Annotated in this window: 64 protein-coding genes and 1 CRISPR repeat array (1 of these 65 only partly in view); of the genes, 42 read left to right on the top strand and 22 right to left on the bottom strand. The window is 41.8% G+C overall.

Translation table 11 applies throughout. The annotated features are described in order from the left end of the window. The 3 genes from VQ643_RS11375 to rssC all read left to right on the top strand — a co-directional run. Positions 1-235 carry the end of a VacJ family lipoprotein gene (locus VQ643_RS11375; RefSeq protein ID WP_414199903.1) on the top strand. 515 nt of this gene lie to the left of the window's left edge, so 235 of the gene's 750 nt are visible here — the last part of the coding sequence; the start codon falls outside the window, past its left edge; its stop codon occupies positions 233-235. Positions 236-417: 182 nt separating this feature from the next. Next, on the top strand, positions 418-1212 hold the full coding sequence (locus VQ643_RS11370; protein WP_414199902.1) for a PP2C family protein-serine/threonine phosphatase: 795 nt from the start codon (positions 418-420) through the stop codon (positions 1210-1212). Next, positions 1209-1700, top strand: a complete 492-nt coding sequence (rssC, locus tag VQ643_RS11365) for an anti-sigma factor antagonist RssC (protein ID WP_414199901.1) — start codon at positions 1209-1211, stop codon at positions 1698-1700. Before VQ643_RS11370 ends, rssC begins: the two co-directional genes overlap by 4 nt. 71 nt (positions 1701-1771) lie before the next feature. On the opposite strand, the gene tal is transcribed toward rssC, so the two are convergent. After that, positions 1772-2695 carry a transaldolase gene (gene tal / locus VQ643_RS11360; protein WP_414199900.1) on the bottom strand — a complete coding sequence of 308 codons (924 nt, stop codon included), beginning with the start codon at positions 2693-2695 and terminating at the stop codon, positions 1772-1774. A gap of 86 nt (positions 2696-2781) precedes the next feature. Next, positions 2782-3807: a tRNA dihydrouridine(20/20a) synthase DusA gene (dusA, locus tag VQ643_RS11355; RefSeq protein ID WP_414199899.1), complete on the bottom strand. Its 1026-nt coding sequence runs from the start codon at positions 3805-3807 to the stop codon at positions 2782-2784. A 540-nt stretch (positions 3808-4347) separates the two neighbouring features. Then, a CRISPR array of direct repeats spans positions 4348-5216; the repeat unit is 28 nt; unit sequence GTTAACTGCCGCATAGGCAGCTTAAAAT. A 119-nt stretch (positions 5217-5335) separates the two neighbouring features. On the opposite strand from dusA, the gene VQ643_RS11350 reads away from it, so the two are divergent. Beyond that, the gene (locus VQ643_RS11350; protein WP_414199898.1) at positions 5336-5800 is read left to right on the top strand and encodes a hypothetical protein; all 465 of its coding nucleotides are present in this window, start codon (positions 5336-5338) and stop codon (positions 5798-5800) included. Positions 5801-5843: 43 nt separating this feature from the next. Here the strand turns inward: VQ643_RS11350 and VQ643_RS11345 are convergent, their stop codons facing one another. The 5 genes from VQ643_RS11345 to queD all read right to left on the bottom strand — a co-directional run bounded on the left by VQ643_RS11345 (position 5844) and on the right by queD (position 9932). Continuing rightward, a complete protein-coding gene (locus tag VQ643_RS11345; RefSeq protein WP_414199897.1) occupies positions 5844-6638 on the bottom strand; it encodes a thioesterase family protein in 795 nt (264 codons plus the stop codon). Positions 6639-6822: 184 nt separating this feature from the next. Beyond that, the gene (locus tag VQ643_RS11340; protein WP_414199896.1) at positions 6823-7167 is read right to left on the bottom strand and encodes a YdbL family protein; all 345 of its coding nucleotides are present in this window, start codon (positions 7165-7167) and stop codon (positions 6823-6825) included. A 10-nt stretch (positions 7168-7177) separates the two neighbouring features. Further along, positions 7178-7372: a YnbE family lipoprotein gene (locus tag VQ643_RS11335; RefSeq protein WP_414199895.1), complete on the bottom strand. Its 195-nt coding sequence runs from the start codon at positions 7370-7372 to the stop codon at positions 7178-7180. Positions 7373-7375: 3 nt separating this feature from the next. Beyond that, positions 7376-9616 carry a YdbH domain-containing protein gene (locus tag VQ643_RS11330; RefSeq protein WP_414199894.1) on the bottom strand — a complete coding sequence of 747 codons (2241 nt, stop codon included), beginning with the start codon at positions 9614-9616 and terminating at the stop codon, positions 7376-7378. Then, positions 9576-9932 carry a 6-carboxytetrahydropterin synthase QueD gene (gene queD / locus VQ643_RS11325; RefSeq protein WP_414199893.1) on the bottom strand — a complete coding sequence of 119 codons (357 nt, stop codon included), beginning with the start codon at positions 9930-9932 and terminating at the stop codon, positions 9576-9578. Before queD ends, VQ643_RS11330 begins: the two co-directional genes overlap by 41 nt. A 110-nt stretch (positions 9933-10042) precedes the next feature. On the opposite strand from queD, the gene VQ643_RS11320 reads away from it, so the two are divergent. From VQ643_RS11320 to VQ643_RS11300, 5 genes are all read left to right on the top strand, one after another. Continuing rightward, positions 10043-10327, top strand: a complete 285-nt coding sequence (locus tag VQ643_RS11320) for a hypothetical protein (RefSeq protein WP_414199892.1) — start codon at positions 10043-10045, stop codon at positions 10325-10327. 93 nt (positions 10328-10420) lie between these two features. Further along, positions 10421-10732, top strand: a complete 312-nt coding sequence (locus tag VQ643_RS11315; RefSeq protein WP_414199891.1) for a PepSY domain-containing protein — start codon at positions 10421-10423, stop codon at positions 10730-10732. Next, positions 10732-11040, top strand: a complete 309-nt coding sequence (locus tag VQ643_RS11310) for a PepSY domain-containing protein (RefSeq protein WP_414199890.1) — start codon at positions 10732-10734, stop codon at positions 11038-11040. Before VQ643_RS11315 ends, VQ643_RS11310 begins: the two co-directional genes overlap by 1 nt. A 2-nt stretch (positions 11041-11042) precedes the next feature. Next, entirely contained in the window at positions 11043-11705 is a 663-nt protein-coding gene (locus VQ643_RS11305; protein ID WP_414199889.1) for a response regulator transcription factor, read from the top strand. After that, entirely contained in the window at positions 11705-13054 is a 1350-nt protein-coding gene (locus VQ643_RS11300) for an ATP-binding protein (protein ID WP_414199888.1), read from the top strand. Before VQ643_RS11305 ends, VQ643_RS11300 begins: the two co-directional genes overlap by 1 nt. On the opposite strand, the gene VQ643_RS11295 is transcribed toward VQ643_RS11300, so the two are convergent. Next, positions 13051-13284: a YheU family protein gene (locus tag VQ643_RS11295; protein WP_414199887.1), complete on the bottom strand. Its 234-nt coding sequence runs from the start codon at positions 13282-13284 to the stop codon at positions 13051-13053. The genes VQ643_RS11300 and VQ643_RS11295 overlap by 4 nt on opposite strands. A 174-nt stretch (positions 13285-13458) precedes the next feature. Here VQ643_RS11295 and VQ643_RS11290 point away from each other — a divergent pair, with 174 nt between their 5' ends. Together VQ643_RS11290 and VQ643_RS11285 are read left to right on the top strand one after the other, a co-directional pair. Beyond that, entirely contained in the window at positions 13459-14787 is a 1329-nt protein-coding gene (locus tag VQ643_RS11290) for a Na+/H+ antiporter family protein (RefSeq protein ID WP_414199886.1), read from the top strand. Positions 14788-14910: 123 nt separating this feature from the next. Continuing rightward, the gene (locus tag VQ643_RS11285; protein ID WP_414199885.1) at positions 14911-15834 is read left to right on the top strand and encodes a bestrophin family protein; all 924 of its coding nucleotides are present in this window, start codon (positions 14911-14913) and stop codon (positions 15832-15834) included. Between the two features lie 3 nt (positions 15835-15837). On the opposite strand, the gene xthA is transcribed toward VQ643_RS11285, so the two are convergent. Further along, positions 15838-16650 (bottom strand): exodeoxyribonuclease III, encoded by an 813-nt coding sequence (xthA, locus tag VQ643_RS11280; RefSeq protein ID WP_414199884.1) that lies wholly within the window; start codon positions 16648-16650, stop codon positions 15838-15840. A 148-nt stretch (positions 16651-16798) separates the two neighbouring features. On the opposite strand from xthA, the gene VQ643_RS11275 reads away from it, so the two are divergent. After that, the gene (locus VQ643_RS11275) at positions 16799-18529 is read left to right on the top strand and encodes an autotransporter assembly complex protein TamA (protein WP_414199912.1); all 1731 of its coding nucleotides are present in this window, start codon (positions 16799-16801) and stop codon (positions 18527-18529) included. Next, positions 18526-22197: a translocation/assembly module TamB domain-containing protein gene (locus VQ643_RS11270; protein WP_414199883.1), complete on the top strand. Its 3672-nt coding sequence runs from the start codon at positions 18526-18528 to the stop codon at positions 22195-22197. Before VQ643_RS11275 ends, VQ643_RS11270 begins: the two co-directional genes overlap by 4 nt. 100 nt (positions 22198-22297) lie before the next feature. Here VQ643_RS11270 and VQ643_RS11265 read toward each other — a convergent pair whose 3' ends face one another. From VQ643_RS11265 to VQ643_RS11245, 5 genes are all read right to left on the bottom strand, one after another. Further along, entirely contained in the window at positions 22298-23758 is a 1461-nt protein-coding gene (locus tag VQ643_RS11265; RefSeq protein WP_414199882.1) for a hypothetical protein, read from the bottom strand. Positions 23759-23995: 237 nt separating this feature from the next. Beyond that, the gene (gene ubiT / locus VQ643_RS11260) at positions 23996-24481 is read right to left on the bottom strand and encodes a ubiquinone anaerobic biosynthesis accessory factor UbiT (protein ID WP_414199880.1); all 486 of its coding nucleotides are present in this window, start codon (positions 24479-24481) and stop codon (positions 23996-23998) included. Then, a complete protein-coding gene (locus tag VQ643_RS11255; RefSeq protein WP_414199879.1) occupies positions 24474-25361 on the bottom strand; it encodes a U32 family peptidase in 888 nt (295 codons plus the stop codon). Before VQ643_RS11255 ends, ubiT begins: the two co-directional genes overlap by 8 nt. An 8-nt stretch (positions 25362-25369) precedes the next feature. Then, a complete protein-coding gene (gene ubiU / locus VQ643_RS11250; protein WP_414199878.1) occupies positions 25370-26365 on the bottom strand; it encodes a ubiquinone anaerobic biosynthesis protein UbiU in 996 nt (331 codons plus the stop codon). A gap of 162 nt (positions 26366-26527) precedes the next feature. Further along, positions 26528-27472 carry a YgfZ/GcvT domain-containing protein gene (locus VQ643_RS11245; RefSeq protein WP_414199877.1) on the bottom strand — a complete coding sequence of 315 codons (945 nt, stop codon included), beginning with the start codon at positions 27470-27472 and terminating at the stop codon, positions 26528-26530. Between the two features lie 117 nt (positions 27473-27589). Between VQ643_RS11245 and VQ643_RS11240 the strand changes: the two genes are divergently transcribed. Together VQ643_RS11240 and VQ643_RS11235 are read left to right on the top strand one after the other, a co-directional pair. Next, positions 27590-27844 carry a succinate dehydrogenase assembly factor 2 gene (locus VQ643_RS11240; RefSeq protein WP_414199876.1) on the top strand — a complete coding sequence of 85 codons (255 nt, stop codon included), beginning with the start codon at positions 27590-27592 and terminating at the stop codon, positions 27842-27844. Beyond that, positions 27828-28241 carry a protein YgfX gene (locus tag VQ643_RS11235; protein ID WP_414199875.1) on the top strand — a complete coding sequence of 138 codons (414 nt, stop codon included), beginning with the start codon at positions 27828-27830 and terminating at the stop codon, positions 28239-28241. The genes VQ643_RS11240 and VQ643_RS11235 overlap by 17 nt, the downstream gene beginning before the upstream one ends. Here the strand turns inward: VQ643_RS11235 and nadB are convergent. Next, complete coding sequence (nadB, locus tag VQ643_RS11230; protein WP_414199874.1) at positions 28204-29838, bottom strand: L-aspartate oxidase; 1635 nt, start codon at positions 29836-29838, stop codon at positions 28204-28206. The genes VQ643_RS11235 and nadB overlap by 38 nt on opposite strands. A 236-nt stretch (positions 29839-30074) precedes the next feature. On the opposite strand from nadB, the gene rpoE reads away from it, so the two are divergent. The 23 genes from rpoE (at position 30075) to VQ643_RS11115 (ending at position 47563) form a co-directional block, all read left to right on the top strand. Beyond that, on the top strand, positions 30075-30653 hold the full coding sequence (gene rpoE, locus VQ643_RS11225) for an RNA polymerase sigma factor RpoE (protein WP_414199873.1): 579 nt from the start codon (positions 30075-30077) through the stop codon (positions 30651-30653). Positions 30654-30682: 29 nt separating this feature from the next. Beyond that, positions 30683-31288 carry a sigma-E factor negative regulatory protein gene (locus VQ643_RS11220; RefSeq protein ID WP_414199872.1) on the top strand — a complete coding sequence of 202 codons (606 nt, stop codon included), beginning with the start codon at positions 30683-30685 and terminating at the stop codon, positions 31286-31288. A gap of 3 nt (positions 31289-31291) precedes the next feature. After that, complete coding sequence (locus VQ643_RS11215) at positions 31292-32227, top strand: MucB/RseB C-terminal domain-containing protein (RefSeq protein ID WP_414199871.1); 936 nt, start codon at positions 31292-31294, stop codon at positions 32225-32227. Further along, complete coding sequence (locus VQ643_RS11210) at positions 32227-32676, top strand: SoxR reducing system RseC family protein (protein WP_414199870.1); 450 nt, start codon at positions 32227-32229, stop codon at positions 32674-32676. The genes VQ643_RS11215 and VQ643_RS11210 overlap by 1 nt, the downstream gene beginning before the upstream one ends. A 31-nt stretch (positions 32677-32707) precedes the next feature. Then, complete coding sequence (locus VQ643_RS11205; protein ID WP_414199869.1) at positions 32708-34141, top strand: DegQ family serine endoprotease; 1434 nt, start codon at positions 32708-32710, stop codon at positions 34139-34141. Positions 34142-34294: 153 nt separating this feature from the next. After that, entirely contained in the window at positions 34295-36094 is a 1800-nt protein-coding gene (lepA, locus tag VQ643_RS11200) for a translation elongation factor 4 (protein ID WP_414199868.1), read from the top strand. Between the two features lie 5 nt (positions 36095-36099). Further along, positions 36100-36921, top strand: a complete 822-nt coding sequence (lepB, locus tag VQ643_RS11195; RefSeq protein WP_414199867.1) for a signal peptidase I — start codon at positions 36100-36102, stop codon at positions 36919-36921. Between the two features lie 12 nt (positions 36922-36933). Continuing rightward, the gene (locus VQ643_RS11190) at positions 36934-37317 is read left to right on the top strand and encodes a DUF4845 domain-containing protein (protein ID WP_414199865.1); all 384 of its coding nucleotides are present in this window, start codon (positions 36934-36936) and stop codon (positions 37315-37317) included. Beyond that, positions 37314-38009, top strand: a complete 696-nt coding sequence (rnc, locus tag VQ643_RS11185) for a ribonuclease III (protein WP_414199864.1) — start codon at positions 37314-37316, stop codon at positions 38007-38009. The genes VQ643_RS11190 and rnc overlap by 4 nt, the downstream gene beginning before the upstream one ends. Continuing rightward, positions 38002-38901 carry a GTPase Era gene (era, locus tag VQ643_RS11180; RefSeq protein WP_414199863.1) on the top strand — a complete coding sequence of 300 codons (900 nt, stop codon included), beginning with the start codon at positions 38002-38004 and terminating at the stop codon, positions 38899-38901. Before rnc ends, era begins: the two co-directional genes overlap by 8 nt. A gap of 9 nt (positions 38902-38910) precedes the next feature. Beyond that, positions 38911-39588 (top strand): DNA repair protein RecO, encoded by a 678-nt coding sequence (gene recO, locus VQ643_RS11175; RefSeq protein ID WP_414199862.1) that lies wholly within the window; start codon positions 38911-38913, stop codon positions 39586-39588. A gap of 1 nt (position 39589) precedes the next feature. Next, positions 39590-40333 carry a pyridoxine 5'-phosphate synthase gene (gene pdxJ / locus VQ643_RS11170; protein ID WP_414199861.1) on the top strand — a complete coding sequence of 248 codons (744 nt, stop codon included), beginning with the start codon at positions 39590-39592 and terminating at the stop codon, positions 40331-40333. Between the two features lie 152 nt (positions 40334-40485). Next, positions 40486-41118 carry a TetR/AcrR family transcriptional regulator gene (locus tag VQ643_RS11165; RefSeq protein WP_414199860.1) on the top strand — a complete coding sequence of 211 codons (633 nt, stop codon included), beginning with the start codon at positions 40486-40488 and terminating at the stop codon, positions 41116-41118. Next, positions 41115-42008, top strand: coding sequence for a radical SAM protein (locus VQ643_RS11160; RefSeq protein WP_414199859.1), 894 nt, complete (start codon positions 41115-41117; stop codon positions 42006-42008). Before VQ643_RS11165 ends, VQ643_RS11160 begins: the two co-directional genes overlap by 4 nt. Before the next feature lie 12 nt (positions 42009-42020). Then, complete coding sequence (locus VQ643_RS11155; RefSeq protein ID WP_414199858.1) at positions 42021-42566, top strand: DUF1285 domain-containing protein; 546 nt, start codon at positions 42021-42023, stop codon at positions 42564-42566. Positions 42567-42593: 27 nt separating this feature from the next. Next, entirely contained in the window at positions 42594-43526 is a 933-nt protein-coding gene (locus VQ643_RS11150; protein ID WP_414199857.1) for an ABC transporter ATP-binding protein, read from the top strand. After that, positions 43519-44298 carry an ABC transporter permease gene (locus tag VQ643_RS11145; protein WP_414199856.1) on the top strand — a complete coding sequence of 260 codons (780 nt, stop codon included), beginning with the start codon at positions 43519-43521 and terminating at the stop codon, positions 44296-44298. The genes VQ643_RS11150 and VQ643_RS11145 overlap by 8 nt, the downstream gene beginning before the upstream one ends. A gap of 7 nt (positions 44299-44305) precedes the next feature. Next, the gene (locus VQ643_RS11140; RefSeq protein WP_414199855.1) at positions 44306-44977 is read left to right on the top strand and encodes a DNA-3-methyladenine glycosylase I; all 672 of its coding nucleotides are present in this window, start codon (positions 44306-44308) and stop codon (positions 44975-44977) included. A 112-nt stretch (positions 44978-45089) separates the two neighbouring features. After that, the gene (locus VQ643_RS11135; protein WP_414199854.1) at positions 45090-45728 is read left to right on the top strand and encodes a C40 family peptidase; all 639 of its coding nucleotides are present in this window, start codon (positions 45090-45092) and stop codon (positions 45726-45728) included. Positions 45729-45749: 21 nt separating this feature from the next. After that, complete coding sequence (locus VQ643_RS11130) at positions 45750-46250, top strand: C40 family peptidase (protein WP_414199853.1); 501 nt, start codon at positions 45750-45752, stop codon at positions 46248-46250. A gap of 20 nt (positions 46251-46270) precedes the next feature. Further along, complete coding sequence (locus VQ643_RS11125; RefSeq protein ID WP_414199852.1) at positions 46271-46537, top strand: hypothetical protein; 267 nt, start codon at positions 46271-46273, stop codon at positions 46535-46537. A 74-nt stretch (positions 46538-46611) separates the two neighbouring features. Continuing rightward, positions 46612-46905 carry a hypothetical protein gene (locus tag VQ643_RS11120; RefSeq protein WP_414199851.1) on the top strand — a complete coding sequence of 98 codons (294 nt, stop codon included), beginning with the start codon at positions 46612-46614 and terminating at the stop codon, positions 46903-46905. Positions 46906-46969: 64 nt separating this feature from the next. Beyond that, entirely contained in the window at positions 46970-47563 is a 594-nt protein-coding gene (locus tag VQ643_RS11115) for a GrpB family protein (protein WP_414199850.1), read from the top strand. Here VQ643_RS11115 and VQ643_RS11110 read toward each other — a convergent pair. From VQ643_RS11110 to VQ643_RS11085, 6 genes are all read right to left on the bottom strand, one after another. Continuing rightward, positions 47556-48140: a hypothetical protein gene (locus VQ643_RS11110; protein WP_414199849.1), complete on the bottom strand. Its 585-nt coding sequence runs from the start codon at positions 48138-48140 to the stop codon at positions 47556-47558. The two genes, VQ643_RS11115 and VQ643_RS11110, sit on opposite strands and share 8 nt — an antisense overlap. Before the next feature lie 78 nt (positions 48141-48218). Continuing rightward, on the bottom strand, positions 48219-49421 hold the full coding sequence (trpB, locus tag VQ643_RS11105) for a tryptophan synthase subunit beta (RefSeq protein ID WP_414199848.1): 1203 nt from the start codon (positions 49419-49421) through the stop codon (positions 48219-48221). 20 nt (positions 49422-49441) lie between these two features. Beyond that, positions 49442-49822 (bottom strand): hypothetical protein, encoded by a 381-nt coding sequence (locus tag VQ643_RS11100; protein ID WP_414199847.1) that lies wholly within the window; start codon positions 49820-49822, stop codon positions 49442-49444. A gap of 15 nt (positions 49823-49837) precedes the next feature. Next, on the bottom strand, positions 49838-50464 hold the full coding sequence (locus VQ643_RS11095; protein ID WP_414199846.1) for a LysE family translocator: 627 nt from the start codon (positions 50462-50464) through the stop codon (positions 49838-49840). An 11-nt stretch (positions 50465-50475) separates the two neighbouring features. Continuing rightward, positions 50476-51144, bottom strand: a complete 669-nt coding sequence (locus VQ643_RS11090) for an RNA pseudouridine synthase (protein ID WP_414199844.1) — start codon at positions 51142-51144, stop codon at positions 50476-50478. A gap of 4 nt (positions 51145-51148) precedes the next feature. Next, a complete protein-coding gene (locus tag VQ643_RS11085) occupies positions 51149-51427 on the bottom strand; it encodes a peptidylprolyl isomerase (RefSeq protein WP_414199843.1) in 279 nt (92 codons plus the stop codon). A gap of 241 nt (positions 51428-51668) precedes the next feature. On the opposite strand from VQ643_RS11085, the gene VQ643_RS11080 reads away from it, so the two are divergent. From VQ643_RS11080 to VQ643_RS11065, 4 genes are read left to right on the top strand one after another with little or no spacing between them, the layout of a single operon-like run. Then, a complete protein-coding gene (locus tag VQ643_RS11080) occupies positions 51669-52328 on the top strand; it encodes an epoxyqueuosine reductase QueH (protein ID WP_414199842.1) in 660 nt (219 codons plus the stop codon). Beyond that, on the top strand, positions 52315-53427 hold the full coding sequence (gene zapE, locus VQ643_RS11075) for a cell division protein ZapE (protein ID WP_414199840.1): 1113 nt from the start codon (positions 52315-52317) through the stop codon (positions 53425-53427). The genes VQ643_RS11080 and zapE overlap by 14 nt, the downstream gene beginning before the upstream one ends. Positions 53428-53439: 12 nt before the next feature. After that, complete coding sequence (gene pnuC, locus VQ643_RS11070) at positions 53440-54003, top strand: nicotinamide riboside transporter PnuC (RefSeq protein WP_414199839.1); 564 nt, start codon at positions 53440-53442, stop codon at positions 54001-54003. Then, positions 54000-54524: an AAA family ATPase gene (locus VQ643_RS11065; RefSeq protein ID WP_414199838.1), complete on the top strand. Its 525-nt coding sequence runs from the start codon at positions 54000-54002 to the stop codon at positions 54522-54524. Before pnuC ends, VQ643_RS11065 begins: the two co-directional genes overlap by 4 nt. Positions 54525-54563: 39 nt before the next feature. On the opposite strand, the gene VQ643_RS11060 is transcribed toward VQ643_RS11065, so the two are convergent. After that, a complete protein-coding gene (locus tag VQ643_RS11060) occupies positions 54564-55052 on the bottom strand; it encodes a hypothetical protein (protein ID WP_414199836.1) in 489 nt (162 codons plus the stop codon). Positions 55053-55215: the final 163 nt, after the last annotated feature.

Here is a 55215-nt window from a genome sequence, read left to right as displayed (position 1 = left end):
CAGCGTGCGTGATGCGTCTGCACTTTTTGTTGATTTTTATACCTCACCTTATCCTTATATCTCTAATAAAGATCATGGTTGGATTGTGGCAGGAATTCAAACGGTTAGTATTCGTACCGATTTGCTCCCCGCAGAAAACCTGATTGTTGGGGATCGCTACATATTTATTCGTAATGCCTATTTGCAAAATAGAGAGTATTTAGTTAAAGATGGTGAAGTAGAAGACGATTTTTAAATTGAAAATGGTTTAAAAATACTGGGAAGCTAGCTGGTGTTCTGCAAGCATCAGCTTTTCATATGGAACAGGTAGCAGGGTGTGACAAATTGTCCCTTCAAGTGGTGACCTCCTAGGTTGCAACCAATATCGGATAATAGTACCTTTTGCGCCTTTAGACGAAAAAGCCATTGGCAAATACTATGCCCGAATCGAGCAGTACCCTATTAAAGCGCTCTCAGCCAGTTGGAAAGCAGCGTAATAACTTACAGCTATTGCAAGAGGACCAGCAGGCTGGGCAGATAATGCAGTCCATGATCCGACCGCAATCACCTTGGGTGGCTAATGACTTCGTTTTTACCAGTTTTGCCGCGCCTTCGCTCTATTTATCAGGCGATGCGGTTGACTATTTTTATTTGCAAGATGGACGCATTGCTTTCTATCTAGGTGATGTATCAGGGCATGGTACTGCTGCTGCTTTAGTCGGTATTTTATTGCAAAGTATGGTGCGCCAAACGTTTCTTAATGAACCTGATATTTCAGCGGTTACCCCCTCTTATGTACTACAAAGACTCAATACTGCATTGCTTAGTTATAATCTGACTAAGCATGTGACTATGGTTTTTGGTATCATTGACCCTTTGGTAAATGAATTGACGTGGAGTATAGCAGGGCACCTTCCACTTCCTGTGCTGTATGTGGATGGTAAGGCTCAGTATTTAGAAGGAAAAGGACAGCCTGTAGGCTTGTTTGCAGAAGCTTCCTTCAACAATGCCACTATGTCATTACCCCAGCAGTTTAGCTTAACTGTATTTTCAGATGGTGTATTTGAAGTCTTACCAAAAGCCGATTTAAGTGTTCATGAAATTGTTCTTCCTCAATGCGTGCAGGATGCGGGCGGGAAGCATGAGTCGTTAGTGAAAATCTTAGGGCTGGATAATTTGGTCGATATGCCGGATGATATCGCCATGCTGGTACTAAGCAGGAATCTTGCATGAGTAGTGGTAAAATACAATTTGCAGAACAAGGCTTTGCCTTTGTTTTAAAATTTACGGGTGATGTACGCCTTAACTTGTGTACCTCCTTAAATGAAACTATCCAACAAATAATCAATACCCATAATTTTAAATCAATTATTATTGATTTAACTGAAACAGATAGTATTGATAGCACTACTTTAGGCTTGCTTGCAAAATTATCTATTCTATCAAAAGTAAAGTTTGGCTATTTACCAACCTTGGTAAGTCTTAACCCTGATATTAATCGTTTACTAGACTCAATGGGCTTTTATCAGGTATTTAATATCGTGCATACCAATGGCCCTTGTGTTAACTGCTTAGATGATTTACCTGAGCAAAATCAATCAGAAGAAGATGTTAAAAAGCGAGTTTTAGAAGCACATAAAATACTTATGAGCCTTAATGACAGCAATCAAGAGGCGTTCAAAGATCTTGTTTCAGCTTTAGAAAAACATGATCCAGCATAGTATTTATAAGCCCGCTTAAGATACTCACTTACTCAATAAATAAGCTAGTTCATAAAGCGGACTTTTCATTATTAAAGCTGCTTGAATAAGAGCTCAAGTTTTTCCTGATCACGGGCAAACTGACGTATTCCCTCGGCTAGCTTTTCGGTTGCCATTGCATCCTCATTCATGTGCCAGCGAAATTGGCTCTCTATTAGCTTAACTTGTGCTTCGCCTGCTTGAGTAGCGTGCAGTTGAGGCGTTAACTCCATATTAGATTGGGCGAGTTGCTCGAGTAGCTCAGGGCTTATGGTTAAACGGTCACAACCAGCCAACTGTTGAATTTGTCCTAAGTTACGAAAACTAGCTCCCATAACAATAGTAGCGTAATGATGGGTTTTAAAATAACGATAAATGCGTGCTACAGATTGAACACCTGGGTCACTCTCTGCTGTGTAATCGGTACCATTATGTTTCTTATACCAGTCGTAAATGCGTCCAACAAATGGCGATATAAGATAAGCCCCAGCATCAGCACTGGCAGCAGCCTGTGCAAAAGAAAAAATTAAGGTTAGGTTGGTTTGTATTCCTTGCTTTTCTAAGCGCTCAGCAGCGCGAATACCTTCCCATGTTGCTGCAATTTTAATGAGTACACGATCATTACTAATGCCAGCAGCATTATAACGATCCATTAAACGCTTAGCGGTTGTATAAGTAGCTTCTTGATTAAAGGATAAGCGCGCATCTACTTCTGTTGAAATACGCCCTGGGATCACCTGCAAAATTTCTTTACCCACATCTACAGCAAACTGTTCGCAGGCGGCTGATACGTTCCCTACATTAGCTTGATAGGCTTGGCGTAGTAACTTGCTGTAGCCTGGCAAAGTTGCAGCTTTTAAAAGAAGGGATGGGTTAGTGGTCGCATCCTGCGGTTGTAGATGCGCAATCGCATCTAAATCGCCAGTGTCAGCCACCACAACAGTGTATTTTTTCAGTTGTTCTAATTGTGAGGTCATGGTTTAGCGTCTAACAGTTAATGGTACATTGAACATAACCGAGCTAAGCCTAACATCGCAATGCCTAGTGATAAATTATTTTAAAATCAGCGCCCCTGTAAGGTTTCTACAGCTTGGTCGTACACCTTTAAAGGATTTTCTGCTTTGAAAATATCGCTTGATAGCAATTGGCGAAAACGTCGTGATCCAGGAAATCCTTGGGCAATACCTAAAATATGGCGAGTAATATGGTGAATATTGGTACCCGCTCGTTGATTTTTTTCAATATAGGGGCGCAGCGCGTTCAGGACTTGAGTGCGTGTTAGCCTATTATTAGGCTGGCCAAAAATATGCTCATCAACCTGTGCCAGCATCCAACTGTTATGGTACGCCTCGCGCCCAAGCATAACCCCTGCAAAGGTTTTTAAATGCTCATTACATTGTTCAAAGGTTTTGATGCCGCCATTAACGACAAAGCTAAGATCAGGAAAGTCATTCACTAACTGGGCTGCAATATCATACCGTAAAGGTGGTGCTTCACGGTTTTCTTTAGGGGATAAACCCTCTAAGACGGCAATACGCGCGTGTACGGTAAACTGCGAACAGCCTGCTTGGGCAATGACGTCAACAAAATCAGCTAGTTCAGCGTAAGAATCACGTCCATTAATGCCAATACGATGCTTGACGGTAACAGGGATGCTGACCGCATCTTGCATTGCTTTAACACAATTAGCCACCAGCTGAGGGTGTGCCATTAAGCAGGCGCCAATCATATTATTTTGCACGCGGTCACTTGGGCAGCCAACATTTAAATTCACTTCATCATAACCAGCTTCTTCCGCTAATTTAGCGCACTTAGCTAAGTCAGAAGGGTTGCTGCCGCCTAGTTGAATGGCAATAGGGTGTTCAGATTGATCGTAGGCTAAATAGCGCTTGGCATCGCCATAGAGGAGAGCACCTGTAGTCACCATTTCGGTATAGAGCAAAGCATGCTGAGTCATTAAGCGAGCAAAGTAGCGAAAATGACGATCCGTCCAGTCCATCATAGGTGCAACACTAAATAGCGATGATCCAGTATAGTTTGGCTGGGTACCTTTTATCGTGGTTTCAGTGCAGTTTGTTACCTGTCTCATTCAATGTTATTCCAGCCTATTGGGCCCTATTGTTAGCACTTACGCACTTGTTTTAGCAGCCGTTTATAAAATGTAGCACCAGAGCAAATGAGGGCCTATCAATACAAAAAAATAAGATGAGACAACAAAATACACAGCTCAAGTGCAGATTAAACATAATTAAAGATAGTTTACCAAGAAACAGCGTTCTTGAATAAAAAGTCTACCGCTTGAAGGCAGCAGAAAAATAAGCAATAGCAGTGTCAATATTGAGCGCTTGGCATACTGATATAGTAAATCAATGCTATCTTGCTTGGTCGAAAACGGCTAAAGGCGCATAAAATATCTCCAGTCTCTGGTTATACCAGACAGTTTTAAAGATGGAGTGCTGTAAAAGTTCAGATGAAAGCCAGCTTGTAAGTGAAAATTACCCAAAAAATTTTCGCTAAAAAATAATGCATATAAATCAAAAGCTTACACTAAGCGTGAAAAACTTTGGGTAAACAGCCAATTTATGGGTTAACCTATTGTTTGATTTGGTTTTTTTGTTGTAAAATAACAGTTAACTGCCGCATAGGCAGCTTAAAATAGTTTCAGACATAGATGTTTTAGTTTCTTCCCGTTAACTGCCGCATAGGCAGCTTAAAATAGAAACGAAAGCACGTACAGGCACTTGATAAAGTTAACTGCCGCATAGGCAGCTTAAAATATCAGATTTAATAAAATAAAAAACAGATAAATGTTAACTGCCGCATAGGCAGCTTAAAATAACTCTTTAAAGCGTTCGGAGGGCAAGAAATGGTTAACTGCCGCATAGGCAGCTTAAAATAAAAAGACGAACCGAACCAAGATTAGCTTATGGTTAACTGCCGCATAGGCAGCTTAAAATACAGATTGTCGTCCATGACATCTACTGCTAGCCGTTAACTGCCGCATAGGCAGCTTAAAATTTAAATAGGTGGTTAAGCGCGTCACTATTGAAGTTAACTGCCGCATAGGCAGCTTAAAATGTTTGGATAAGCTATGTATCCAAACGCTTCTAGTTAACTGCCGCATAGGCAGCTTAAAATGAGGGCAAGGCAGCACACCTATCATTGATTAAGTTAACTGCCGCATAGGCAGCTTAAAATAGAGCGGTAGGCTTCCACGGCTGCGATGATCTGTTAACTGCCGCATAGGCAGCTTAAAATGCAAGGGTGATGTGCCTGCTGGCGTGGCAGAGGTTAACTGCCGCATAGGCAGCTTAAAATATCTGAGCTAGCATTTGGTATTCATAAGCTGGGTTAACTGCCGCATAGGCAGCTTAAAATTTATGTAGGATAAGCTAACATACCCTACGTGTGTTAACTGCCGCATAGGCAGCTTAAAATAGCTTACACGCTCAGAGAACGAGAACATCGGCGTTAACTGCCGCATAGGCAGCTTAAAAAAACTTGAGTGTTAGAAAGTAAGTACTTTTGCTATTTTGCTCAATAGGAGAGGCTAGGCGGTGGTTTAATATTATTGGTAAGCTAATGTAGTTTAATAGGTAATATTTAAGGACATGGCAATGAGCCAAACACCCTACTGGCGTCTGCAGACGCTTCTGGTATCCATCGTAATATCTTTGGTTGTATCCGTTTTCTCGCTTGGAATGCTTTTAAATATTCCTTTATTTACAGCGCATTTTTTAAATAACTTATGGTGGTTATGGGGAAGTGTAGTCATTGTGCCTGTGGTGCTTTGGGGCGCTAAAGCTAACCAAGGTATTATTCTGGGTGCGCTTACCGTATTTTGTTTGTATCAAGTAGGTTTTACTTATATTGCTTCTGGTTGGAGTGCGCGCGATGGGTTGGCGTGGTTGCTGTATTTTTTTGGATTGCCTGGTGGTTATATAGGTGCTTTTATTGCCATTTTTGTAAGTAAGAAGCTGGAACATAAGCCACAGTTTGCAATAGGTTTTATGTTGTCGTTTTTAGGCGTGCTGTTTAGTTATTTATTTCAATTGATTGGTGCTTTTCTCTCTAGTCTATAAGCAAGAAAGTGCTAGGAGCAGCCTAAGTACTGCCCCTAATAAACTATAGTTTGCGTAAAGTCAGTATTTGTTCGCTACGCCCGAATGGGCCATGGATATCATGCAAGATAGAACTGGTTAAACCAATACCGTCAGCGCCATACTGTTGTACTGTTTCTAATCCTAGCCATTTCCCTTGGGGGAGACGATGCAGGTGTATTTGTAAATCTAGATTAGGAAATGCCCAGCTAAAATCGCCTTCTTGACGAGGAACAATACCGTTAGCGGTATCAACCATACCCATAATATGAGCAAACTCAGAATAAGGGTGATCTTGAAGAACAGTTTTTTCGTTAGTCAGCCAGACTATTCCTTTACCTGCACGATGCTGTGCTGCTGCACGAAATTCCATTGAGCGAATAAAACCGCCTGCCCAGCGCTCCATGCCGTTCCATTTAGGTAAGTTTTCAGGCGTTGCTATAGGTTGATCTTCGAGTGCAGCAATGCTGCTGGAATCTTGTGTTTGCATACGCCAAGCGCGTGCCACAATGCAGGTTTTTCCTTGTGCTTGCATGCAAGCTTCAACTAATTCTATTGTTTTTCCAGCACGAATGACTTGAGTGGTGATGGTGAATTCGTCCAGAGGGATTAAGCCGAAGATATCTAAACTAATACGTCCTATGCGCATATCTGTGCGTGGCTGAAAGTGCTCAAGCTCGTAACAGAGGATGCCGGTGGCTGGTGCCATATGCTGTTCGTGTTGATTCCATGCACCTTGCGCATGGACTAAAGGGCGGTAAGTTGTTGTGCTAATTCCATTGTGTGTTTCTTGTTCCAGCTGGCAGTAATACGCTGACATCTAAGCAAACCTCTTATTGTTATTGATTTTGTGAATATTTTGATTGTGCCATTACCATTAAAAAAAACGATTACACCTTTTTCTAATGGGGTTGGCGCGCGAGGGCTATAAAATCTATGCTTGGCTATATAGAAAAACGGCGCTGCTGAGAAGCTCAGCAAGCGCCGTGATGGTTATGGATGCTTTATTTTGCTTTCCATTGACCATTGACTTGGATGTATTGTCCTTTCGGGGTTTTGTCGATAGCTTTTTGACCTGCCATAGATTCTACGTCACCAAGGCTTATGCCGTTATCTTTAGCTACGCGTTGATATTCTGCTTTGCGTGCGTCGTTAATAAGCTTGGTGATTTGCTGGGCATCACCTGAGTTTTTCACAACACCTAAATAACCATTAGGTTGTTCACCTACAAGGCCGCTGGCTTTAGCATCAGTCAGTGCATTCATGGCACCATTTAAGTCTAACGCCCAAGTACCCGTAACAAGGGTAGAGGTGAGAAGAATGCCGGCAAATAATTTAGTAAGTTTCATGTACCGCTCCTTAGAATAGGCCGCTAGATTCATCAAGAATGTTGTCGAGCGCTTTGTCTACTTTAATCATGATTTGGTGCTCGATTTTTACATTTAAGTTGATATTAATGGGATCACTTGGCATGGCTACTTGAACAGTAGGGGTGCAAGCAATGCTGAAAAAGGCGAGCGCTATAACTAGGCTCAATTTGGGAAAGTGAAACATCCTTCACTCCTTACGGTTTTGTAAGCGCTCTTTAACACGCTTTTGTATGGTTTCACTGACGTGATTACTTAACTGTAAGCTTGCCAGTAAAGCGGGTATATCTTCCTCTAAACTAATTGAAAAATGAATTGGGCGTCCTTTCTCAATTTTAGGATTGCTACCTTTTAATTCTAAGTTAAGACGCAGCTTGCCTGTTTGGTCATAGGTCACATCACTTTTCAAAACTTGATACTGGAAGTTAGACAGTGCATCGCTAACAAGTTGCATAGCAGGGTTAGCTCGTCCCATTTGTGTGATTTTGTCATTGCTAAATTGTAGGTAGCCGGCCTCACGGGCACCAATTTTTCCGTCATTTACGTGGAACTGCATTTTTTCGACATTGATTAGAATGGGTAATTTGCCATCAATAATGCCTTGCCCAGCCAAGCCTTCGGCAGGATAGATACGTAATACATCTTGAATATCTAGCCCTTTTATATCTACTAATAAGCTTTGTTCTTTATTTAGTGTTAGCTGTTGTTGATTGAGGCTGATTTGCCCTTGAAACAGGCCAGCATGCAGGCGCTCCCAGTTGATTTTGCCTGACAGGGGGGCAGATATATTGCCTTGGTAGGCAAAGTTTAATAAACGCGCTGGGCCAATAGGTACGCCTGGGTTTAGTTCGTCAAAGGTGAGGTTAGGAATACTAAGCTGTAATTGTGTACCTGTTAGCTTGGCCTCTAATTGCAATCCTAAGTTTTTTAACTCACTGCGGTTAACAATACCACTTAAACCACTGGCTCGGGCTTGGCTGGTTAAGCTGAGTTTGCCTGTGCTGGGTAGTTTGAGCTCGGCGGAGGCATTCAGCTTACCCGAGTTAAACTCAATCAATTCAGGCCAGTCTTTGAGTGTTTTCGCTAAAGGATTGCCGGCTAAAAAGTAGATTTCATCCAGTTTTAACGAGGCAGTCATGAGTTCTGGTGTGTATTTGGCCTGTAATGAGGTTTTTAAACTATGACTATTAGAAAGAGTGCCTTGCCATGTTATTTGCTGATTGGCTAAAGCCAGCTTGCCATCGCCTGTCCATGTGGCTTTTTTCAGATTGTCTTGTTTGATCTGCTTAATATCAAAGCTGCTTTGAGCCTCTAGTGCTAGGTTGAAATTAGCATCTAGGTTGGCGGTCAGTGTTTTTAAGCGCAGATTAAGGTCTGTGATTTGTCCCCATTCAGCATCTGATAATAGGGCCGCTTTTAGCGTAGGAGTGCTGGTGATGGCGACGGTTTTCTGCTCAAGATCGGCTGTAGCTGTGGTTTTGTCAGCTTGCAAGGAAAGGTTTTTTATAGAGCGAGTATTAGCTTGCTGTAGCTCATTAATGCTGAGCTGAAGTTGGCTAAGTACAAGCTCTGCTTGCTGCATGTTGGCTTCTAAAGTGAGCTTGGTTTGTAGTTGTAAACGATGAGCGCTTAGGTCATCTAAGCGGTAAACTGGAAGTTTAAGCAGAAGATCGCCATCACTGAGCGTCCCTCTCCATCGTGGTTGGTTACTCAGTGTGACTATGCTTTTAAAATGCAGCTCAGAGGCGCCAAAGGAATCAATATTAAGGGCCAGTTGTTGAGTATTAGAAGGCGCTATATCGGCTGCGGTATTGGCACTAATGAGCAAACGCTCAGGCGCAAACTCAGGTGGAACAAAATCAGTAAATTCTTTACCTATATGGGTAAAAGATAATTGGGTACGAAGGTTTGAGGGTTGCCACAGGCGTTGCGTTGTGGTCGCGTCAATGAAAAGATCACCCGTTATATAGGCATAGTCTTGAATGTCAGCGTCAATAGTTTGGATAGATACTTGCTTTGGCAGCCATTGTTCAAAGGTGCTGAGGTCTAATGGCGAGGCATCGTTATCTTCACTATCCGTTGTAAGGTTAAGCTCATTAAGGTTAAGGCGCAGCTTAGGGTTTTCTATTTCTAGGTGCTGTATAGGTGAAGATGAATACTGCCAAGAAAGTGCTAGTTTTTTAATGTGTAGGCTATTGGCGCTTTGAAAAACCTTTATGTCATGCAGTATGAGCTGATTAAGGCTGAGTTCGCTGCGCTCCCAGTCAAACCGATTAATATGATAGTTATTATTTAGGTGGGCTAACAAAATATGCCAGCCAATAAAGGGTAGGCTAACGAGCACAATAAAAACTATAAGTAGCCAGCGCAGCCACTTATAGCCTTTTGTTTTAGTCGCCTTGGTATTCACAGCCGCTAGTGCAGGTTTCATGTACGCGAACCTTTGAAAGCTCTGGAAGTAAAGGTTTGAGTTGCTGCCAAATCCATTTGCACAGGTTCTCACTGGTTGGGTTTTCTAAGCCTTCTATATCATTTAAGTAGTGGTGATCCAAACGATCATAGATAGGTTGAAAAATAGCTTTAATTTCGGCAAAGTCACGAATCCAGCCAGTATGTGGGTTTACTTCACCTTGGATATAAATTGCCGCTTTGAATGAATGTCCATGTAAACGACCACATTTATGCCCTTGCGGTACGTGAGGAAGCAAATGGGCTGCTTCAAACATAAATTCTTTAAATAATTCCACTGCAAAATCCTAAAAAGTAACAAAGCAATGCTTTAGTTAGCATAAATTGATTGTTTATTATCGTAACATAGCAAAACCTACCATTAATGATAAAGAACAGACGTTAAATAATGTTAAAAGCTTTCTATTATTGGGCGAAAAAACAGTTTCCCCGAGTTGAGATTAGCTTTCAACAGCAGGAAGAGGTGAGTAGCTGCGTACTCAATTACGATCTTGAGCATTATTTGGCTCGATTTACAATTTGGGATGACTTTAGTTGTGTCTGTGAAGTTCTCAGTGTACGTGATGAAACAAATCTCCTGACTGCTCGTTATGAGCTAGAGAATCTAGACCAAGCGCAAGATGCACTGCTCGCCTTTGATCAGTATCTTGGCGCGCTAAAAGCCTTGGTCTGATTTTTAAGCTTGGCTTAAGCATGTTTTAAGTTTGGTTTAAGCTTGTTTTTTTAGAGTAACTCCATCAAGTAAATAACCAATGGAGAGACTAAAATGAAAAAATTAATGACAGCGTGCTTGCTATCGGCTACTACCGTATTAACCGGTGCGGCTTATGCTAAAGACCTAATGCCTGCTGAGGTGGAGCAGCTAACGCAAGCAGGTGCTATTAAAACCTTGGCAGAGCTAAATAACATACTGCTTGAATTACATCCTGGCGCTGTGGTTACGGATGCGGAGTTTGAAACTTCGTCTTTACAGGGTTACGTTTATGAAGCTGAGTTGTATGATGCGCAAGGCGCTGAGTGGGATATTGATCTTAATGCAGCAACAGGTGCAGTGATTAAAAATCAACGGGATTATTAATGCTTAAAAACACGAAAGTGTGGGTGCTAGCCTTAAGTCTGTGCGTTGTCACAGGCTTAGGCGCAAAAGATTTAACGCATGATGATGCGTTACGTTTGCGTCAAGAAGGTGCTATTCGTCCAATTAATGAACTGATGCAAATTGCATTAGCGCGTTATCCTAAAGCCAGTGTTTTAGAGTTAGAACTAGAACAAAAACACGGGCAATTTATTTACGAGTTTGAAATTCTTACGCAATCTGGACAGGTACGTGAGATTAAGATAAATGCCACAACTGGCGAAATCTTAAAAGATAAGGTGGATGACTAATTATGCGCCTCTTGCTTGTGGAAGACAGTGTTGCTTTAGCTGATGAGCTTATGGCTAGCCTACAACAGCAAGGATATGTAGTAGATTGGCTAGCCGATGGACGAGACGCCGCTATACACGGGGTGATTGAGCCTTATGATCTTATTGTTCTCGATTTAGGCTTGCCAGGTAAATCAGGGTTAGAGGTATTAACTGAATGGCGCTCACAAAGTATGAATGCGCCTGTACTGATATTGACGGCACGTAGTTCTTGGAGTGAGCGCATTGATGGTTTAAAAGCAGGCGCGGATGATTATTTAACTAAACCTTTCCATCCGGATGAATTGCTATTGCGTATACAAGCCTTGCTGCGTAGAACACATGGTTTTGCAAATAATAGTCAGCTTGAAGCTGCAGGTTTACTGTTAAACGAAGATCATCAGTCCGTTATTCATAACGGCGAAGAAAAAGAGCTTACTGCTGCCGAGTTTCGCTTGTTGCGTTATTTTATGTTGCACCCTAAACAGTTGTTATCCAAATCTCATTTGGCCGACCATTTGTACGATGGTGAAACCGAACGTGACTCTAATGTGATTGAGGTTCATGTCAACCATTTGCGCCGAAAATTGGGGCGAGATGTTATTGAAACTAAACGCGGGCAGGGATATCGCTTTGTGGGGCAATAATGAAGTTTGTTAAAGCGGCGCCATCTATTCAGCGCCAGCTGAGTATTTCATTGGCGATGATTATTATTGTCCTTTGCGTACTGATTGTGCAGGCTGGATTGTGGGCAGTGGATAAAGGCTTGCGCAGCTTTACTAACAATACACTTATGCAGTCTGCAGAAAGTATTTTAGCCGCGTTAATTCGTAATCCTCAGGCTAATAAAGTGCTTGAACTCAATGATAGGCACTACGATATTGTGTATCAAAAGCCCTTTTCAGGGCGTTATTTTCTGGTCGAGATTGATGGGCAGGTTTGGCGCTCGCGATCATTGTGGGATTATGAATTGCATCCTTTAGTAGAGCGTGGCTTTAGCAATACCTTGATAGAGGGGCCTGAAAATCAACAATTGCTCATTTATCAAGGTAAATATGAGCGTTACCGAAAGCACATTAATGTCACTGTTGCCCAAGACTATAGCCCCATTACAGACAGTATTGCGATGGCGCGTAAGTCGGCTTTTTTTCTGGGGTTAGTTGGTATTGTGCTAGTGCTGCTCTTGCAGCGCCAAGTGCTAAAGAAAGCCTTAAAGCCACTAGCACAAACTTCAGCGCAAATAGGGCAGTTACGACAAGGTCAGCGTGCGCAATTAGATACTAATGTGCCTATAGAGCTTTTACCTGTGGTTGCTGAAATTAATAGGTTATTGACCCATACTGAAGATACATTAAAGCGTTCACGCAATGCCGTAGGAAATCTAGGTCATGCGCTAAAAACACCGCTAGCGGTGTTGGTGAGTTTATTAGCTCGACCTGAGTTTCAGCAGCATCCTGAGCTGCATAACTTAGTCGCAGAACAACTGGAGCAAATTCAACAGCGTGTAGGGCGTCAGCTTAATATTGCCCGTTTATCAGGTGAAGTATTGCCAGGGGCGCATTTTAACTGCCATGAAGAGTTGCCAGCATTAAGACAGATTATGCAAATGGTGCATGGCAAGCATTTATCGCTCACTTGGCAGGCAGCCGAAGGGCTAAGTTTACCTTGGGACAGAGAAGATCTCTTGGAAATGTTAGGCAATTTATTAGATAACGCGTGCAAATGGGCTGCTCATGCTGTGCAACTGCATATTTATGCGACGGAGCAAGCCTACTATTTAATTATTGATGACGACGGCATTGGCATTGACCCAGAGCTACGTCAGCAAGTACAAAATAGAGGCGCGCGCTTAGATGAGCAAACCGCAGGGCATGGCCTAGGCTTAGGTATTGTTTTAGATATTGTGCAATCTATGCAGGGGCAGCTTGAGTTACAAGAAAGCCCGCTGGGAGGCTTGCGTGTGAAAGTCAGCTTACCTAAACGGCAGGATACTTAAAAATTATCTAGCATTTCTTTCGGGATATCTTCTTTTCGACAAAGCATGCATTGCTCTGTCTCAGGGTCAAATACAATAAAAGCTTGCTTGCTTTGTAATGCGCGACTTACACGTTCCACGCGGGTATCTAAGGGCGTTTCATCGCCATTATCAGTGCCGTCACGAGTGACAAAGTCTTCAATTAGCGCGTTGAGTACAGCTTTATCTAGCATTTCGTAGGGAATTAGCATGGGTATTCTGTCAAAAATAAAAGCTATTTTAGTGAATAAACTAGTTTAAAGTGAATATTTTAAAAAATTATGTGCAGTATGAACAAAACAAAAGTTTTTTTGACAGAAACAGCTGCATCAAGCAAAGTACGCGGTTTGTGATTTCTTTCGCATTATAAGTTTGGGGAGAACTGAATGAATGCGGTAATCGTTGCGGTAGGAATTATGCTCATACTGAGCTTGGTTCGAGTGCATGTTGTAGTTTCATTGATTATTGGTGCTGTAGCCGGTGGTTTAGTGGGCGGCTTAGATATCAAGCAAACCTTAGAAGCCTTTCATAATGGCTTGGGTAATGGGGCTAAAATTGCCTTGTCATATGCCATTTTAGGTGCCTTTGCGGTGGCTATTAGTAAATCTGGTATAGCTGATATTCTGGCCAATAATATTCTAAAAATGGTAGGTAAACAGGGCGCTAAAGGCGAGTCTGCGGTGAAGTGGGTGCTTATTAGCATGCTCTTAGCTTCTGCTATTGCCTCGCAGAATATTTTGCCAATACATATTGCCTTTATTCCTCTGATTGTGCCGCCATTGGTGGGCATAATGACACGGCTGCAACTTGATCGCCGCTTAGTTGCTTGTGTATTGACCTTTGGTTTAGTGACAACCTATATGTTCTTACCGGTAGGCTTTGGTGCTATCTTCTTAAATGAATTGTTAGTTCCAAATGTGGCAAAAAGCGGGCTAGATGTCAGCGGGCTGAATGTGATGTATGCCATGCTGATTCCAGCCGTAGGTATGCTACTTGGCTTATTAACGGCAGTATTTTTCTCATATCGCAAAAAAAGAGCCTATAGCACACAAGACCAAGATAAGCTTGTAGCAGAAGAACAAGTAGAGCCTAAAGTTAATGCGTGGGTCATGATTGCAGCCGGCATTGCTGTGGTGATTGCATTTGTTGTTCAGCTAATGCTCGATTCAATGATTATGGGCGCTTTGTCTGGTTTTGTGTTTTTCTCTATTTCTGGTGTGGTTCGTTGGCGAGAAGCCGAAGATTTGTTTACGCAAGGCATGAAAATGATGGCTATGATCGGCTTTATCATGATTGCTGCTGCAGGTTTTGCTAGCGTAATTGAAGCCACAGGTGAAGTAAAAACCTTAGTGGCAGCTTCTGTGGAGTTGATTGGTGGCAGTAAAGCGATTGGCGCATTTGTAATGCTGTTGGTAGGCTTACTTGTTACCATGGGGATTGGCTCATCGTTTTCAACCATTCCAATTATTGCAGTTATTTTCGTACCTATGGCAATACAATTAGGTTTTAGCCCACTGGCTGTATTGTCTATTGTAGGTACGGCTGGCGCCTTGGGCGATGCCGGCTCACCAGCCTCTGACTCAACCTTAGGCCCTACATCGGGCTTAAATATTGATGGGCAGCATGATCATATATGGGATACTGTAGTACCGACCTTTATTCACTATAATATTCCGTTAGTTATTTTTGGCTGGATTGCCGCCATGGTCTTGTAATACCGATAAAGGCGCTAGCAATAGCGCCTTTTTTATATCTGTGATTTTCTTCCAGCTGGGTTGCTAGGCAAGTGAAAATTCCCAGCGTATAGTCTGTTTTTTTCTTATTCTATTTATAACAAGATGATTATTCGCAAAAAACGTGGCTTTTGGCAGCTACTCTTTACTATTCAAGGCTCAGTATTGCCGCGTGTGCTGCCACAAATTTTGGTAGTAACAGCGTTGGGTGTTTTAGCGGTTTTTTTGCATGAACACTTTGCGCAGATTTTTCCTGAGTATTCATTAGCTTCGTTTAGTATCTTAGGCTTAATGCTGTCGTTGTTGTTGGGCTTTCGTAACAGCGCAAGCTATGCTCGTTGGTGGGAAGGTCGACAACAATTAGGCGCTTTAATAATGCACGCTCGCTCATTAGGGCGTATGACCATGTGTTATTTTGATGCCAGTGATCCTAGCCAGGTGAAATTACAGCAAAGCACCATGCAGCGTATAAGAACCTTCTCTACGGTTTTACTATATGGTTTACGTGATAGAGATTTTAAAGACAAAGTATCAGCTAATAACGATCCTTTAGCTGCACATCGGATTTTGTCGGCTAAAAGTCCAGCTGATATGAGTTTACGTTTGATTAGCGAGAATATAGCGCAAGCACGGCGTTTAGGTTTTATTTCAGATATTACGGCGATGGAATTTGAGCGGCTGGTTAGTTTGCTAGCCGATGTGCAAGCTGCTTGTGAGCGCTTGCAAAATACTCCAATTCCTTTTGCGTTTATGTTGCTAGCGCACCGTTTGGCTTATTTGTTTTGTGCGTTATTGCCTTTTGCCTTAGCAAGTACAACAGGGATTGCAACGCCTGTTATTAGTGCGATAGCCGCCTATGCCTTTTTTGGATTAGATGCATTAAGCACAGAGCTAGAAAATCCTTTTGGGGAAAAGCCAAATCAGTTAGCTGTGTATTCTATTGAGCGTACGTTAGAAATTCATTTGCTGGATGCGCAAGGCTTGCCAGTGCCTCCCGCATTACAAGCAAAAGGCACATGGCTTAACTAGATTTTAGTCAATCTCTAGAAATATTGGGGCATGGTCAGATGGCTTTTCCATGCCTCGAATATCGTAATCAACCCCCGCTTTCACTAAGCGACTTTGCAGTGCAGGGCTGGTCATAATTAAATCAATACGTAGGCCGCGTTTGGGCTCATCATCAAAGCCTTTACTGCGATAGTCAAACCAGCTAAAACGGTCATTAACACTAGGATGTAAAACTCGAAAGCTATCTTGCATGCCCCAAAGTTTTAAGCGTCCCATCCATTCACGTTCTTCTGGTAGGAAGCTACACTTGCCAGTACGCAACCAGCGTTTAGCATTATGCTCGCCAATACCAATGTCACAATCTTCAGGGGAAATATTAAAGTCGCCCATGATAGCCAGGTTCGTTTGCGGTGTGAATTGTGTTTCTAGCAAAGCTTGTAAGTCTTGGTAAAATTTTTCCTTGGCGGGGAACTTGATGGCATGATCACGGCTCTCACCTTGCGGAAAATAGCCATTCATTATTGTAATAGTTGCGCCTTTACCGTCATCGTATTCAGCCCAAATAAAGCGCCGTTGGGCATCATCATTATCTGTTGGGAATCCTTTATAAACCTTTAGTGGTTCATGTTTTGAAATAAGTGCGACACCATAATGACCTTTTTGTCCATGATAATGTACGTGATAGCCTAGGTCTTTGATGAGTTGCTCAGGAAATTGAGGGTCGTCTACTTTGGTTTCTTGTAAGCCAATGACATCTGGTTGGTATTTTTCGATGATGGCCTGTAGCTGATGAGGTCTGGCACGCAAACCGTTGATGTTGAAAGAAATAAGTTTCATTGTGTACCCTTAAAAGCCGTCAAGTTTGCAGAATTATCTTATTTGATGAGCTAGTATAGCGAGAAGTGCTATGCTGTGTGCCACATGGTTAACCAACTGGGATGGTTAATGTTATTCAATCACCATGAAGAGATTATTTGTGAAGAAAATGTTGCGATTTTTAACCAGTCTTATTCTGGTAAGCTTTTCTTCAGTGCTTTGGGCACAAAGTAAACTAGAAGTTCGTATTACGCCTAAAAATAGCGCATTAAAAGCTAATATTGAAGCTTTTATTGGAGCTGTCGAAAAGCGTGACTTTGAGGGCTTAGAGCGTTTTCAACGTACGGCTAAGCAGCAGGCTGAGCAAGCTAGTCAAGCCTTAGGCTATTATTCTGCGAAAATTACAGTCAGTGTTAACAAGGATCCAAATACCTTATTAGTTGAAGTGGAGCCTGGTGCACCTGTGCGTTTAACTCACGTTGAAATTCGTGTTGAAGGTGAAGCCGCCAATGTTCCTGAGTTTATTGTGCCCAATAATAAGAAGTTACAAGTAGGTGCTAAGCTAAATCATAGTGTGTATGAAGATGCCAAGTCAGAATTACAAAATCAAGCCTTACGAATGGGTTTTTTTTCTGGCAAATTCTTACAGCACACATTAAAAATTGATCCTATCAATGAGAGCGCAGAAATAGCCTTGGTGTATCAAAGTGGACCCCGTTATAAACTGGGTAAAGTTAGCTTTCCTGATACCGCAAAAATTAATTTAGATTTGCTAGAGCGCTTAATCCCATTTAAAGAGGGCACTAACTATCATTCAGCATTGATTGCTAAACTGAGTCAGAACTTACAAAGTACAGGCTATTTTGAGCAGGTTCGAGTTGACGCTACCGAGCAAGATGCAGATGAAAACTTGGTAATACCCATTAGTGTGGTCTTAACACCTGCCAAGCCGCGTACTATGGGTATTGGTTTAGGTGCTTCCACTGATATTGGACCACGTGCTCGCTTTAGTTGGGAGCGTCACCGTGTTAATTCAGCAGGGCATAAGTTAGGTGGTGATATTGAAGTATCCTCACCCAAACAAAGTGTGACAGGGTGGTATGCCGTTCCTTTAGAAGATCCGCTAAATGATGAGTTACGCTTTTTAGGTGGCTATCAAAAAGAAGAAATGAATGATGCGGACAGCATGAAATATACATTGGGAGCGCAAGTTCGTAAGCAATTAGATAATAAATGGCAGCGTACTTATTTTTTACGTTGGGAACAGGAAACTTTTAAATTCAATAAAGGCTCAGGTAATAATAGCCGTGAGCGCACGTCTCAGTTTTTATTACCTGGTGTTGGTTATTCTATTTTACGCAGTGACTCACCTTTAGATCCTAGTCAAGGGCATCGTTTGCAATTTGATATTGCTACCGGTAAAGAAGGTGTTTTGTCTGATGCTGATGTTGTACGTGCCACGGCTTTGGCAAAAGGCTTGTATACCTTTGCCGATAATCACCGTTTTTTAGGACGAGCACAGATAGGTGTAATTGGTACTAATAATTTTAATAAAATTCCGCCTTCTTTACGTTTTTTTACAGGTGGTGACCAAACTGTACGTGGTTACAGTTATGAAGATATTTCACCACGTGACAGTGCAGGTAACCGTATTGGTGGTCGCTATATGTTTGCAAGTAGCGCCGAGTATCAATATACCTTTGCGCCTAGTTGGCGAGTCGCTGCTTTTATTGATCAAGGTGCAGCCGCTAATAACCTAACAGATTCTATAAAAACTAGTATTGGTATGGGTGTTCGTTGGGTTTCCCCAGTAGGACCGCTGCGTTTAGATCTGGCCAAGCCTATGCATGATAAAGAAAATGGCTGGCGTATTCACTTTTCAATGGGGCCAGAGCTATGAGGTCTTGGTTAAAGAAAATTCTATTTAGCCTTCTAGCGCTAGTGTTAATTATTCCTATAGCACTCTGGAGTGTGCTGTCCACGCAATCAGGCAGTCGCTGGGTTTTATCCATGGTTCCAGGGTTAACCGTTGAACAATTTGAAGGGGCTTTGCTAGATAGCTGGAAGGCAAGCTATCTTAGTTGGCAGCAAGACGAACTGAAAGTTGAAATTGATCAATTAGATTTTCAGTGGCGTGCTAGTTGTTTATGGGATAAGCAAGTATGTATTGATGTATTGACAGCTAACAAGGTTAATCTAAATCTACCCGCCAATGCTGAACCAAATGAGCCTAGTACGGCGCCTGTTGTTTTGCCTGAGTTAGAGCTACCTATTGCGATTTTTTTAAAGCAATTAGCAGTAAATGACTTTTCGCTAAATGGTGAGTCATTACTGCAAGGCTTAGCTGCAAATTTGTCTTGGACTTCAGAGGGGTATGCTATTCATAACCTGACACTTGCCCTAAATGATATTAAAGCGAAAGCACAGGGTACAGTGAATCCAGTGGGGGCGTGGGAAACCTTATTACAACTTGAAGCTGTGCTGCCTATTTCAGAAACCGACAGTATACAGGTGAGTGCACATACTCAAGGTAATCTTAGTCAGTTGCAAGTTGATGCTAACACCTCAGGTTTTATAAATACTCAAGCCAATATCCACTTAGAACCTCTCACGCCAGATCTACCTTTAATGGCAAAACTCAAGGTGCAGCAGTTTTTAGCTGACCCTGAATTACCGCCTTCGTTATTGTTAGAAGAATTAAACTTATCGGCAACAGGTGATCTTGCAAAAGGGTTTAAAGTCTTAGGTCATGGACAATTAAAAGGTGATAAGCACCCTGTTTTATTACAACTGCTGGCAGATATAGGTTTAGAGGGCGCTACAGTTGAACATTTAAATTTAATTCAAGAGCAGCAGGGCTTATTAGGTATCCAAGGTAAAGCCAGCTGGCAGCAGTTATTAACAGCTGACCTAAGCTTAGATTGGCGCCAGTTTAATTGGCTTGAACTCTACCCAATGGATGAGCCGCCAGTCACTGTTGATAGCTTTAAGGCTGCCATTCAGTTGCGTGATAAAATCTACCAAGGTGGTTTTTCTGGTGAGCTTAAAGGCCCAGCAGGAGAGTACTCATTAAGTAGTGAGCTATCAGGCAGCTTTGAGCAAGTGCAGCTTTCTAAACTGACGATTAAAGCAGGCAAAGGGCAGTTAGACGGAACGCTTCACTTAGGTTTTGCCAAGGCTATTGATTGGTTAGCAGAGATTAAAATTAGTCAATTAGATCCGGCTTTTTGGGTTGAGGAGTTGCCTGGCACTTTAGATGGGCATATTCATTCTAAAGGTAAGCTAGAAGGCGAACACTTAGCCTTAACTACTGATGTTGCTGTAAAGGGGAATTTAAGGCGCAGCAATACAAGCTTAACCATTAAGGCACAGGGCACGGAGAGTCATTTAAACCTTAAACAGTTGAGTTTTTTTCTAGGAGAGAACCGTCTAGAAGCTACTGCCCAGCTTCACAATAAGACGCTGACAGCCGACTCTAAGTTGGAGTTTACTCGCTTAGCACAGTTATGGCCTGGCTTATCAGGGCGTCTTGATGGCGTTGCTAAAGCAACAGGAAGTCTGGAACAACCCATTATAAATGGCGACTTCAAAATCAAAAAACTGAGCTACCAAGATCAGCATATTGAGACCCTTAGTTTAATAGCCAACCTTGATAAACATCAGAAAGTCATGGCTAATCTAGACGTACAGGGTATTGTCAGTGGCGATCAGGACTTTGGTCGTTTACAGTTAGAGTTAAAGGGCAGTGAACAACAACATCAGTTAACAACGACACTCAATGGCGCTGACTTGCAGCTGGCTTTAAAACTCGATGGCAAGCTTGATACTAAAGGGAATTGGCAAGGGAGGCTGGGGTCACTCTCCATCAATTCCAGCGGACAAAACTGGGCATTAGCCAACCCGTTGCAAATTGACTATTTAGCGTCTGGTGTACTGACCTTAGAAGCCCATTGTTTGGTCAGTGGGCAAGCCAGTTTTTGTGCAAAAAAACAAAAAATACTTCCTGACTTAGATATTGATTACAGCTTAAAAAACTTTACTTTAGCAAGTTTGCAGCCCTTGTTACCTAAAGGCTTTAAACTCACTGGTGCAGTGAATGGTCGCATTCATCTTCAACTACCTGACTCAGGCCCTTCAGGGGTAATTTTTCTAGATGCCAGCAATGGGCAACTGGATTTAATGGTAGATAACAAAGCCACTCGTTTTAAATGGGGAACATTGCGTTTGGACTCTAATTTGACACCGAATAAGGTTACGGCAGCAGTCGTCTTTAAAGGGCCTAACAATAGTCAATTAGAATTGAATGCACAGATTAACCCCTTAGCCAAAGATAAACCTATTAATGGCTTCTTTACCATTGAAAATGTCGATTTAGCCTTAATCAAGCCCTTTGTGGATGAGGTGGACAAATTACAAGGTAGTCTGCAAGGAAAGGGCAGTATTAGTGGTGGTTTAGAAGCGCCATTAGTGACGGGTAATGTTAGTTTGAAAAATGTATATATCGCAGGTGGGGAGCTACCTGTATCTTTTGAACCTTTGAATTTACAGGCTAAATTGCTAGGTAATTATTTAACATTAGAGGGTCAATGGAAAAGTGGTAAAAAAGGTCAAGGCGCTATCTCAGGTAATATCGCTTGGCAAAATGATTTAAATCTCGCCATTTTAGTAAAAAGCGATAAATTACCTATTGTTGTTGAGCCTTATGCTAACTTGGAAGTAGCCACTGATCTGAAAATCAGCATGGAACATCAACAGTTAAAAGTCGATGGGAAAGTGCAGGTGCCTAAAGGCGCTATTGATGTGCCACAGTTGCCGCCGAGTGCGGTACAGCTTTCTTCAGATGCGCAAATTGTTGGCGTAGAAGTTGAGGAGTCTGACTTTAGGTTAGCAATGAATGTATTAGTTGAGGTGGGCAGTGATAAGTTAACCTTCACAGGTTTCGGATTGAAGGCTAATATTTTAGGGCATATGCAAATCACCGATAACATGGGTGGGCGCGGTACTCTAGAGCTAAAAAATGGGCGTTATAACGCCTTTGGACAAAAGCTTGAGTTGCGCCAAGCCCAGCTTATTTTTGCTGGTCCTTTAAGTGAGCCTTTCTTAAATATTGAAGCGGTACGTGTTACGGGTGATGTAACGGCAGGGCTGCGCTTAACAGGCTCTGCACTACAACCTCAAAGCGAAGTTTTTTCAAGGCCTGCCATGAGTCAAGAACAAGCACTATCGTGGTTGTTAATGGGACGTCCATTAGATGGTGGTGGTGATGGCAATGCGATGGCGCAAGCAGCGCTGGCATTAGGTTTAATGGGTACTTCACCATTGGCATCTAAGCTAGCAGATAAAGTAGGTGTACGAGAGTTCACCTTAGATACTGAAGGCGATGGCGATGAAACCAGCGTAGTGGCCAGTGGACGTATCACGGATAAAATGACATTAAGATATGGTGTGGGTGTCTTTGATCCTTCAACTATTTTGTCGCTACGTTATGAGTTGACCAAGCGGCTTTATGTTGAAGCCGCCAGTGGTATATCCAACTCAATTGATTTCTTTTATAAGCGCAGTTTTTAGTGGTATGAGGTTAAGAGCAAAACTAATACAACGACTGCAGGTGCAATCGAAAAAACACTGTTTATCGTCTAGGTAAACAGTAAACCTCAGGGTTTAAAGGCTAAAAGTCGATAGCGCTTTCAAATAGCTTATCTATCTTGTTTCGCTTAATGTGTTTAGGGTAGGTTTTCTCTAAAGGTTCAAGCAGCAGATCCAAGGCATCACCAATTTGCTCGCGGATAACAGTATCTATCCAATCGCTACGTTTGCTCATCTTTGCAAAAGCAGAACAGAATTCAATAACAAGCTCTTCAGCGATGGCTTGGATATGCTCAGGAGCTGTATTTTCTTGTAGTATCTTGCTTACTTTCTGAGAGAGCACTACAAAAATAGCTGTGGCCTTTTTGCTGCGAGCAGCCGGTATATGCTCATCTCCGTCCCAGCTTCGAAATGGGTTGTTCAGGTTTGCTTCTACCCAATTAGGTTTTCGGCCTTTAGTAATCCAAAGATTAATATCCTTAAATTCCTTCTTCACTTTTTTGGCAGCATCTTCAGGAACACTATCCATCCAAATACACTGAATTGTAGGAAGTTCAGCTTTTGATGGAAATTCTAAACCTGTAAAGCCAAAGACATCTTGCATCGTGAGCCACTGCAAACGAGTCAAACGCTTCAGTTCCCCTATGGCATCTATAGTATGTAAATTTCCCCACAGCCGTAGCGTAGTCAAATGCGGTAAATAAGATACAATAGGTTTCATGAACATGGTAGACGCTTGATTTCTGATATTTAATTCGTCAACAAATATTTGTTGAAAAGCCTCTAAACCTTCAGTGTTGATTGTGCGTATCTGTATTGCTCTGTTGGCGGGATGCGGGATAATTTTTAGATTTTTAGGAATAGTCTGTATAAAGTGAATGCCTTCTAACTCATCAGGCAGATGTAGTGCTTGAAGGCTGTCGCTGTCTATAAAAAGATCTCTAACCCCAGTAGCACTTAAATCTATAGTGATAGCAGGGCAATTTAACCAGGTTAGTTTTGTAACCTGTGGATGTGAGGCAAGAAACTCAATAAGCCCATCTTGTGCTCCTCGTACTTCTAAGCTTGTAAGCGCTAAGGTAGAGAGCAATTCAAAAGGAAGCTGGGCGTCATCTTCCTTTTGCCTGTAATTAGATTCTCTAGCATTAGTTTCTTTGTATCTGTGCTTGAATGTATCAGGCAAACGATCCCACGCTTTTTGTAAGGAAATTTGCAGGCAACAGTAACTCCAACTAGATAAGGTTATTTCCTGCTCTGGCAGTGCTAAAGGCGCAGTATTGCCTACCAAGGTGTAATTTTCTGGGTAATCACCTTCACACCGCTTAAATGTATAACAACCATTCCATGAGTGGTGATCTTTCCAGAAAGGCACGAGCGTAGAAATTTCTGCTGGAGATAAAGGGGTTTGTGCCCAATAATCTAAAGCTAAAAGAATATAGTGTGGCTTTTGATTTGATGCATTGTGCTCAATATTGACCACTTGAAGCGCAGAATATTTTTTCTTTGCATCGTCATAATAATTGAATATATCGCCAATCTTCATAATATAATTTTACTGATTAAATAATAGATGGTCTGTGCGTTCTTAATCTAAACTTAAAGTGCTTAGAGGAAATTATTTAAGTAGAACAAGTCTATATACTACTGATATTTCATGTTGAAAATAGGAAAATATGAGCAATTTTCTTGCTTGTGAACTACCTTACTTAATTGCGCGTATTTGTGTATTTAAGTAAGGTAATTTTTTATAAGCCCATATTGATATTGACGAGTGTTATTTTTATGCTGCTTGTTGTGCTTTGAGCTGTTTTCCTAAGTATTGCAGGCTGTGCCATAGCCAGCTTGGCAATATGTCAGGATCAAGGCTATCAATCAGATTTTTCACGCCTAAGCCTAATTCAGTGTCTCCTGTAATTTGTAACCGGCGACGAAAGAATAAAGTATCTGGGTCTTCTTGGCGGCTAGCTAATGCTAAAAAATCGCGCCAGTTACCTTTGATTTCTACTTCATGGCAAGTATTTTGGGTAATGATTAACTGCTGATGAGCTGTTAAGGTAATGCACCAACTTAAATTCAGATCCCTAATGCTAAGTTTCAGCCAACGTTGTGCAAGCAAATCAAATAAGCCATCTTCAATAGCGCTTTGAAAAAAATGGTTTAGACTTTTTTCTAATGTAAAACGTTGGATTGGAAAAGGAATAAAAGCGGTGATGGGTAAAAGTTTATCGCCTGTTTTCAGCAAGAGCTGTGTTAATTGGTTATGCATGTTGATCTCCTAGGTGAAACATACCTGCTTTCCCATGCCAGTAACCATTGCAGTCATTTGTTGGTAAGGGGGCGCAAGCACCATTGAGTACGGCTTGCCATTGCTTAATAGTCTCTATAAAACCCTCCGCTCTTGGGCTTAAGCGCGCATGAGTAATACCAGCTTGGCGCATAGCTGCTACATCACTAATAAGATTCTGTACTTGACCAGAAAGCGTTTGAATACCATTTAAAGCAAAGAGCTTTTGTTGTTCTTGGCTAAAAACTTCAATGCCTTCTGGGTAGCGAATACAGCAGCGCTTACATTGATCTTTAGGGCGATTTTCTGCGCGTGCAGTAAAACAGCGGGCAGAATAGGCGAGTGGTAAGTGCCCATAGCTAAATACTTCCACTTCAGGGCGTTTAATCCCCAAATCATCTAACTGCGCTAAAGTTTGCTGGATTTGTAATCCCGAGCACTCAACGGGGGCGACCCAGCGTTGCATTCCACAATTAATCAGTTCAGCTAAGGCGTAAGCGTTGTAAATGTTAAGTGCAGGACCTGCGATAAAAGGTAGTTGCTGTTCATGGCAAAAATGCACAGCTGCCATATCATTTGCTTCTATTAAAAAGTCAGTTTGAGAACATAGTTTTTTTAGGCTATTTAACTCAGAGTTTGCTTCTAGTAAAGCTAAGCTGGATAAAACAATTTGTGCATTACTGGTTTGGCTGATAGTGCGTGCTAAAGTAATGTAGTCTTCAAGGGAAAGTTCACGGCGTTTCGCGCAAACAGTTTCACCTAAATAGATACTGCCTAGGTTAAGTTGGCTGAGGGAATGATAAAACGCTTCAACCTTCTCTTTGTGCCAGTAAAATAAAATCGGACCAATAGTCAGCTGCATAATAGCCTCTACTGCCAAGCGCGCTCATAGGCGCCTAAGGTGGTTTGTGAACCTTCTGAAATACCTGCCAGTGCGCGTGTCCATTGTGGGTCAACACTGTAGTTTGCAGGGTTTTGCTCGAATCTATCTAAAGCACTACGCCAAACCTGAGTTACTTTTTCTGTATAAGCTGGGCTGCGCTGGCGACCTTCAATTTTAACGGCTTTAACGCCCATGGCAGCCAGTTCAGGAAGTAAATCCATAGTGTTTAAACTGGTGGGTTCTTCTAAAGCATGGCGAATTTCACCATCTATTAAAAATCGCCCTTTGCACAGCGTTGGATAACCTGCCGCTTCGTTTGTAGTGTATTTATCAATTAATACATCGTTTAAACGTGCTTCCAAGTGGGTAGCTGTTTGTTGCCAGCGTACAGACCCAGCCGGAGAACATACGCCGCATAGGTTAGGTGATTTAGCGGTTAAATAAGAGGATAAGTGACAACGTCCTTCTGCCATGATGCAGAGGCTGCCAAATGCAAATACTTCAATATCAACGGGGCTGTTTTCAGCTACTTGTTTAACTTGCGCAAGAGACAGAACTCTAGGAAGAACGGCTCGTTTAATGTTGTACCCTGTTTGATAAAAACTTAAAGCAGCAGGATTTGTAGCACTGCCTTGTACAGAAAGATGTAGGTTTAAATCAGGATAAGTTTTAGCCGCATAGGCCAGCACAGCAAGGTCGGCTACAATTAATGCATCAACACCTAAGTCAGCCGCTTGATCAACTGCACGTTGCCAGCGTTGCCAAGCAGTGGGGTTAGCAAAGGTATTAATTGCAATATACATTTTGCGTTGCGCTTTACGAATAACGTCTAGCCCCTGTTCAAGGTGCTTGTCAGTGAAGTTTAAACCTGCAAAATGACGGGCATTGGTATCATCTTTAAATCCAACATAAACGGCGTCTGCGCCTTGGCGCACTGCGGCTTTTAAGGCGGGAAGGCTTCCTGCTGGGCAAACCAATTGCATAGGTCTCTCCATAGCGATTGACACTAAGCAAAACTGGCAGAACTGCTTGAAACTGACAGTGTCGCTTGAAACATTTAGGTCATGCTAATGGCTAAAACAAATGTGAGCTTGATAGGTATCAATAACCTTATAAAATTAAGGGCGATTGCTCGCCCTAGGTCATTATCGTTGAATTTCTTTGTCAGCATCTATGCTGTAAGGCAGGTCAAGGAGTTGCAAAGCTAGCCCTTGATCATTGTCTACGATCAGTTGATCGGCTTCAAAGGCTTGCTCAGGCACTATGGCTAGGATCTCTACTTGCTGTGTTTCATTTAAAGCGGCGCTGACGATTTCACCCACAGCACCTTTGCTAGTTGCAGATACAATACTGGTACCTAATTTAGGTAGCTGATCCGTGTTGATTAGAAAACGGTGTAAGTGGCGCTTTAATTTGCCTAAATATTGCATACGAGCCACAATTTCTTGTCCTGTATAACAACCTTTTTTGAAGCTTACGGCATCTAGTGCAGGCATGTTAAATAGTTGTGGAATAAAACTGTCGCTAGTGTTTGCGTTAACTAAGCCAATGCCGGCACGAATTAACCCCAGCTTCCAGAAGTTAAGATCGGTTTCTTGCATATGGTTCGCTAAACGTTTATGTAAGCAGGCAGCATAATCAGCATCGGCCCATAACTCACAATGGTCATCATTAATACGTATAGCGAGCATTTGGTTGGCATGGGCTACACTATTGGCTTGCTTAGCTAACTCAATGCCCAGCACCTCTAACATTGGCTCAGGCTGATACAAGCCAAAACGTACCCATTGTTCAGTGGCATCAGTTAGTGTTGATTTGGAAAATACAGCGTATTTTTTTAATTCATTGAGCTGTAATTCAACTAAGCTTTTATCCATGGCAAGCAAATAGCCATCGGCTTCTTGCACTATTCTAAAGTTAGATAACATGCGTCCTTTTGGGGTGCAGCGAGCACCTAAGCTGGAACGTGCATCATCTAGGTAATTGAGGTTACAAGTAAGTTGTCCTTGTAAAAACTGTTTCGCATCAATGCCGCGAATAGATAGCAGACCTTCATGGGATAATAAGGTAAAAAGTGGGGTACTACTCATGATAGTCTCTCAAGTTAATTTGCATAGGCTCATCATAGAGTGCAAAAGATCAGTTGTCAGCGGGTGCGGTTCGCATTCTAGTCGCTTATACTAAGGAAATTGCTAAGGAGTCTGATAATGGTTGCTGAAAATGATTTAAAACGTCTTATGTGGCATAGTCGTCGTGGCATGCTAGAGCTGGACGTCTTGTTAGTGCCTTTCACTGAGCAGGTTTATCCTACATTAAGTGAAGAAGATCAAGCACGTTACCGCAAGCTGATTAACTGTGAAGACCAAGATATGTTCGGTTGGTTTATGCAGCGTAATGAGCCAGAAGATCCAGATTTGCGTCATATAGTGCGCATGATGCTTGACCGTGTCCAGCCAAAATAAAAATTTTATTTGCCGCTGGCAAGCTTGCAAGTATGACTTAGCTTGCAGGCTTGCTATCTATAGCTGCGCCTTTATTGCGCCTTGGTTAACGCGCTTAAGTATAGGGCAGATCATTGCGGTAAATTTACTCTTATTATTCCTCGTATGGCTAGAAGTTAAGACGCAAAAGAATAAAAGAGGTGCCATTCGTTATGTTAAAGAACAATGGTTTATTTATAAGAAAAATACTTGGCAGCCGATTAGCATAGATGGCAAAACAGTCCTTTGGGCGTTTTTAGTAGTAGTCGTTTATCGACAGCCACACAGTACCCTTTGCCATACAGTTGTAATCTGGAAAGCCGCAACATCATTGCAAGAATTTAAGCGTTTGCGCGTATTTTTACGCTTTGCCCGTTAACACCTGGTGTTAATACAGTGTCTATTGCTTGTGTCTTGGTTTCAGGGTGATCCAAGGTAAAATGCAGCCCGCGGCTTTCTTTACGTTCAATAGCGCAGCGAATAATAAGTTCAGCTACCTGGGCTAGATTGCGTAATTCAATTAGGTCGCGACTGACCTTATAGTTACTATAAAACTCATGAATTTCTGCTAAGAGCAGTTCTATTCGGTGCAAAGCCCTTAATAAGCGCTTATCGGTACGGACTATGCCAACATAGTTCCACATAAAACGCCGGAGTTCGTCCCAGTTATGGGCAATAATGACATCTTCATCAGAATCTGTTACTTGGCTGGCATCCCATGTGGGAAGTTGCTCTGGCATAGAGCTGGCTTCAAAGGTTTGGCTAATATGGGCGGCACTAGATTGTCCGTACACAATGCATTCTAACAATGAATTACTGGCTAATCGGTTGGCACCATGTAGTCCAGTGAAGCTGGTTTCGCCAATAGCATATAAATTATTAATATTCGTTAGTCCATGCTGATCTACCTTAACGCCACCGCAGGTATAATGTGCAGCAGGAACAACAGGTATGGCTTGTCGCGTAATATCAATAGAAAAATCTAAGCAACGCTGATAGATCGTAGGAAAATGCGATTTTATAAAGTCTGCAGGCTTATGGCTGATATCTAAATAGACACAATCAATGCCTAGCCGCTTCATTTCATGGTCAATTGCCCGGGCAACAATATCGCGAGGGGCTAATTCCAAACGAGGGTCAAAACGCTGCATAAAAGGCTCACCGTTGGGGAGTCGTAACAACGCGCCTTCACCACGTAAGGCTTCACTAATCAAAAAGTTTTTCGCTTGCGGGTGATACAGGCAAGTAGGGTGAAATTGGTTGAATTCAAGGTTGCCTACTTGGCAGCCTGCACGCCATGCCATTGCAATACCATCGCCAGAGGCACCATCAGGGTTACTGGTATAAAGATAAACTTTAGCTGCTCCCCCCGTAGCCAGCACGGTAAAGCGAGCTGCATGAGTGTCCACTTGCTGAGTTTTTAAATTTAAAATATAAGCGCCTAAGCATTGATTGCCTGAGCGTTTGAGCTTGTTACTGGTAATCAAATCTAACGCCACTTGATTATCCAATAGCTGAATATTAGAGCGTTGTTTTACTTGTTCAAGCAAGGTTTTGAAAATAGCTGCACCTGTAGCATCAGCAGCATGGATGATGCGGCGAAAGCTATGACCACCTTCACGGGTTAAGTGAAAGTTAAAACTAGAGTCGTCTATATTATCAGTTGGTGTAAAAGGCACCCCTTGCTGAATCAGCCAATGAATGGCTTTACTGCTATTTTCAATGGTAAAGCGTACAGCGTCTGGATCACATAATCCCGCACCAGCAATCAGGGTATCATCTAAATGCGCATCAACACTGTCTGCTTCATCAAGTACGGCGGCAACGCCTCCTTGTGCCCAATAGGTCGAACCATTAGCAAAGTCACCTTTACTAATAACAGCTACCTTGAGCTCAGAAGGTAAATTGAGTGCAGCGGTTAAACCGGCGGCGCCACTACCAATGATAAGTACATCGTGCTTTATGTGTTGGCTCATGTTGATACATCCACAAAAGGGGTAACAATAGTATATGCTTGTAATGGGTAGAAAAAACATTGAGATTTATGTGGGAACTTTTTGAGCAATACTTACTCAATACAGATGTGCATAATAAAGTGTTAAGATTTCTATCAAAGTTTTTATGCGCAGGTTGCTTTTACGTAAGGTTTTACCTGGTTACTTAGCCGATTTACTGGCGCGTAAAGTAGACCTTTTTATTTTGAGGAGTGTACATGACGCCTGATGAAGACCAGAAACTGGTTGAGCGCGTCCAAAAAGGTGATAAGCGCGCATTTGATATGTTGGTGCTCAAATACCAGCACCGTATTATGGGATTAATAGTTCGCTTTGTGCATGATCCACACGAAGCGCAAGACGTAGCTCAAGAAGCTTTTATTAAAGCCTATAGAGCCTTAGCTAATTTTCGTGGTGATAGTGCCTTTTATACCTGGTTATACCGTATTGCTATCAACACAGCTAAGAATTATTTGGTCTCACGCAATCGACGTCCACCAAGTAGCGATGTTGATGCTGAAGAAGCAGAATTCTTTGAGGGTGATCATGCACTAAAAGACATGGAATCCCCAGAGCGACTAATGTTACGTGATGAAATTAATGACACTGTACAACGTAGCATCCGTCAGTTACCTGAAGATTTACGTGTTGCCTTAACTTTACGTGAGTATGAAGGGCTAAGTTATGAAGATATTGCAGCGGTTATGCAATGTCCAGTTGGAACTGTGCGCTCGCGAATTTTTCGTGCGCGAGAAGCAGTTGATAAAGCTTTAAAGCCGTTGTTGCATGAAGCTTAATGTTTGGTGAGAGCCAAGTGAGGTTTGCAATGAATAATGAAACTCTACAGCAGTCAATTTCTGCATTAATGGATAACGAGGCGGATGATCTTCAGCTGCAGCGCGTCCTAAAAGACATTGACGATACTGAAGTGCGAGCAACATGGTCACGTTACCATATGGCGCGTGCTGCAATGCGCCAAGAGTTTGTTATGCCGCAAGTAGATTTGTCATCAAGCATCATGGCAGCTATTGAGAATGAAAACTTTGATCAGCAAGCGCCTATAGCAGCAAGCACTAAAAAATCTCGTCCATTACAGGTGATGGGGCGTTTTGCGGTGGCTGCGTCTGTAACACTGGCGGTTCTGGCTGGAGTACGCTTTTATAATCAAGATGCCGTTAATACAGCAAAAATGGTTGCACACACTCAGGAAGTAACGCCTGTTAATGATGTGAAATTGCCGCCGCTGGTTGAGCTGGCAGGTTTTAATCGAGATAACAGTTCTCCCTCACCTATTGCCGAAGTAGTCAGCGGGCAAACATGGTATGAACAGCGCTTACCTGAATATTTTCGTCGCCATGCACAACAGGCTCCCGCGCAAGCAAACGAAGTTGGTATCCCATTTGCTCGTGCAGCGAGTGTAGAAGGGAATTAATTTATGCGATTAGCTGCTTTGAGTCTGGCTGTTTTTTCGACTCTAGCTGTAGCGCAAGGCGCACCTGATCAACGAGCAAATGATTGGCTGGAGCGTTTTCAGCAGGCTCCCACTGAGCATGATTACAAGGGAATCTTTGTTTACGAACGTCAGGGCGTTTTTTCCACGCATCAGGTCTGGCATCAGATAAGTGAGAAAGGTGTAAGCGAGCGTTACTTACAGCTCAATGGGCCTGCTTATGAAGTGGTTTATCAAAATGCTCAGGTAGTTTGTTCTAGTGCTGATCAAGAAGCCACGGCTACCCCAGAACGCTTAAGTGCTTCAATTAAGTTAGAAAATAAGCAGCTTGCTCGTTTCTATGCGCCAAGTATTTTAGGTTATTCACGCGTGGCTGGACGCAATACGATAGTGTTGTTGTTGATGCCACGAGATCAGCATAGATACGCCTATGAGCTCTATCTTGATGAACAGACATCTATTCCTTTGATGTCGTTAATGCTTACTTCTGAAGGGCAATTGTTAGAGCGCTTTCAATACGCTAGCTTTGAACTGGCAGATATAGATTTAACACACATTAAAGGCAGTGAGAGCTGCATTGTTTCACCCGTTAATGAGGCAACGCCTGTTTCCTTAGACTGGGTGCCTGCTTGGCTTCCAACAGGCTTTTTACTGCACAGTGCAATGCAAGAGTTTAATCAGCAAAAGCAACCTAGTTTTACCAGCTACTCTTACACTGATGGGTTGGCGAGTTTTTCTGTATTTGTGGAACCACTCCATGGTGAGGTGGCAGAAGATATTCTGCTGCAAGTGGGGCCTACAGCTATTGCAGCGCGTAAAGTTTGCGCTGGAAAAAGAGATGTAATGGCTACTGTTGTCGGAGAAATACCTATTGGGACAGCAGAGCGTATTGCTATTTCAGTTTGTTCAGAAGAAAAATAATGATAGAAGAACAAGCTATTGTTATAAAACAAGAAGCCAACTCAGTTTGGGTTGAGGTTACGCGCAGTGGTACTTGTACGAGTTGCTCTTTAAAGGCTGGTTGTGGTCAAGGTTTGGCTCAGACACTAAATCTTCATAAACAAAAAAATATCATACGTGTGCTTTGTGATTTGCAACTATCTATTGGTGATACTGTCATTATTGGTATTCCAGAAAATTTACTCATACAAAGTTCAGTAGTAGCTTATCTTATGCCTTTATTGGCTTTTTTTAGCTTTGCTATTATAGGGGCTTTCTATGAATTATCTGAGCCTTTCACTATAGTGTTAAGTGGTTTAGGCTTTGTTTTGGGCTTATTGGTTGTGCGTTGGTATGGGTGTCGGTATAAGGATAATTCCTCTATGCAGCCTATTGTTTTACGAGCACAGCTCTCTTTAGAAAAACGCTAATTGAATTGGATTTGAGTTGGAGAACGGTTAGATGTCGAAAATAAAATCGTTATTTGTTGCCAGCGCAACTGCATTTTTCTTACTTGTAAGTCATCCTGTGCGTGCAGAGCTGCCTGATTTTACTAAGCTGGTTGAGATGGCTGCGCCTGCTGTTGTCAATATTAGTACCAGACAAAAAGTAGATGCTAGGATGGCGGATATGGAAATGATGCCATTTATGGGGCCGGATATGGAAGGCTTGCCGCCTATTTTTCAAGAGTTTTTTGAAAGAAGCATCCCACGCGTACCGCGCGGCCAAGGTGCGCCTCGTGGTCAGCAGCGCGAAGCACAATCATTAGGCTCAGGTTTTATTATTTCATCAGATGGTTATATTTTAACCAACAACCATGTGATTGCTGATGCTGATGAAATCATTGTGCGCTTATCGGATCGCAGCGAGTTAGAAGCTAAACTGATAGGCACAGATCCACGTACAGACGTAGCTTTACTGAAAGTTGAAGGCAAGAATTTACCCACGGTTAAAGTAGGTAAGTCCAACGAAATTAAAGTGGGCGAGTGGGTATTGGCTATTGGTTCGCCTTTTGGTTTTGATCATTCAGTAACGAAAGGGATCGTTTCAGCTAAGGGGCGTAATTTACCCAATGAAAACTATGTGCCTTTTATCCAGACGGATGTTGCAATCAATCCAGGTAACTCAGGCGGTCCATTATTTAACTTGCAAGGTGAAGTGGTAGGTATTAACTCCCAGATTTTTACCCGCTCTGGTGGCTTTATGGGGTTATCATTTGCTATTCCTATGGAAGTTGCTATGGATGTCGCTAACCAGCTAAAAGAAACAGGCGCAGTAGATCGTGGCTGGCTGGGTGTAGTGATTCAAGAGGTTAATAAAGACTTAGCAGAGTCTTTTGGCTTAGAAAAACCTTCTGGCGCATTAGTGGTACAGATTGTAGAAGATGGCCCTGCGGCGCAGAGTGCTTTGCGTGTAGGGGATGTCATTCTTGAATTAAATGATCATCCTGTGGTGATGTCGGCTGATTTGCCTCATTTAGTAGGGGCTTTAAAATCAGGAGCAACGGCTAAGATGTTAATTATGCGTGATGGTAAAAAGCAAAACATTAATGTCAAAGTGGGGGCTATGCCTTCAGATCCTAAAATGGCTGTTACTAAAGGAAAATCTGCAAATAGCGTGGACAACCGTTTAGGTATTAGTATTGTTGATTTAACAGCAGAGCAGAAAAAACAAGCAGGAATCAAAAAAGGTGTAGTTATCAGTCAGGTATCTAATGGTCCAGCAGCTATGATGGGCTTGCGAGCAGGCGATATCATTACGCATTTAAATAATCAACTCATTGAGTCAGCAGAGCAGTTTTCCAAAATAGCTAAAGACTTACCTCCGAAACGCTCTATTTCAATGCGAGTATTGCGAGATGGGCAGGCGAGTTTCTTAACCTTTAAACTGAACTAGATACAGAAAAAAGCGGCGATTAAGCCGCTTTTTTTATGAATAACTTTTCAACTTGCTCAGCTTGGGTGACGTAAAGATAAAAAATCATGTAAACTCCGTTCCTATTTTCTCTTCACCGGCACTGGGCCGTAAGACTTAACTGGGTGATGTTCTGTGAGTGACTTAAGTCATATCCGAAATTTTTCTATTATTGCGCATATTGATCATGGTAAATCGACCTTAGCTGATCGTTTTATTCAAATTTGTGGCGGCTTATCTGATCGTGAAATGGCAGCTCAAGTGCTTGATTCAATGGATCTTGAGCGTGAGCGCGGCATCACTATTAAAGCGCATAGCGTAACGCTAGATTATAAAGCGCAAGACGGTAAAGTTTATCAGCTAAACTTTATTGACACTCCTGGTCACGTTGACTTTACCTATGAAGTGAGCCGCTCGCTAGCTGCTTGCGAAGGCGCATTATTGGTAGTAGACGCTGGCCAAGGTGTTGAAGCGCAATCTGTAGCTAACTGCTATACCGCCATTGAGCAAGGGTTGGAAGTGATGCCTGTGCTCAATAAAATTGACTTACCACAGGCTGATCCTTTACGTGTTCAAGAGGAAATTGAGCATGTTATTGGTATTGATGCCACCGACGCTGTTACTTGTAGCGCGAAAACGGGACTGGGTGTAGATAATGTACTAGAGCGTCTAGTACAGGTTATACCGTCTCCAGAAGGCGAAATTGATGCACCTTTGCAAGCATTAATTATTGACTCATGGTTTGATAATTATTTAGGTGTTGTGTCACTGGTTCGCGTCAAACATGGTTGCGTTAAAAAAGGCGATAAAATTTTAGTTAAGTCGACTGGTAAAGTGCACCAAGTAGATAGTGTAGGCGTGTTTACACCTAAGCATACGCAAATGGCCAACCTTAAAGCTGGCGAAGTTGGTTTCATTATTGCGGGTATTAAAGAGATTCAAGGAGCCCCCGTTGGTGATACGCTGACACTATCCAATACTCCAGAAGTTGATATGCTGCCTGGTTTTCAGCGCATCAAGCCACAGGTTTATGCAGGTTTGTTTCCTGTCAGCTCAGATGATTTTGAAGATTTTCGCGATGCGCTAGAGCGTTTAACGCTAAATGATGCTGCGCTGCAATATGAGCCTGAAAGTTCAGAAGCTTTAGGTTTTGGTTTTCGCATAGGCTTCTTGGGTATGTTGCATATGGAGATCATTCAAGAGCGTTTAGAGCGCGAATATGATCTTGATTTAATTACCACAGCGCCGACTGTTGTCTATGAAACTGTCATGAAAAATGGCGATGTGATTTATGTCGATAACCCGTCACGAATGCCTGATCCAGCAGGTATTCAAGAAATGCGCGAACCTATTGTAAAAGCGACTATTTTGGTACCTCAAGAGCATTTAGGTAACGTGATTACCTTGTGTATTGAAAAACGGGGTGTGCAAACTGATATGCACTTCTTAGGTACGCAGGTCCAAGTGGTTTATGATCTGCCTATGAATGAGGTCGTATTAGACTTTTTCGATCGCTTAAAGTCGGTTAGTCGTGGTTATGCTTCTTTAGATTATTCTTTTGATCGTTATCAGGCAGCTAATCTATCTCGTTTAGATGTGTTGATTAATAGCGAAAAAGTAGATGCCTTAGCTTTAATTGTGCATCGTGATAAAGCCGTCCATAAAGGGCGCTTGCTAACAGAAAAAATGAAAGAGCTGATTCCGCGGCAAATGTTTGATGTGGCCATTCAAGCAGCATTAGGTGGACAAGTTATTGCGCGTACAACAGTTAAAGCCTTACGTAAAAACGTATTGGCTAAATGTTATGGCGGTGATGTAAGCCGTAAACGTAAACTGTTGGAAAAACAAAAAGCAGGTAAAAAACGCATGAAGCAAGTAGGTAATGTGGAAATACCACAAGCCGCCTTCTTGGCTGTATTACGTGTAGATGAGTAGGGATTATGACATTAGATTTTGCTTTAATACTTTTTATTGCGACTGTTGTTTGCGGATTATTAGCGTTATTTGACCGTATAGTGCTTGCGCCTAAACGTGTCAAGGCTATTGCTCAATATGAATCACAAGTTAGTCAAAGCAGAGAAGAAGATTTAGCAGCTCTAAAAAAAGTTCCTGTTCTGGTGGAGTACGGGAAGTCTTTTTTTCCTGTACTGGCCGTTGTTTTTGTCTTGCGTTCATTTTTATTTGAGCCATTTCAGATTCCTTCAGAGTCGATGGTGCCTACATTAAAGGTTGGCGATTTTATTGTCGTTAATAAATTTTCTTATGGTATTCGACTGCCAATTATTGATCAAAAAATTATACCCACAGATGAGTTAAAGCGCGGTGATGTTGTTGTGTTTAAATATCCCGTTGACCCAAGCCTGCACTATATTAAACGAGTGGTAGGTTTGCCAGGTGATGTTGTTACCTATACGCGGGATAAGCGCCTTGTTATTAATGATCAGCTTATTGATGAGCGTTTTTTAAAGTATGAAACAGGCAGTTTTGAAAATATTGCTTTGTATGAAGAAACATTAGGTGATCATAAACACACTATTCGCAAGTTATTATCAAGTAATATACGCGAAGCTCAAGTATTTAAAGTGCCAGACGGAGAATATCTGATGATGGGCGATAATCGCGATAATTCACTAGATAGCCGTGCTTGGGGCTTTGTGCCTGACAAAAATATTGTAGGTAAAGCATCTGTTATTTGGATGACATGGCCTACGCCGAAGTTTACAAACTTACCGTCATTTTCACGTGCCGGTGCAATTGAATAATTAGGGATAATCATGAAAACAATTAAGCAACAAAAAGGTGCAACCTTGTGGGGAACGCTATTCGTATTGGCCGTTGTCGGTTTTTTTGCGATGGTTACAGTAAAGTTAGTGCCTTTTTATATGGATAATTTGTCCATTGAAAAGATTATCAAAGGCGCCGAAAAAATTTCTAAAGAAGGTTCGCCTATTGATACAGTAGATGCTTTTTATACATATGTAGAAAAAAGCTTACCACTTAACAATATTAGAGACTTGAAGGTTGATGATATTATGAAAGTGGAGCAAGTTGGTGGCGAGTTTGTAGTTAAATTAGACTACGAACGTAAAACCCCACTAGTAAAGAATATTGGTGTGGTGATGACCTTTAATCAAGAATATCGTGTGCGTGTACAGTGAGTGAACCTCTAAATAGGCTTGAGCGCAAGCTCGGCTATCAATTTAAAGATTTAAGCTTGTTAACTATTGCGGTAACTCACCGCAGTTTTTCGGGTAAAAATAATGAGCGCCTAGAATTTCTAGGCGACTCTATTCTTAACTTTGCGGCTGGCGAAGCTTTATTTAAACGATTTCCTCAGGCACGTGAAGGGCAGCTTTCGCGCCTTAGGGCACGCCTCGTAAAAGGAGAAACGCTGGCTATTTTAGCCCGTGGCTTTAACTTGGGTGATTATTTACGCTTAGGTTCGGGAGAGTTAAAAAGCGGCGGTTTTCGGCGTGACTCCATATTGGCAGATGCGGTAGAAGCAATTATTGGCGCTATCTATCTTGATTCGGGTATGGATGTGGCGCGTGAGCGTGTTTTAGCATGGTTAGAAGATCAATTCTCAAGTTTAACGCTAGTTGATACTAATAAAGATCCTAAAACACGTTTACAAGAGTTTCTTCAATCACGAGGCTGCGATTTACCAGCGTATGATGTGATTGATATTCAAGGAGAACCTCATTGTCGTGTATTCTCTGTTGAGTGTGGTATTAGTTTGTTAAAAGAAAAAACCTTTGGTTCTGGTTCTAGTCGCCGTATTGCAGAGCAAGCTGCAGCAGGTGCTGCCTTGGTAGCTTTAGGTGTGGAAAATGGAGCTCAGCATGAGTGAAGTTGTTAGCCGTTGTGGTTATATTGCGATTGTTGGGCGCCCTAATGTAGGAAAGTCTACATTAATCAACCATATTCTAGGTCAAAAATTAGCCATTACCTCGCGTAAGCCTCAGACAACCCGGCATAATATGCTGGGTATTAAAACACAAGGGCAGGTGCAAGCTATTTATGTGGACACGCCAGGTCTGCATAAATTTAATGAAACAGCATTAAACCAATACATGAATCGTAGCGCATCACAAGCATTACGTGATGTGGATGTGGTGGTCTTTGTGGTTGATCGTTTACGTTGGACGGATGAAGATGAGTTGGTATACAACAAAATCCGTCATATGCCTTGCCCTGTTTTTGTTGCGGTCAATAAAATTGATCGCATGGAGGATAAAGCGGAGTTGCTGGCTCACTTATCTTGGTTGGCTGAAAAATTACCTAATGCAGAGATAGTTCCTATTTCCGCACTACAAAGCAGCAATGTAGAGACTTTGGAAGCCTTGGTGACTGCCTGCTTACCAGAAAGTGAGCACTATTATCCTGAAGATCAGATCACAGATCGTTCCAGTCGTTTTCTTGCTGCAGAAATTGTGCGTGAAAAAATTACACGCCAGTTAGGTGCAGAGCTACCTTATCAAATGACAGTAGAAATCGAAGACTTCAAGCAAGAAGGGCGCATTTTGCATATTCACGCGCTGATTCTGGTTGAGCGTGATGGCCAAAAGAAAATTTTAATTGGTGCTAAAGGCGAACGTTTAAAATTAATTGGTCAAGAAGCGCGTAAGGATATGGAGCTATTGTTTGGCTCAAAAATTATGCTTAATCTTTGGGTTAAGGTGAAATCTGGCTGGTCCGATGATGAACGAGCGTTGCGTTCATTAGGTTATCTGGACTCCTAGAGGCGAGTTATGCTGTCGGCCTATGTTTTGCATAGTCGGCCTTATAAAGAAAGCAGCGCGCTCGTTGATCTTTTCACTGAACAAGGCCGCATGCGAGCGGTCTTGCGTGGCGCTCGCTCTCAAAAAGGTTCACAAATACGCCCTTTCTCATTACTCGAAATAGAATTAAAAGGCCGGGGCGAACTAAAAAATATTGCACAACATGCGTCTATGGGCCCGCTCTTGTTATTGCAAGGCACTACTTTATTTTGTGGCTTATATTTAAATGAGTTATTAGTGCGTTTACTTGCCTTAGAAGACCCGCAGCCTATTATTTTTCAGCAATATCAAAGTAGCTTAATAGCATTGGCTAATAATTATCCTGTGGAGCCTTTATTGCGAACTTTCGAATGGCGTTTGTTAGAGCAGCTAGGATATGGTTTCTCACTGACTCATGATGCCCAAGGCGCTACTATAGATGCTACTCTTTGGTATGCTCTAGTGCATGATACTGGCTTTGTTATGCAGGCGCAGCTAAAGCCAGGCGCTTTTAAAGGTGAAGATTTGTTAGCCTTAGCACAAGCGCAGTGGCAGGATAAACGAACACTGATAGTGGCAAAACGTTTAATGCGTCAGGCGCTGGCTCCATTATTAGGCACTAAACCACTAGCTAGCCGTGAGCTTTTTATGGGTTTGAAGGATATTTAACATGAATCTTGAAAAACGAATTTTACTGGGTGTCAACATTGACCATATAGCTACTGTGCGTCAAGCACGTGGTACAAACTATCCTGATCCTGTTAAAGCAGCTCTAGATGCAGAGCAAGCAGGTGCCGATGGCATTACTGTGCATTTGCGCGAAGATCGTCGCCATATTCAAGATCGAGATGTTCGTGTACTTAGTGAAGTGCTTAAAACACGGATGAACTTTGAGATGGGCGTTACCGAGGAAATGCTCAGTATTGCTGAGGAGTTACGTCCACATCATGCCTGTTTTGTGCCTGAAACTCGCCAAGAATTAACCACTGAAGGTGGGTTAGATGTTGCCGGGCAAGAACAACGGATTGCGCAAGCAGTTGCTCGAATGCATCAAGTAGGCACTCAGGTTTCTCTTTTTATTGATCCGGATAAAGAGCAGATAGCTGCCGCTCAACGAGTGGGCGCCAATATTATTGAATTGCATACAGGGCGTTATGCTGAGGCTGCTACAGAGGCGGAGCAAGCGCAAGAACTTGAGCGTATTACGCAAAGTGTGACCTATGCACGAGGCTTAGGATTATGTGTTAACGCAGGGCATGGATTGAACTATCAAAATGTAGAGCCTATTGCCGCCATTGAAGGCATTAATGAATTAAATATTGGACATGCCATTGTTGCTCATGCGCTATTTGTAGGTTTTCCTCAGGCGGTAAAAGAAATGAAAGCGCTAATTATTGCCGCTAGCCAACGTTAATTGCACCGGAAAAATCTTGGTTATTCTAAATAGAAATAGCGTATGTTTTATGACTAGTTATTCATCTTTAGTCTTAAAATTAAATCATCACGTGCATTTTTATAATGCACGTGCATAATAATTTTTTCCTAAACTGACTAGGTAGTCTTTTTATGCAGAAAGAGCCGCGCAAAGTACGGGAGTTCCGCCGTCGCGAACAAGAAATATTAGACACGGCATTAGCGCTGTTTTTAGAGCAGGGTGAAGACAGTGTTACGGTAGAAATGATTGCTGATACTGTGGGTATTGGTAAAGGAACCATTTATAAGCATTTTAAATCGAAAACAGAAATCTATTTGCGGTTAATGCTAGATTACGAGCGAGAGCTAAATGAGCTATTTCAGTCGAATGTGGTATCGACTGACAAGGAAGCTTTATCGCGTGCTTACTTTGCATTTCGTATGCGTGATCCGCAACGTTACCGCTTATTTGATCGTTTAGAAGAAAAGGTAGTCAAAGGTCACCAACTACCTGAAATGGTTGAGCAGCTACACAGTATCCGTAAATCCAATTTTCAGCGTTTAACTCAGCTTATTGAAGCACGTATTGATGAAGGTAAGCTGGAAGATGTCCCACCTTACTTCCACTATTGTGCAGCATGGGCTTTAGTGCATGGTGCGGTAGCCTTATTTCACTCACCGTTCTGGAATCAAGTGTTAGAAGATCAAGAGGGATTCTTCCAGTTCTTGATGGACATTGGTGTGCGTATGGGGAATAAACGTAAGCGAGAACATGAGCCTAAATGAATCACGCCTTTCCCATCCACTATATTGAGCCAGTGTTTCGCCCACCCAGTGAGGCCAACTCATTAATATTGCCTGTTACTAACGGTTGCTCTTGGAATAAGTGTACGTTTTGCGAGATGTATACAGCACCTCAAAAAAAATTTCATGTGCGTAACGAGCAACAGGTGATAGAGGAAATACGCAAAGCGAGCGAACTCTTAGCCGTGCGCCGTGTGTTTTTAGCGGATGGGGATGCACTGGCGTTATCAACGCGACGCCTAATACCTATTTTGCAAGCAATACAAGAATACATGCCAACGGTGCAACGTGTTTCCAGCTATTGCTTGCCCAGTAATGTGAAAAATAAATCGGTTGATGAGTTAAAAGAACTGGCAGATTTGGGCTTAAAGTTAGTTTATGTTGGCTGTGAGTCAGGTGATGATGCTGTGTTAAGTTGGGTTAATAAGGGCGAAACTTTTGCCTCTTCAGCAGAGGCGCTCAATAAATTAGCTCAAGCAGGTATATCGCGGTCAGTGATGATTTTAAACGGCCTAGGTGGACAAGCGCTCAGTGAGCAGCATGCGAAAAACTCAGCCCGCTTGATGAATGAAACGCAGCCTGAATACTTATCCACCTTAGTGGTGAGTTTTCCTTTGGGAACTCAACGTTTTGTCGATGCCTATCCCGATTTTCTCCCCTTGACTCAAGCGCAGTTATTTCATGAGCTAGAACATATGCTGTCTAGCCTCACATTGAATAATACGATTTTTCGAAGCGATCATGCTTCAAACTATCTTGTGCTTAAAGGCGTATTAGGCAAAGACAAAGAAAAGCTCTTAGCTCAGATTCGTCAAGCAATTGAAAGACCGCAGCAAGTTCCTTTACGCCAAGAGTGGCAACGTGGTCTGTAGTTCGAGGGCAGCATGCAAAATTTACAAGCCTTAAATGAATTAGCCCTTGCTGGGCAAGCACCCCATGAAGAAAAGCTAACGTGGAACCCAGCTTTTGGCGGTGACATTGATATGCAAATTATGGCTGATGGGCGCTGGTTTTATCAAGGCGGGGAAATCAAACGTCAAGCAATGCGGTGTTTATTCGCCAGTATTTTGCGTAAAGAGCATGATAAATTTTATTTAGTCACACCTGTTGAAAAGTTGGGTATTCAAGTTGAGGATGCGCCTTTTGTTACTCAGTCTTTAGAAATACTAGGCAAGGGAGCAGAGCAGCAAATAAAAGTTACAACTAATGTGGATGAATGTTTTTGGCTAGATGAGCAGCATCCACTGCGTTTAACTTTGAACTCTGTAACGAATCAGCCACGACCTTATGCTCTGGTGCGACAACAGCTTGAAACTTTGATTGCGCGAACCCATTATTATGAGCTGGTTGAGTATAGCTGCATGCACTTAGTAGATGGAGAAGAATGCTACGGCGTATGGAGCTGCGGCCAGTTTTTTAAATTGGCATAAATCTACTTAAAGGTTAAGGGCTGTATTATGAGCTTAGCGCTGTCCATTCGTCAGCTACAAAAGACCTACGCTAATGGATTTCAGGCACTCAAGGGATTAGATCTAGATGTTAAAGAAGGCGATTTTTTTGCTTTGCTTGGCCCAAATGGTGCAGGCAAATCAACCACTATTGGCATTTTATCGACTTTGGTCAATAAAACGGCTGGCACAATAGAGATCTTTGGTCATGACTTAGATAAGCAGCCGCATGCTCTTAAGCGCTGCATTGGTGTGGTGCCACAAGAGTTTAATTTTAACCAGTTTGAAACAGCCTATAATATTTTAATTACACAAGCAGGCTATTACGGTATTCGAGCTAAACAAGCTGCTCCGCTGGCAGAAAAATACTTAAAACAATTAGGTTTATGGGAAAAACGCAACACTAGTGCGCGTATGTTATCGGGTGGTATGAAGCGCCGTTTGATGATCGCAAGAGCATTAATGCATAGCCCCAAACTGCTGATTCTTGACGAACCAACTGCAGGTGTTGATATTGAACTGCGCCGTTCAATGTGGGAGTTTCTAGTAGAGCTAAATGAGCAAGGTACAACCATTATTTTAACCACTCATTACTTAGAAGAAGCTGAGCAGCTCTGCCGCCATATCGCTATTATTGATCATGGGCAAATTGTCGAAAATACAAGCATGCGAGATCTGCTTAATAAATTAACTGTAGAAACACTACTCTTAGATTTAAAAGAACCTCGCCAAAGCGCACCACAACTAGCAGGCTATGCTTGTCAGCTTATAGATGAATTAACCTTAGAAGTACAAATTGAAAAAAGCCAAGGTGTTACGCGCTTATTTGAATTATTGGCAGCGGAAGGCGTAGAGGTTTTAAGTTTGCGTAATAAAAGTAATCGTTTAGAAGAATTATTTGTTTCATTAGTAGAAAAGAATTTAGGCGCAAATCATGAATAGTGAGTGGGCGAGTAATTGGGTTGCACTACAAACCATAGTGTATCGAGAAGTACGTCGATTCTTGCGTATTTGGCCGCAAACATTGCTGCCGCCAGCCATCACCATGGTGCTGTACTTTGTTATTTTCGGTAATTTAATTGGCAAACAAATTGGCGATATGCATGGCTTTACCTACATGCAATATATTGTGCCAGGTTTGATTATGATGTCGGTTATCACTAACTCATATAGTAATGTGGTATCGAGCTTTTTTAGCACCAAGTTTCATCGCTCAATAGAGGAAATACTGGCCTCACCCATGTCGTCACATGTAGTGGTATTAGGCTATGTGATGGGTGGTGTGATACGAGGTTTAATTGTAGCGGCTATAGTGAGTGCGCTGTCATTATTCTTTACAGAAATCGCTATTTACAATAGTGGTATTACCTTATTAGTGGTGATTTTTACAGCGGCAGTCTTTTCATTAGGCGGATTTATTAACGCTGTGTTTGCCCGCAATTTTGATGATATCTCCATTATTCCCTCTTTTGTATTAACACCTTTAACCTACTTAGGTGGTGTATTTTACTCAATAGACATGCTATCGCCATTTTGGCAAAACCTTTCGTTAGCCAACCCTATTTTGCATATGGTTAATGCATTCCGTTACGGTATTTTAGGGCAGTCTGATATCAATGTTTGGTTGGCTATCAGCTTAGTAATCTTGACTACTGTGGTGCTGTATATATGGAGTATTTATTTGCTTAATAGTGGCCGTGGTATGCGTCAATAGAGGATCTATGAAAGATTATCAATGGTTGCTGACCTATTGTTTAAATCGCTTTGGTTCGCTAGAAGCATTAGAACAGCGTTTACCTAGTGCTAAAAGCGGCGAAGAATTAGCAAAAGTCACAGATGATAGATACTTATCTCTTTTAAGTCTGCGCGTATTTCGTGCAGGCTTAAAACACAGTGTAGTAGATGCTAAATGGCCTGAATTTGAGCGTGCTTTCTTTGCTTTTGAGCCTAATAAAGTTGTATTGATGGGCGCTGAACATTTAGAACGGCTTATGCACAACGAAAAGATAATCCGTCATTTAGGTAAACTCAAAAGTGTGCCATTAAATGCGCAAATGATTTTGGATATACAACAAAAATATGGCAGCTTTGGTCAGTTTATAGCCCAGTGGGAAACCAGTGATATCACAGGTTTATGGCGCTACTTAGCAAAAAATGGTAGTCAACTAGGTGGCTTATCCGCACCACGCTTTTTACGTATGGCTGGTAAAGATACCTTTGTTTTATCAAATGATGTTGTGGCAGCACTCAAGGCTCAAGCGCTTGTTACTAAGCAGCCAACAAGCCAGAAAGATTTGGCTACAGTTCAAGCTTATTTTAATCAGTTGCATGAACAAAGTAAGCGTCCTTTGTGTCAACTTTCCATGATGCTGGCGTTTACAGTCAATCACTAAACGTAATCTTAGAATGCTAGGCGTAGATTTTAGTCACGTTTTAGTCAAAAAAAATTGCTATTCAGTTAAGCACAATGCAAAATATCTTATCGCTAACTGACCAGACACCTATATGCTTATGCTAAAACGCCTAGCATCTATTGTGCCCATCGGCTTACTTATTGCCTTAACTGCTTGTACCTCGGCGCAACCTAAAAAAAATGGATTTTTTGCTCGTGAAGCTGCGTTATCTTCAACAGGAGTTGATAGCCAACAATTGCTATCCATTATTGAAGATAACGGGCAGACATATAACGCCTTAATCAGCTATGAGTTACCTGGCTTGGCAGATAGTATTCTTTCTGCTGGAAAAGAGCTAATAGGTACACCTTACCGTTTTGGTGGTACTACCACGACTGGCTTTGATTGCAGTGGGTTTGTTGGCTACTTATATAAAAATCAAACAGGCATTGTTTTACCACGTACTACGCGTGCTATGTTGGCGATGAATGCAACACAAGTAAAGCGCACCGAGCTAGTGCCCGGTGACCTTATTCTATTTAATAAGCGTGGGCGTGGACCTGTTAGCCATGTTGGTATTTACATGGGAAATAACAAGTTTATCCATTCAGGTAGTCGACGCAGTGGCGGAGTACGCATTGATAGCTTAACCAATAGCTATTGGAATGCGAGCTATTTACAAGCCAAGCGCGTGCTGGAAAAAAGCGAAGCACAACCCATTTTGATGAATATGCCGACAGCGAGTTTTTAAATCAGCTAAAGAGAGAAGGCCATGAAACGCTTAAATGTAGTATTACTCAGCGTTCTTTTATTTACAGGTTGTGCAACTCAAGCACCTGAACCTAGCTCAAATCTCTCTTTGCCTACGTCAGCGAATGCGCCTATACAGTCTCAGGATGTTTTATTCCGTGCATTGGGCTTAGTTGGAACGCCTTATGTTTGGGGTGGTAATACGCCAGACTCAGGCTTTGACTGTAGTGGTTTAATTACGTTCGTTTACAATGACGTAGCCAATATGCGCCTACCTAGAACCACTTCAGAAATGATTGCCATGAAAGCGCCTACGGTTAAACGTAATCAATGGCAAAGCGGTGATATTCTATTTTTCGCCACAGGAAAAAGCCGTAGAGTCAGCCATGCTGGGATCTATGTTGGTGAAGGGCGTTTTGTGCATGCGCCTTCTTCAGGCGGTACAGTACGTTTAGATAGCATAGAAAACAGCTACTGGAATAAAGCCTACCTTAATGCTAAAAGACCGTTAGCCGTGAACTAATGGCATTTGGACGCTACACTATGCGTAAATTAACAACAGTTTTTTGCTTGCTCATACTCAGTACCTCCACAGCCAGTTTGGCTGCTGAGCTAAGATTTGATTTAAAACAGAAAGCCTCTAATGGCAGCTTGGTCGTAGTGGATACTTGGGGTGAAAAGGTTCAAAAAAGTGATCTTTCAGTGCAAGATGTGCAGCAGCTACAAAAACAATTAAAAGAGTTGCAGCAAAAAACAGAAAAGTTGGAACGTAAAGTTGCTGACTTAGAGCGTCAACTGAATAAGCGTTAAATGTGTTTAAATACTGACATCATATTGTCATGCGCTCCTGTTGAAATGAGCCTAATAAATAACAGGAGTAACCTATGCCAGATCAACTGCAGCAACCTTCTTTCTATCTAGAGAGTGCAGCTAACTATACGGCGGTAACTATTTATGATTATGAGTGCCAATCATGTAGCGAATTACAGGCTACTCACATGCAAGCACAACAATGCTGTATTGAGTTAGTTAAAGCTAGTTGTCCTTGTTGCTGGCGTATATTTACAAGCCTTGAGCTTGATTTTTATGCCGTACAGGTAGCAGCACATTGCAACTTCTGCAACCCCCATTTTACATTAGATCAATTAACCCAAATCCACTCTTTAGCTGCGCTGTAGTACTTTTTTAAAACACTTATTTGACCTAGAATTATTTATCTTATATAAGGCTGGATAGTTTGCTATGTCTTTAAAAAATAGCGATATACTGATTTTTGCAGAATCAGATCCTGCTGAAAACCCATGGGTAAAAGGTAAACCAGAGCCAGAGCTATTAAGCATTGAGCCTTATAATAAAAATTGGCCGGACTTATTTAAAAAACATCAAACACAAATAAAAAAAGCATTGGGCGACAACGCTATAGCAATAGAACACATAGGTTCTACAGCAGTAGAAGGGCTGGCAGCAAAACCTATAATTGATATTGATCTTATAGTTTTGAACTCCGCTAATGAACTCAGTTATGTACCTGCTTTGGAGGCTATAGGTTATGAATTACGAGTGCGAGAACCTTCGTGGTATCAACATCGCTGCTTGCGCTTATTGCCTAATAAAGTAAATTTACATGTGTTTTCATTAAATTGTGCAGAAGCTAAACGTCATATTTTATTTCGAAATTGGCTTAGAAGTAATATTGCAGATAGGAATTTATATGCTCAAGTAAAATTATCAGCATTGTCAGATGACCTAGAGTTAATGATGGATTATAATAAACGTAAACATGAAGTCATTCATGCTATTTATCAAAGAGCTTTTAAATCAGCAGGGATTATATAGGTATAGGGTTTATTTTAGTATTTAATCGGTAAGCGTGTTTAAAATGACTATTCAGTTTGTTACTTTTAGATAGGGTAATAATATTTAATTGAGCATGTATTTCTTGATGCAAGAAGTGATTGTTAAAACCTTCATTTGTTGTGATATCAATACCTAATCCCTTAAGTTGTGTGTCAATAACATTAATCATTGATTGCGCTAGGTTAAATTCAAATCCTGCTATGTTGTTTGTGCAAAACATGAGGAGTGAATCTAATCCTACAATTAGCTCATAAATCGCAGCTTCTTCAACGTTTGTACGATCTAGATTGCTTTCATTTATATGGCTTAATTTTATATAAAAAGTATTTATTTTATTTTTATCTACGACTAGCTCGTTATCTATACATTTCCATAAATAATTTAAGATTTCTTTAAGCAGTATTGTATCTTTTGAAGGTAGGCATAAATTCAGCTTGGTTTGGCAAGTCAGCATTAGGTTATCTAACACCCAGCAGCCAAAAAATAGCAAATTATGCTTAGGTATTTCTGTTACAGAAATTCTTATTTTTTCCAAATACTCGCTAAGATTATTCATTTTATTTATTCTAATTGATTATAAATTTAGACTTTATAATCAGCCAGTTCTAATAATAAAACTGGCTGACTATTAAAATTATAAACCTAAAACTTTAGCAACATAGTCTGCATCTTTATCACCACGACCTGATAAGTTAACTAAAATACTTTGGCTAGCCTTTAGCTGGGGTGCTTTACGCATTGCCCAAGCAACAGCATGTGAGCTTTCTAATGCAGGTATTATCCCTTCAACACGAGACAGGGTGATAAAGGCGTTCAAGCATTCGTCATCCGTTACACTGTCATAAGTTACGCGGCCTAAATCTTTTAAGTAGCTATGCTGTGGTCCAACACCAGGGTAATCTAGCCCAGATGCAATAGAGTGTACGGGTAGTGGATTGCCTTGTTCATCTTCAAGGACATAGCATGCCATGCCATGTAACTGGCTAGGTTTACCAAGGGTTAATGTTGCGCTATGGAGTGGTGTATCTAAGCCTTTTCCAGCAGGTTCAACACCTACCAGATTGACTTCTTTGTCTTCTAAGAAGGCAGTGAACATGCCCATTGCATTGGAGCCGCCACCAACACAAGCTGTAATATAGTCAGGTAATTTATTGTGTTTATGGCTGAATTGCTCGCGGGCTTCTGTACCAATAATAGCTTGGAAGTCACGCACCATTTTAGGGAATGGGTGTGGGCCAACCACAGAACCAATGGCATAAATAAAATTTTCTGGATCTTTTAAGTATTCGTCAAAAGCACTATCTACGGCATCTTTTAAAGTGGCAGTGCCACGCGTGACTGGAACTAAGGTGCAGCCTAAGATTTTCATCTTAACTACATTCGGGTGCTCTTTTTCAATATCCACTTGCCCCATATGGATCTCACAAGGAATACCTACCAAGGCACAAGCACTAGCAAGTGCGACGCCATGCTGTCCAGCGCCTGTTTCAGCAATAACCTTGGTTTTACCCATAAACTTAGCCAGCAAGGCTTCGCCAAGACAGTGGTTTATTTTATGAGCACCTGTATGGTTAAGATCTTCACGCTTTAAGTAAATTTGTGCGCCACCTAGTTGCTCACTTAAGCGTTTGGCATGAAATATTGGGCTAGGGCGGCCTACATAATCTGCAAATAAGTTAGCTAATTCTTTTTGAAACTCAGGCTGTTGGCGAATTTCTTCATAGGCTTGGTTAATTTCATCCATGATTTTCTTTAAGTGATCAGGCACAAACTGGCCACCATAAGGACCAAAAAAACCATTAGCGTCAGGCATAGGGGCAAAAGTGGATGCTGTCATGATGTTTCTCAGTACTCGTCTTAGTCACAATCACGTGCTTGGGGAGCACGTATAATTAAGGTTTCTTGCAGCTCAAAACTACCTTTGTAGGCTGTGCAAGCTTGGCATTCTAGAGGGCCTGCTGGACGGCCTAAAAGCTCAACATAGACTTCTTCGTAAGGTTCTATTGTGATTTGCTCATAAGCATTACGTAGATAAGCTAGCTTTTTCTCATCAGTCTTTAGCCATAAAGTCTGTTCAGGCGTGCTGCCGCAGCGCTTAAAAGCCTGCATATCTTTTCCGAGAATTAAGTGCCCTTTATGCTGTGCAATAGATGCTTCTGGTTTCGTGGTATTAGATAGGCACCCTGTAAGGCTAATCAGCGCAATACTTAGGGTAAAACTAACAAGAAACTGACGCATTTTCTCTCCTTGTTCTTAGCGTTGGGCAACAATAAGTGCGCCACCAGCTACCATAAAAGCACCGCCAGTAATGCGGTTAAAAATTCGAGTTAAGCCTAAACGCTGCAATGCACTAATGAGGTGGTTGCCAAGCACGGCATAGGCAAACATTAAGCTAAAATCAATGACCAGCCAAGTAATAGCTAAGATTGCAAGCTGTTCAAATAAAGGCTGTTCAGCCACAATAAACTGAGGAAATAGCGCGCCAAAAAATAACAAGTCTTTAGGATTGCCAATGCCGACTAAGTATCCACTACGTAATAAGCGGTAAGCACTTTTATTGGACGTATTTTGTTCGACAGGCTGCGCTTTTATGACAAGGGGAGCGCGCCATGTTTGGATACCTAAATAGATCAAATACGCCGCACCACAGAGCTTTAGCGCCCAAAATGCTGTTTCTGATGCCATTATAATAGCGCCAAGTCCTAAGCCAGATGCTAGCATTAAGGTTAATGCCGCAAACATGCCACCTGTTACAGTAGCTAAGCTTTTACGTTTGCCATATTGCGCACCGTGGCTCATGCAAAGTACTGCAATGGGGCCTGGCGTGATAATCAAGACCGTAATAACGGAAAGGTACAGCAACCAAAGACTAATACTCATGATGTGAAAACCTAAAAACGTTCATTAAATCGCATATAGCGCCACTGGTTATCGGGGACTTTGCCTAAACTAATGCCGCCAATACGGATGCGCTTGGCATCTGTAAGTTTGAGTCCTAATTTAGTGAGTAAAGCTACAATATCCTGAGGTGGTTTTTTCATCGCCAGTCTAATATGCCACTCGTTTTGCCAGCTAATTTTAGCGTGAGCAAATACGCTTTGTTTTTGAATAACAGCTAAAGCAAAATCGGTTTGTTCAGTTGTTAGGATAAACTCTTGTTCAAGTCTTTGTGCATCATCATTTAGTTTGCGTTGTGTTCGCCAGTCTTGGCTAAAAACCTGTAAGCCTGTGCAGTTTGCTGGTAAGGGTAAGGATTTTTTTAGACGCATGAAGTGAGCGTTTAAAATAGGTTGGTTACTCGTATCCTGTGTCCAATGATTATCTTTATTTAAAAACAGGTCAGCCTCTACTTGATTGGCTAATAACGTCATGGGTTCTATATCAATTAATTTTGCATTAGGTGCAAGGGTTACCTGTTGCTGGTCTGCTACTTCATGTTGTGGCAAGTCAATCGCTTGACCATCAACCTGTACGAAACCAGCTAAAATATAGCGTTCAGCTTCACTGCGCGAGCATTGGATTTGTTGCATTAAGCGCTTTGAAAGACGTTGTGTTGACATAATGTTACTCGCGAAAGAAAACGTGCACTAAATGATAACCAAACTGGGTTTTAATAGGGCCGTGAACTACGCCTGTAGGTTTTTTAAAAATAACTTGGTCGATAGCCGGCACCATTTGGCGAGGCCTTACCTCACCTAAATCACCTCCACGCTTAGCGGAGGCACAGGTTGAAAATTTACGCGCCAACACATCAAAGGCTTCACCTTGGGCAAGGCGTTTTTTAAGTTGCTGGGCCTGATCTTCAGTTTTTACCAAAATATGGCGAGCCATCGCTTTAGCCATTGGTAACCTCGTATACTCTAAGTTAACAAAGCGCTAGTCTACCTGAAAAACCTTGTTAAAACGCTGTTTGCAGTGCTTTTTATAAGCACGTATACAGATTTAATAGTGTTTTCTTATAATGGTTTTTAACGAAAAACGCATGCTAGGCGTGATTAGTATTAGTTGCTAAGAATGTGTTATATACCAATTATTTGAAGTTGCAGCCGCTAGGCTTGCTGTTTTGGCAGATGTAAGGTGCTAAATGAACCCAACGACTGAACGCGACCAATTAAGCCTTCCTAAAGGGCATACAAAATTACTTTTGCATTCTTGCTGTGCGCCTTGCTCTGGCGAGGTGATGGAGGCATTAAGTCATTCTGGCATTGATTACACTATCTTTTTTTATAATCCCAACATCCATCCGGAAAAAGAATATTTAATTCGCAAAGAAGAAAATATACGCTTTGCTGAAAAGCACAATATTGCGTTTGTGGATGCTGATTATGACACTGATAATTGGTTTGAGCGCGCTAAAGGGATGGAGTGGGAACCTGAGCGTGGCGTGCGTTGTACCATGTGTTTTGATATGCGTTTTGAGCGTACAGCGCTTTATGCGTATGAACATGGATTTAGCTTAATCTCAAGCTCACTAGGTATTTCTCGTTGGAAAAATATGCAACAAATTAATGATTGTGGACAAAGAGCTGCAGCACCCTACGATGGAATGCATTATTGGGACTATAACTGGCGCAAAAAAGGTGGTTCTGCTCGCATGATTGAAATTAGTAAACGGGAGCAATTTTATCAGCAAGAATACTGTGGTTGCATCTATTCATTAAGAGATACAAATTTACACCGTAAAGCCAGTGAGCGTGACTTAATTAAAATTGGTGTGAAGTATTACGGCGATGATGAAAAATAAAGGCTCACCAAAACAACAATATTTAGCCGCACTTGAGGCGGGTTTTATTGAAGATGTAGCGCAAAAACAAGCTGTTGAGTACTTAGACCAGTGCTTTTCTGCCATTGAAGCAGGCAGTACTGTAAAAGGTGTTTATTTGCATGGGCCTGTTGGTCGAGGTAAAACATGGTTAATGGATGCTTTTTTTTCGAGTTTAACTGTGCCAGCCCGAAGGCAGCATTTTCATCATTTTATACGCTGGGTACATCAGCGTTTATTTCAGCTAATAGGTACGGCGGATCCTTTAACTGTATTAGCACAAGAACTAGCGGCTAGCGTGAAAGTGCTTTGTTTTGATGAGCTATTTGTCAGTGACATTGGTGATGCTAGCTTACTAGGTGGTCTATTTGAGCGCCTTTTCAAACAAGGTCTAGTTTTAATAGTAACCTCTAATAATGCTCCAGATGATTTGTATAATCCTGGATTTAACCGCGAACGCTTCTTGCCAGCCATTGCTGCCATAAAACAAAACATGCAGATTGTGCAAGTTGATGGTGGAACAGATCATCGTTTGCATCAGGCACAGGCTGTGCAGCGTTTTTGGTTAAAAAATAATGCAGATGATCCCTTGCGCCAAGTATTTTATGAATTATCTAGGGGAACAAGTAAAACAGGTGCATTAGCACTAAATCATATTCACATTCACACTAAAGCTTATAGCGATAATCTGCTCTACTGTGATTTTTCGCAGCTTTGCGAGGCACCTTTGGCCGCCCAGGATTTTATTGAAATTGCTCAGCGTTTTTCTGTTGTTTTAGTCGCCAACGTGCCTTGTTTAAGTGGCACGCAACAAGAGGCTAAAATAGCACGAGGTACAGAAGACGCTGCGCAGCAAGTAAAAGCTGGAGATCGCGTGTTGCCACAATTAGCAAAACATGACGATAGCGTGCGCCGCTTTATTGCCTTAGTGGATGAGTGCTACGATAATCGCGTACCCATTTACCTAGAAGCTCAGGTTCCTCTTGAGCAAATATACACGCAAGGCTATCTTGCCTTTGCATTCCGACGTACTTTTAGCCGTTTGCAAGAAATGCAAAAGGTGAGTTTTCAAACTAAATAACTGAGATTTTAGATGTTCTGGATTGAGTTGTTAGCCGCTGGTTTAGGCGTGTTTTCAGTTTATTTAATGACTGCGCAAAAGCCGCTGGCTTGGCCTATTGGTTTTCTTATGGTAGTGCTTTATAGCTGGATTTTTTGGCAGGCTCGACTTTTTTCAGAGATGTTATTGCAGCTTATTTATGCGGCTTTACAGTTATATGGTTGGTATCAATGGTTGCGTGGTGGTGTACAAAAACAACAAAGAGAAGTCAGTAGTTTGCCTTTACCACCCATTAGACTGCACCTCATTATAGGCTTAATTATTAGCTTAACACTGGGTGCCTTAATGAGTAATTATACAAGCGCAAACCTACCTTGGCTTGATGCCACATTAACAGGCTTCAGCTTAGTTGGTCAGTATTGGATGGCAAAAAAATACCTACAATGCTGGAGTCTTTGGATTGTAGTGGATGTGATTTATATCGGTATGTTTAGCCTAGCAGGTTTATATTTAACCGCAGCACTTTATGCAGTATTTACTGGTCTAGCTGTTTGGGGTTGGCTGCAATGGCGTACGAGCCTGTTGGCGGCCTCATGAAAGTAGTGGTTTTATCAGGACCTGAGTCTGTAGGCAAAAGCTCTTTGTGCCAAGCTTTAGCCAAAGAATTTAACGCCATAGTAGTCGATGAGTATGTGCGTACTTTTATTGAGGAGCAGGGACGTACAACCTGTTATGCCGATATTGATAGCATTGCGCGTCAGCAGCTTACAAATGAACTATTGGCGCGCGCCAAAAAGCCAAAACTAGTATTGCTTGATACACATTTGTTGACTAATAAACTCTGGAGTGAATATTTATTTACGACCTGTCCAGAATGGATTGAGCCAGCATTACTAGCACAAGATTATGACTTTATTGCTTTACTTGACCCAGATGGGCTGGAGTGGCAGGCAGATGGGCAGCGATGTCAGCCAGATTACAACGAGAGGTTAGCTTTCTTTAATCAACTTAAAGGCTGGTTAGAAAACAATAAACAGCCTTATCAAGTCATTTCTGGGTCATGGCAACAACGTTACCAGAAACTAAAAGAACACATAAACAATTCATTGTTAAACTAAAACGGGCCATATAAAACCCGTTTTGTGCTTTGCTTTGAGTTACTTTCCAGCTTTTTGCATGGCAAAGTAAGCATCACATAGTGGCGTGTAGTCATTCGACTCACGTTGTAGGTATTCAAAGTCTAAAGCGAGCTCTTCGTCTTCCCCATAGGTAATTACTTGTGTGAGCTGTAAAATAGGATATAGCCTTCCACTGCGCATTTTACGTGTTTGAATACCTTTGAATATTAAATGCTCTTTAAATTCAGGCGTGCCTTCAGTAACGAATAGTATTTTATTGCCATCAAGTTTGTATTTCTTGGTTTCAATACCTTTGCTAAGCACGTTTTGAGATGCAATGTCACATCTAAAACTATGATTGTCGACCTCGCCATTGCCCTTAAATTCGACCACATTAGCAATGCCATTAGCTAGAGGAAACATGGCCCATACGCCTAAAATAGCTTCATCTATTTTTTCTTTAGAGGCATGGGCTGAGTATGAAATCGCGAGAATAGCTGCAGATAATGCAAGTTTTTTAAAGCTCATAGAAAGATACCTTCCTTGTGTTATGGGCAAATAATGACAGAAATTTTAGGCGTAACTCCTTGTTACTCAGTATTATGCTATTGTCTCTAGCGCTGCAAAGTAAAGATTCCAATCCCATATTACTACTGTTTTTATGATTATTTTATCCTAAACAGTAATAAAC

It is taken from the genome of Pseudomonas sp. F1_0610 (assembly GCF_047470865.1).
Lineage (GTDB): Bacteria > Pseudomonadota > Gammaproteobacteria > Pseudomonadales > Pseudomonadaceae > JAZDRH01.
This window is presented reverse-complemented; position numbering and strand designations above follow the sequence as displayed.

What these genes read in the sequence shown, in the direction of transcription:
- VQ643_RS11130 (WP_414199853.1), top strand. Translation starts at nt 45,750, where the DNA reads ATGAAACGCTTAAATGTAGTATTACTCAGCGTTCTTTTATTTACAGGT.
- VQ643_RS11275 (WP_414199912.1), top strand. Translation starts at nt 16,799, where the DNA reads ATGTTGCGATTTTTAACCAGTCTTATTCTGGTAAGCTTTTCTTCAGTG.
- VQ643_RS11085 (WP_414199843.1), bottom strand. Translation starts at nt 51,427, where the DNA reads ATGGCTAAAGCGATGGCTCGCCATATTTTGGTAAAAACTGAAGATCAG.
- VQ643_RS11295 (WP_414199887.1), bottom strand. Translation starts at nt 13,284, where the DNA reads ATGCTAATTCCCTACGAAATGCTAGATAAAGCTGTACTCAACGCGCTA.
- recO (WP_414199862.1), top strand. Translation starts at nt 38,911, where the DNA reads ATGCTGTCGGCCTATGTTTTGCATAGTCGGCCTTATAAAGAAAGCAGC.
- VQ643_RS11370 (WP_414199902.1), top strand. Translation starts at nt 418, where the DNA reads ATGCCCGAATCGAGCAGTACCCTATTAAAGCGCTCTCAGCCAGTTGGA.
- VQ643_RS11240 (WP_414199876.1), top strand. Translation starts at nt 27,590, where the DNA reads ATGGTTGCTGAAAATGATTTAAAACGTCTTATGTGGCATAGTCGTCGT.
- VQ643_RS11135 (WP_414199854.1), top strand. Translation starts at nt 45,090, where the DNA reads ATGCTTATGCTAAAACGCCTAGCATCTATTGTGCCCATCGGCTTACTT.
- pnuC (WP_414199839.1), top strand. Translation starts at nt 53,440, where the DNA reads ATGTTCTGGATTGAGTTGTTAGCCGCTGGTTTAGGCGTGTTTTCAGTT.
- ubiU (WP_414199878.1), bottom strand. Translation starts at nt 26,365, where the DNA reads ATGCAATTGGTTTGCCCAGCAGGAAGCCTTCCCGCCTTAAAAGCCGCA.
- VQ643_RS11335 (WP_414199895.1), bottom strand. Translation starts at nt 7,372, where the DNA reads ATGTTTCACTTTCCCAAATTGAGCCTAGTTATAGCGCTCGCCTTTTTC.
- VQ643_RS11210 (WP_414199870.1), top strand. Translation starts at nt 32,227, where the DNA reads ATGATAGAAGAACAAGCTATTGTTATAAAACAAGAAGCCAACTCAGTT.
- VQ643_RS11145 (WP_414199856.1), top strand. Translation starts at nt 43,519, where the DNA reads ATGAATAGTGAGTGGGCGAGTAATTGGGTTGCACTACAAACCATAGTG.
- VQ643_RS11290 (WP_414199886.1), top strand. Translation starts at nt 13,459, where the DNA reads ATGAATGCGGTAATCGTTGCGGTAGGAATTATGCTCATACTGAGCTTG.
- VQ643_RS11245 (WP_414199877.1), bottom strand. Translation starts at nt 27,472, where the DNA reads ATGAGTAGTACCCCACTTTTTACCTTATTATCCCATGAAGGTCTGCTA.
- VQ643_RS11120 (WP_414199851.1), top strand. Translation starts at nt 46,612, where the DNA reads ATGCCAGATCAACTGCAGCAACCTTCTTTCTATCTAGAGAGTGCAGCT.
- VQ643_RS11215 (WP_414199871.1), top strand. Translation starts at nt 31,292, where the DNA reads ATGCGATTAGCTGCTTTGAGTCTGGCTGTTTTTTCGACTCTAGCTGTA.
- VQ643_RS11300 (WP_414199888.1), top strand. Translation starts at nt 11,705, where the DNA reads ATGAAGTTTGTTAAAGCGGCGCCATCTATTCAGCGCCAGCTGAGTATT.
- VQ643_RS11080 (WP_414199842.1), top strand. Translation starts at nt 51,669, where the DNA reads ATGAACCCAACGACTGAACGCGACCAATTAAGCCTTCCTAAAGGGCAT.
- VQ643_RS11150 (WP_414199857.1), top strand. Translation starts at nt 42,594, where the DNA reads ATGAGCTTAGCGCTGTCCATTCGTCAGCTACAAAAGACCTACGCTAAT.
- VQ643_RS11155 (WP_414199858.1), top strand. Translation starts at nt 42,021, where the DNA reads ATGCAAAATTTACAAGCCTTAAATGAATTAGCCCTTGCTGGGCAAGCA.
- VQ643_RS11220 (WP_414199872.1), top strand. Translation starts at nt 30,683, where the DNA reads ATGAATAATGAAACTCTACAGCAGTCAATTTCTGCATTAATGGATAAC.
- VQ643_RS11090 (WP_414199844.1), bottom strand. Translation starts at nt 51,144, where the DNA reads ATGTCAACACAACGTCTTTCAAAGCGCTTAATGCAACAAATCCAATGC.
- VQ643_RS11345 (WP_414199897.1), bottom strand. Translation starts at nt 6,638, where the DNA reads ATGTCAGCGTATTACTGCCAGCTGGAACAAGAAACACACAATGGAATT.
- rssC (WP_414199901.1), top strand. Translation starts at nt 1,209, where the DNA reads ATGAGTAGTGGTAAAATACAATTTGCAGAACAAGGCTTTGCCTTTGTT.
- VQ643_RS11100 (WP_414199847.1), bottom strand. Translation starts at nt 49,822, where the DNA reads ATGCGTCAGTTTCTTGTTAGTTTTACCCTAAGTATTGCGCTGATTAGC.
- VQ643_RS11125 (WP_414199852.1), top strand. Translation starts at nt 46,271, where the DNA reads ATGCGTAAATTAACAACAGTTTTTTGCTTGCTCATACTCAGTACCTCC.
- VQ643_RS11165 (WP_414199860.1), top strand. Translation starts at nt 40,486, where the DNA reads ATGCAGAAAGAGCCGCGCAAAGTACGGGAGTTCCGCCGTCGCGAACAA.
- tal (WP_414199900.1), bottom strand. Translation starts at nt 2,695, where the DNA reads ATGACCTCACAATTAGAACAACTGAAAAAATACACTGTTGTGGTGGCT.
- VQ643_RS11205 (WP_414199869.1), top strand. Translation starts at nt 32,708, where the DNA reads ATGTCGAAAATAAAATCGTTATTTGTTGCCAGCGCAACTGCATTTTTC.
- VQ643_RS11285 (WP_414199885.1), top strand. Translation starts at nt 14,911, where the DNA reads ATGATTATTCGCAAAAAACGTGGCTTTTGGCAGCTACTCTTTACTATT.
- VQ643_RS11065 (WP_414199838.1), top strand. Translation starts at nt 54,000, where the DNA reads ATGAAAGTAGTGGTTTTATCAGGACCTGAGTCTGTAGGCAAAAGCTCT.
- VQ643_RS11160 (WP_414199859.1), top strand. Translation starts at nt 41,115, where the DNA reads ATGAATCACGCCTTTCCCATCCACTATATTGAGCCAGTGTTTCGCCCA.
- xthA (WP_414199884.1), bottom strand. Translation starts at nt 16,650, where the DNA reads ATGAAACTTATTTCTTTCAACATCAACGGTTTGCGTGCCAGACCTCAT.
- pdxJ (WP_414199861.1), top strand. Translation starts at nt 39,590, where the DNA reads ATGAATCTTGAAAAACGAATTTTACTGGGTGTCAACATTGACCATATA.
- VQ643_RS11095 (WP_414199846.1), bottom strand. Translation starts at nt 50,464, where the DNA reads ATGAGTATTAGTCTTTGGTTGCTGTACCTTTCCGTTATTACGGTCTTG.
- VQ643_RS11190 (WP_414199865.1), top strand. Translation starts at nt 36,934, where the DNA reads ATGAAAACAATTAAGCAACAAAAAGGTGCAACCTTGTGGGGAACGCTA.
- VQ643_RS11140 (WP_414199855.1), top strand. Translation starts at nt 44,306, where the DNA reads ATGAAAGATTATCAATGGTTGCTGACCTATTGTTTAAATCGCTTTGGT.
- era (WP_414199863.1), top strand. Translation starts at nt 38,002, where the DNA reads ATGAGTGAAGTTGTTAGCCGTTGTGGTTATATTGCGATTGTTGGGCGC.
- VQ643_RS11265 (WP_414199882.1), bottom strand. Translation starts at nt 23,758, where the DNA reads ATGAAGATTGGCGATATATTCAATTATTATGACGATGCAAAGAAAAAA.
- nadB (WP_414199874.1), bottom strand. Translation starts at nt 29,838, where the DNA reads ATGAGCCAACACATAAAGCACGATGTACTTATCATTGGTAGTGGCGCC.
- dusA (WP_414199899.1), bottom strand. Translation starts at nt 3,807, where the DNA reads ATGAGACAGGTAACAAACTGCACTGAAACCACGATAAAAGGTACCCAG.
- rpoE (WP_414199873.1), top strand. Translation starts at nt 30,075, where the DNA reads ATGACGCCTGATGAAGACCAGAAACTGGTTGAGCGCGTCCAAAAAGGT.
- VQ643_RS11350 (WP_414199898.1), top strand. Translation starts at nt 5,336, where the DNA reads ATGAGCCAAACACCCTACTGGCGTCTGCAGACGCTTCTGGTATCCATC.
- VQ643_RS11255 (WP_414199879.1), bottom strand. Translation starts at nt 25,361, where the DNA reads ATGCAGCTGACTATTGGTCCGATTTTATTTTACTGGCACAAAGAGAAG.
- VQ643_RS11315 (WP_414199891.1), top strand. Translation starts at nt 10,421, where the DNA reads ATGAAAAAATTAATGACAGCGTGCTTGCTATCGGCTACTACCGTATTA.
- VQ643_RS11340 (WP_414199896.1), bottom strand. Translation starts at nt 7,167, where the DNA reads ATGAAACTTACTAAATTATTTGCCGGCATTCTTCTCACCTCTACCCTT.
- trpB (WP_414199848.1), bottom strand. Translation starts at nt 49,421, where the DNA reads ATGACAGCATCCACTTTTGCCCCTATGCCTGACGCTAATGGTTTTTTT.
- VQ643_RS11320 (WP_414199892.1), top strand. Translation starts at nt 10,043, where the DNA reads ATGTTAAAAGCTTTCTATTATTGGGCGAAAAAACAGTTTCCCCGAGTT.
- lepB (WP_414199867.1), top strand. Translation starts at nt 36,100, where the DNA reads ATGACATTAGATTTTGCTTTAATACTTTTTATTGCGACTGTTGTTTGC.
- VQ643_RS11110 (WP_414199849.1), bottom strand. Translation starts at nt 48,140, where the DNA reads ATGAATAATCTTAGCGAGTATTTGGAAAAAATAAGAATTTCTGTAACA.
- zapE (WP_414199840.1), top strand. Translation starts at nt 52,315, where the DNA reads ATGATGAAAAATAAAGGCTCACCAAAACAACAATATTTAGCCGCACTT.
- VQ643_RS11330 (WP_414199894.1), bottom strand. Translation starts at nt 9,616, where the DNA reads ATGAAACCTGCACTAGCGGCTGTGAATACCAAGGCGACTAAAACAAAA.
- VQ643_RS11305 (WP_414199889.1), top strand. Translation starts at nt 11,043, where the DNA reads ATGCGCCTCTTGCTTGTGGAAGACAGTGTTGCTTTAGCTGATGAGCTT.
- VQ643_RS11270 (WP_414199883.1), top strand. Translation starts at nt 18,526, where the DNA reads ATGAGGTCTTGGTTAAAGAAAATTCTATTTAGCCTTCTAGCGCTAGTG.
- ubiT (WP_414199880.1), bottom strand. Translation starts at nt 24,481, where the DNA reads ATGCATAACCAATTAACACAGCTCTTGCTGAAAACAGGCGATAAACTT.
- VQ643_RS11115 (WP_414199850.1), top strand. Translation starts at nt 46,970, where the DNA reads ATGTCTTTAAAAAATAGCGATATACTGATTTTTGCAGAATCAGATCCT.
- VQ643_RS11310 (WP_414199890.1), top strand. Translation starts at nt 10,732, where the DNA reads ATGCTTAAAAACACGAAAGTGTGGGTGCTAGCCTTAAGTCTGTGCGTT.
- VQ643_RS11060 (WP_414199836.1), bottom strand. Translation starts at nt 55,052, where the DNA reads ATGAGCTTTAAAAAACTTGCATTATCTGCAGCTATTCTCGCGATTTCA.